Source organism: Pantoea sp. 22096, from assembly GCF_052045955.1.
Classification (GTDB): Bacteria; Pseudomonadota; Gammaproteobacteria; order Enterobacterales; family Enterobacteriaceae; genus Pantoea; species Pantoea alfalfae.
Genome location: NZ_JBQEPW010000001.1, coordinates 287,053 through 344,723, shown reverse-complemented (window position 1 = coordinate 344,723; position 57,671 = coordinate 287,053). Strand labels below are relative to the sequence as shown.

The 57,671-nt window shown below is 55.1% G+C and carries 43 protein-coding genes (2 of these 43 only partly in view); 14 read left to right on the top strand and 29 right to left on the bottom strand.

The features are described 5' to 3' along the window. Nucleotides 1–2,832: the 5' portion of an Ig-like domain-containing protein gene (locus ACTJKZ_RS01585; protein ID WP_440829129.1), read on the bottom strand. It extends 15,171 nt beyond the left edge of the window; only the first 2,832 of its 18,003 coding nucleotides appear in the window; it begins with the start codon at nt 2,830–2,832; its stop codon lies beyond the left edge, outside the window. A 738-nt stretch (nt 2,833–3,570) separates the two neighbouring features. Here ACTJKZ_RS01585 and ACTJKZ_RS01580 point away from each other — a divergent pair. Genes ACTJKZ_RS01580 through rcsB form a run of 3 tightly spaced genes read left to right on the top strand, consistent with a single transcriptional unit; the run spans nt 3,571 to nt 8,054 of the window. Next, a complete protein-coding gene (locus ACTJKZ_RS01580; RefSeq protein ID WP_440829128.1) occupies nt 3,571–4,725 on the top strand; it encodes an MFS transporter in 1,155 nt (384 codons plus the stop codon). Nucleotides 4,726–4,744: 19 nt separating this feature from the next. Then, the gene (gene rcsD / locus ACTJKZ_RS01575; RefSeq protein ID WP_161733348.1) at nt 4,745–7,402 is read left to right on the top strand and encodes a phosphotransferase RcsD; all 2,658 of its coding nucleotides are present in this window, start codon (nt 4,745–4,747) and stop codon (nt 7,400–7,402) included. A gap of 1 nt (nt 7,403) precedes the next feature. Further along, on the top strand, nt 7,404–8,054 hold the full coding sequence (gene rcsB, locus ACTJKZ_RS01570) for a response regulator transcription factor RcsB (protein WP_003854204.1): 651 nt from the start codon (nt 7,404–7,406) through the stop codon (nt 8,052–8,054). 54 nt (nt 8,055–8,108) lie between these two features. On the opposite strand, the gene rcsC is transcribed toward rcsB, so the two are convergent. Both rcsC and gyrA read right to left on the bottom strand, forming a co-directional pair. Then, a complete protein-coding gene (rcsC, locus tag ACTJKZ_RS01565; RefSeq protein ID WP_161733350.1) occupies nt 8,109–10,961 on the bottom strand; it encodes a two-component system sensor histidine kinase RcsC in 2,853 nt (950 codons plus the stop codon). Between the two features lie 610 nt (nt 10,962–11,571). Further along, nucleotides 11,572–14,244 carry a DNA topoisomerase (ATP-hydrolyzing) subunit A gene (gyrA, locus tag ACTJKZ_RS01560; RefSeq protein WP_161733352.1) on the bottom strand — a complete coding sequence of 891 codons (2,673 nt, stop codon included), beginning with the start codon at nt 14,242–14,244 and terminating at the stop codon, nt 11,572–11,574. Between the two features lie 177 nt (nt 14,245–14,421). Between gyrA and ubiG the strand changes: the two genes are divergently transcribed. From ubiG to yfaE, 4 genes are all read left to right on the top strand, one after another. Beyond that, a complete protein-coding gene (ubiG, locus tag ACTJKZ_RS01555; protein WP_440829127.1) occupies nt 14,422–15,147 on the top strand; it encodes a bifunctional 2-polyprenyl-6-hydroxyphenol methylase/3-demethylubiquinol 3-O-methyltransferase UbiG in 726 nt (241 codons plus the stop codon). A gap of 527 nt (nt 15,148–15,674) precedes the next feature. After that, the gene (nrdA, locus tag ACTJKZ_RS01550; RefSeq protein WP_440829126.1) at nt 15,675–17,960 is read left to right on the top strand and encodes a class 1a ribonucleoside-diphosphate reductase subunit alpha; all 2,286 of its coding nucleotides are present in this window, start codon (nt 15,675–15,677) and stop codon (nt 17,958–17,960) included. A gap of 72 nt (nt 17,961–18,032) precedes the next feature. Then, entirely contained in the window at nt 18,033–19,163 is a 1,131-nt protein-coding gene (nrdB, locus tag ACTJKZ_RS01545) for a class Ia ribonucleoside-diphosphate reductase subunit beta (RefSeq protein ID WP_440829125.1), read from the top strand. 2 nt (nt 19,164–19,165) lie between these two features. Beyond that, nucleotides 19,166–19,426, top strand: a complete 261-nt coding sequence (gene yfaE / locus ACTJKZ_RS01540; RefSeq protein ID WP_010258095.1) for a class I ribonucleotide reductase maintenance protein YfaE — start codon at nt 19,166–19,168, stop codon at nt 19,424–19,426. A gap of 491 nt (nt 19,427–19,917) precedes the next feature. Here yfaE and ACTJKZ_RS01535 read toward each other — a convergent pair whose 3' ends face one another. Further along, nucleotides 19,918–21,114, bottom strand: a complete 1,197-nt coding sequence (locus tag ACTJKZ_RS01535) for a nicotinamide mononucleotide deamidase-related protein YfaY (protein WP_440829124.1) — start codon at nt 21,112–21,114, stop codon at nt 19,918–19,920. A 245-nt stretch (nt 21,115–21,359) separates the two neighbouring features. After that, a complete protein-coding gene (gene elaB, locus ACTJKZ_RS01530; protein ID WP_003854223.1) occupies nt 21,360–21,671 on the bottom strand; it encodes a stress response protein ElaB in 312 nt (103 codons plus the stop codon). 335 nt (nt 21,672–22,006) lie between these two features. On the opposite strand from elaB, the gene ACTJKZ_RS01525 reads away from it, so the two are divergent. Beyond that, a complete protein-coding gene (locus ACTJKZ_RS01525) occupies nt 22,007–23,665 on the top strand; it encodes a glucan biosynthesis protein D (protein WP_253419408.1) in 1,659 nt (552 codons plus the stop codon). 266 nt (nt 23,666–23,931) lie between these two features. Here ACTJKZ_RS01525 and ACTJKZ_RS01520 read toward each other — a convergent pair whose 3' ends face one another. The 15 genes from ACTJKZ_RS01520 to lrhA form a co-directional block, all read right to left on the bottom strand. Continuing rightward, nucleotides 23,932–24,390, bottom strand: a complete 459-nt coding sequence (locus ACTJKZ_RS01520; protein WP_285088281.1) for a GNAT family N-acetyltransferase — start codon at nt 24,388–24,390, stop codon at nt 23,932–23,934. A gap of 123 nt (nt 24,391–24,513) precedes the next feature. After that, the gene (nuoN, locus tag ACTJKZ_RS01515; protein WP_003854230.1) at nt 24,514–25,971 is read right to left on the bottom strand and encodes an NADH-quinone oxidoreductase subunit NuoN; all 1,458 of its coding nucleotides are present in this window, start codon (nt 25,969–25,971) and stop codon (nt 24,514–24,516) included. Nucleotides 25,972–25,977: 6 nt separating this feature from the next. Continuing rightward, nucleotides 25,978–27,498 (bottom strand): NADH-quinone oxidoreductase subunit M, encoded by a 1,521-nt coding sequence (gene nuoM, locus ACTJKZ_RS01510; protein ID WP_161733362.1) that lies wholly within the window; start codon nt 27,496–27,498, stop codon nt 25,978–25,980. 210 nt (nt 27,499–27,708) lie between these two features. Next, nucleotides 27,709–29,544 (bottom strand): NADH-quinone oxidoreductase subunit L, encoded by a 1,836-nt coding sequence (gene nuoL, locus ACTJKZ_RS01505; RefSeq protein ID WP_161733364.1) that lies wholly within the window; start codon nt 29,542–29,544, stop codon nt 27,709–27,711. Continuing rightward, complete coding sequence (gene nuoK / locus ACTJKZ_RS01500; protein WP_003854236.1) at nt 29,541–29,843, bottom strand: NADH-quinone oxidoreductase subunit NuoK; 303 nt, start codon at nt 29,841–29,843, stop codon at nt 29,541–29,543. Before nuoK ends, nuoL begins: the two co-directional genes overlap by 4 nt. Further along, entirely contained in the window at nt 29,840–30,391 is a 552-nt protein-coding gene (gene nuoJ, locus ACTJKZ_RS01495) for an NADH-quinone oxidoreductase subunit J (RefSeq protein WP_003854237.1), read from the bottom strand. The genes nuoK and nuoJ overlap by 4 nt, the downstream gene beginning before the upstream one ends. A gap of 10 nt (nt 30,392–30,401) precedes the next feature. After that, entirely contained in the window at nt 30,402–30,944 is a 543-nt protein-coding gene (gene nuoI / locus ACTJKZ_RS01490) for an NADH-quinone oxidoreductase subunit NuoI (protein ID WP_003854239.1), read from the bottom strand. 11 nt (nt 30,945–30,955) lie between these two features. Continuing rightward, nucleotides 30,956–31,933, bottom strand: coding sequence for an NADH-quinone oxidoreductase subunit NuoH (gene nuoH, locus ACTJKZ_RS01485; RefSeq protein WP_003854240.1), 978 nt, complete (start codon nt 31,931–31,933; stop codon nt 30,956–30,958). Further along, on the bottom strand, nt 31,930–34,653 hold the full coding sequence (gene nuoG / locus ACTJKZ_RS01480) for an NADH-quinone oxidoreductase subunit NuoG (protein ID WP_440829123.1): 2,724 nt from the start codon (nt 34,651–34,653) through the stop codon (nt 31,930–31,932). The genes nuoH and nuoG overlap by 4 nt, the downstream gene beginning before the upstream one ends. A 112-nt stretch (nt 34,654–34,765) precedes the next feature. Next, nucleotides 34,766–36,106, bottom strand: coding sequence for an NADH-quinone oxidoreductase subunit NuoF (gene nuoF, locus ACTJKZ_RS01475; RefSeq protein WP_029519446.1), 1,341 nt, complete (start codon nt 36,104–36,106; stop codon nt 34,766–34,768). A 2-nt stretch (nt 36,107–36,108) separates the two neighbouring features. Next, the gene (gene nuoE, locus ACTJKZ_RS01470; RefSeq protein WP_010258066.1) at nt 36,109–36,624 is read right to left on the bottom strand and encodes an NADH-quinone oxidoreductase subunit NuoE; all 516 of its coding nucleotides are present in this window, start codon (nt 36,622–36,624) and stop codon (nt 36,109–36,111) included. A 2-nt stretch (nt 36,625–36,626) separates the two neighbouring features. Next, the gene (gene nuoC / locus ACTJKZ_RS01465; RefSeq protein WP_161733368.1) at nt 36,627–38,426 is read right to left on the bottom strand and encodes an NADH-quinone oxidoreductase subunit C/D; all 1,800 of its coding nucleotides are present in this window, start codon (nt 38,424–38,426) and stop codon (nt 36,627–36,629) included. A gap of 113 nt (nt 38,427–38,539) precedes the next feature. Beyond that, nucleotides 38,540–39,217 (bottom strand): NuoB/complex I 20 kDa subunit family protein, encoded by a 678-nt coding sequence (locus tag ACTJKZ_RS01460; RefSeq protein WP_003854245.1) that lies wholly within the window; start codon nt 39,215–39,217, stop codon nt 38,540–38,542. 15 nt (nt 39,218–39,232) lie between these two features. Then, entirely contained in the window at nt 39,233–39,676 is a 444-nt protein-coding gene (locus tag ACTJKZ_RS01455) for an NADH-quinone oxidoreductase subunit A (RefSeq protein ID WP_010258058.1), read from the bottom strand. A 637-nt stretch (nt 39,677–40,313) separates the two neighbouring features. After that, entirely contained in the window at nt 40,314–41,237 is a 924-nt protein-coding gene (gene lrhA / locus ACTJKZ_RS01450; RefSeq protein ID WP_013358575.1) for a transcriptional regulator LrhA, read from the bottom strand. A gap of 981 nt (nt 41,238–42,218) precedes the next feature. Here lrhA and ACTJKZ_RS01445 point away from each other — a divergent pair. Next, nucleotides 42,219–43,436 carry a pyridoxal phosphate-dependent aminotransferase gene (locus tag ACTJKZ_RS01445; RefSeq protein WP_033733369.1) on the top strand — a complete coding sequence of 406 codons (1,218 nt, stop codon included), beginning with the start codon at nt 42,219–42,221 and terminating at the stop codon, nt 43,434–43,436. A 69-nt stretch (nt 43,437–43,505) separates the two neighbouring features. Beyond that, complete coding sequence (gene yfbR, locus ACTJKZ_RS01440; protein ID WP_161733370.1) at nt 43,506–44,105, top strand: 5'-deoxynucleotidase; 600 nt, start codon at nt 43,506–43,508, stop codon at nt 44,103–44,105. Nucleotides 44,106–44,134: 29 nt separating this feature from the next. Here the strand turns inward: yfbR and ACTJKZ_RS01435 are convergent, their stop codons facing one another. The 3 genes from ACTJKZ_RS01435 to yfbV form a co-directional block, all read right to left on the bottom strand. Beyond that, nucleotides 44,135–44,794, bottom strand: coding sequence for a sugar phosphatase (locus ACTJKZ_RS01435; RefSeq protein ID WP_161733372.1), 660 nt, complete (start codon nt 44,792–44,794; stop codon nt 44,135–44,137). Nucleotides 44,795–44,807: 13 nt separating this feature from the next. Beyond that, nucleotides 44,808–45,302 carry a YfbU family protein gene (locus tag ACTJKZ_RS01430; protein ID WP_161733470.1) on the bottom strand — a complete coding sequence of 165 codons (495 nt, stop codon included), beginning with the start codon at nt 45,300–45,302 and terminating at the stop codon, nt 44,808–44,810. A 145-nt stretch (nt 45,303–45,447) separates the two neighbouring features. Further along, on the bottom strand, nt 45,448–45,900 hold the full coding sequence (gene yfbV, locus ACTJKZ_RS01425; RefSeq protein WP_161733374.1) for a terminus macrodomain insulation protein YfbV: 453 nt from the start codon (nt 45,898–45,900) through the stop codon (nt 45,448–45,450). Between the two features lie 336 nt (nt 45,901–46,236). Here yfbV and ackA point away from each other — a divergent pair, with 336 nt between their 5' ends. Both ackA and pta read left to right on the top strand, forming a co-directional pair. After that, complete coding sequence (gene ackA / locus ACTJKZ_RS01420) at nt 46,237–47,439, top strand: acetate kinase (protein WP_033733374.1); 1,203 nt, start codon at nt 46,237–46,239, stop codon at nt 47,437–47,439. A gap of 86 nt (nt 47,440–47,525) precedes the next feature. Then, nucleotides 47,526–49,655: a phosphate acetyltransferase gene (pta, locus tag ACTJKZ_RS01415; RefSeq protein WP_033733375.1), complete on the top strand. Its 2,130-nt coding sequence runs from the start codon at nt 47,526–47,528 to the stop codon at nt 49,653–49,655. A gap of 109 nt (nt 49,656–49,764) precedes the next feature. On the opposite strand, the gene yfcD is transcribed toward pta, so the two are convergent. Continuing rightward, nucleotides 49,765–50,289 carry an NUDIX hydrolase YfcD gene (gene yfcD, locus ACTJKZ_RS01410; protein WP_003854255.1) on the bottom strand — a complete coding sequence of 175 codons (525 nt, stop codon included), beginning with the start codon at nt 50,287–50,289 and terminating at the stop codon, nt 49,765–49,767. A 108-nt stretch (nt 50,290–50,397) separates the two neighbouring features. Then, nucleotides 50,398–51,039, bottom strand: a complete 642-nt coding sequence (yfcF, locus tag ACTJKZ_RS01405; protein WP_161733376.1) for a glutathione transferase — start codon at nt 51,037–51,039, stop codon at nt 50,398–50,400. A 182-nt stretch (nt 51,040–51,221) separates the two neighbouring features. Between yfcF and ACTJKZ_RS01400 the strand changes: the two genes are divergently transcribed. Then, entirely contained in the window at nt 51,222–52,118 is an 897-nt protein-coding gene (locus ACTJKZ_RS01400) for a TIGR01777 family oxidoreductase (RefSeq protein ID WP_161733378.1), read from the top strand. 33 nt (nt 52,119–52,151) lie between these two features. Here ACTJKZ_RS01400 and ACTJKZ_RS01395 read toward each other — a convergent pair whose 3' ends face one another. From ACTJKZ_RS01395 to dalD, 3 genes are read right to left on the bottom strand one after another with little or no spacing between them, the layout of a single operon-like run. Beyond that, nucleotides 52,152–53,432, bottom strand: coding sequence for an MFS transporter (locus ACTJKZ_RS01395; protein ID WP_161733380.1), 1,281 nt, complete (start codon nt 53,430–53,432; stop codon nt 52,152–52,154). Nucleotides 53,433–53,459: 27 nt separating this feature from the next. Continuing rightward, nucleotides 53,460–54,929 carry a xylulokinase gene (gene xylB / locus ACTJKZ_RS01390; RefSeq protein WP_253419434.1) on the bottom strand — a complete coding sequence of 490 codons (1,470 nt, stop codon included), beginning with the start codon at nt 54,927–54,929 and terminating at the stop codon, nt 53,460–53,462. 2 nt (nt 54,930–54,931) lie between these two features. Next, nucleotides 54,932–56,320 (bottom strand): D-arabinitol 4-dehydrogenase, encoded by a 1,389-nt coding sequence (gene dalD / locus ACTJKZ_RS01385; RefSeq protein WP_440829122.1) that lies wholly within the window; start codon nt 56,318–56,320, stop codon nt 54,932–54,934. A gap of 194 nt (nt 56,321–56,514) precedes the next feature. Here dalD and ACTJKZ_RS01380 point away from each other — a divergent pair, with 194 nt between their 5' ends. Then, entirely contained in the window at nt 56,515–57,462 is a 948-nt protein-coding gene (locus ACTJKZ_RS01380) for a sugar-binding transcriptional regulator (RefSeq protein WP_161733385.1), read from the top strand. Nucleotides 57,463–57,542: 80 nt separating this feature from the next. Here the strand turns inward: ACTJKZ_RS01380 and hisP are convergent, their stop codons facing one another. Continuing rightward, on the bottom strand, nt 57,543–57,671 hold the 3' end of the coding sequence (gene hisP, locus ACTJKZ_RS01375) for a histidine ABC transporter ATP-binding protein HisP (protein WP_440829121.1). The gene runs 645 nt beyond the window's last position; the window shows 129 of its 774 coding nt (coding positions 646–774); the start codon falls outside the window, past its right edge; the stop codon is at nt 57,543–57,545.

Here is a 57,671-nt window from a genome sequence, read left to right as displayed (position 1 = left end):
GGTAGTGCCACTCAGCAACTGGTCGCTGGCTTTCTCGCTGTTGCTGAGGATGTCATCCCCGGCAAAGGCGTCGATGGTCACGGTGGCCTGACCCGGCTGCGTTGCCGGGGCTTCGACGGTGATCGGCTGCGCGGTTGTGGCGACATCGCCCGCCGCATTGCTGACCGAAACGGTGAGTGTGGTCGTGCCGGCTGCCAGCGCGTTGAGCGCAGCTGACGGAACGGTGACGCTCCAGCTACCATCACCCTGCACGCTGGCGCTGTAGGTCTGTCCGCCCAGGGTAACCGTCACCAGCTGTCCGGCTTCAACATTACTGGTGGTGCCGCTGACCAGCTGATCAACCGCCTTTTCGTCGTTGCTCAGAGCGTTATCGCCCGCGAAATCATTCAGGGTCAGGGCGGGTACGCCTGGCTCTGTTGTCGGCACATCCACCGAAATATCGCGGGTTTCGCTGGTGGTTACGCCCGCGACGTTACTGACGGTGACGCCAATGGCATTCGAGCCCGCTGGCAGATTGCCCAGCGCGGCTGCCGGAATAATCACACTCCAGTTTCCACTGCCATCGACGGTGCCGGGATAAGTCTGCCCCCCCAGGGTAACGGTTACCGTCTGGCCCGCTTCGATATTGGTGGTCGTGCCGGAGAGGGTCTGTGCCGTCCCTTTTTCATCGTTGCTGAGAATGTCATCACCGGCAAACTGACCAATGGTCACGGTCGGCTCGCCCGGCTGCGTGACTGGCGCTTCCACGCTGATCGGCAGGCTGCCGGTCACGGTGTTACCGGCAGCATTGCTGACCGAAACCGTCAGGGTTGTTTCACCAGCAGCCAGTACGCTCAGGGCCGCTGATGGCAATGTGATGCTCCAGTTGCCCTGCGCATCCACGCTGCCGCTGTAAGTCTGACCGCCCAGCGTCACCGTCACCCGCTGGCCGGGTTCGATGTTACTGGTGCTGCCGGTCACGATCTGGTCAGCGGCTTTCTCCGCATTACTCAGCTGATTGTCACCGGTAAAGTCATCCACTGTGACCGCTGGCGGGCCCGTAACCACCGGCGTATCGACGGTGATGGCGCGGTTTTCGCTGGCTTCAGTGCCAGCCTGATTGGTGACGACCGCCGAAATGGCAACCGTTCCGGCGGCCAGCGCATTCAGCTGTGCAGGCGACAGCGTGATGCTCCAGTTGCCCTGCGCATCCACCAGCGCGCTATAGGTCTGGTCGCCCAGCGTAATAGTGACAATCTGGCCGGCTTCGACGTTGGTGGTCGAGCCGCTCAGCAGCTGGTCACCGCTTTTCTCAGCATTGCTGAGTATGTCATCCCCGGCAAACTGATCGATGGTGATGACCGGCGTACCCGGCTGCGTCAGCGGTGCCTCTACGGTAAGAGACAGGCTGCCGCTGGCGGCGGTTCCCGCCTGGTTAGTGACCGTTGCCGTGACGGTGGTGGTGCCTGAGGCCAGCGCGCTCAGCGCATCGGCAGGCACGGTGACGCTCCAGCTGCCGTCGCCTGCTACGCTGCCGCTGTAGCTCTGGCCGCCCAGTATCACGGTAACAATCTGTCCTGCTTCGACGTTACCGGTGGAGCCAGACAGCGTTTGTGGCGTGGTTTTTTCGCTGTTGTCCAGCAGGTTGTCGCCCGCAAACGGGTTCAGGCTGATGACCGGCGTCGCTGGCGTGCCAGGATCGGCGGCGGCGACGGTAATCGGCAGGCTGCCGGTGGCCGCCGTGCCTGCGGCATTCGTGACGCTGACGCCGATGGTGGTGGTGCCTGCCGCGAGTCCTGCCAGTGCCGCAGCCGGAATCGCAACGCTCCAGCTGCCATCCGCACCCACGGTGCCATTGTAGGTCTGACCACCCAGCGTGACGGTAACAATCTGACCTGCCTCAACATTGCTGGTGGAGCCGGATACCGTTTGTGGCGTGGTTTTTTCGCTGTTATCCAGCAGGTTGTCGCCCGCAAACGGGTTCAGGCTGATAGCTGGCGTCACAGGCGTACCAGGATCGGCAGCGGTGACGGTAATCGGCAGGCTGCCGGTGGCCGCCGTGCCTGCTGTGTTAGTGACGCTGACATCGATGGTGGTGGTGCCTGCAGCCAGTCCCGCCAGCGCCGCTGCCGGGATCGTAACGCTCCAGCTGCCGTCCGCACCTACGGTAGCGTTGTAGGTCTGGCCGCCCAGCGTAACAGTGACAATCTGTCCCGCTTCAACATTGCTGGTGGTGCCGCTCAGCACCTGGTCGGTGGCTTTTTCTGCGTTATCCAGTACATCGTCGCCAGCGAATGTATTCAGAGTGATAGCAGGTGTCCCTGGCGTAACCGGTGTACCGGGATCGGTGCCGCCATCGTTGCCGCCACCACCACCACCGCCGCCGATGCCAACGGCCAGCCCGGCTAAGCCGAGCACACCCAGACCGCCCGCTGTTATCACGCCCATTGAGGTGTTGGTGTTATCCGCCAGGAGCAGTGGCTCTACGCTGTCGAGTGATTCATAGGTGGGCGTCACCGAACTGGAGGCGAGTTCAGCACCCTCGGCAGTCTGCGGAAAGAGCGCATGTTCCGGTGGATTGACCCCATCATCGAACACCAGTTCGCTGTGCTGACCATCGGCGTCGTCGAGGAAGAATTTCTGATAGCGTACCGTGCTACCGTCTCGCATTTTCAGCACCAGATCGTTACCCTGGCGCTCGAACTGCGTCACCATGTCGCGCGTGCCGCTGATGCGCACAACGCTGGGTTCGGTGAGGTTAATGGATTGTGACGAACCGCCAGCGGTCTGTGAGAGGAGTGTGCCGTTTTCGCGCGAGATAATGTCTACACGGCCTTGCGTGAGTTCTGCCATTTGTAACCTCTATTCCACCAGATTGGCTAATATACTGAATCTATAAACATAAAATTATTTTATGCTTATAGCCTTCACACATAGTTTCACCTTCTGAACAACAGAAGGCGTCTCAACCTGGTGCATATAGAAACGGCAAAACAAAAGTGCGTCACACGCCCCTGGAAAAGCGAAGCGTGGCGGTATTATTGTTAGATTTAGCTGTACAGACTGACGCGAAATGTAACAGTTCTGACAGGATGATTTTTAGCGTAACCGCGATAAAAATCAACGTAAATGTACAGATTTTATTATGATTTAATCTTGATTACATTAGCCACAGATGAAGTTCAGTTTTCAAAAAATGTGCTTTGCCCTTGTTTTTCATGTCAATTTATTGCTGACTGTTTCCATGAATGATAAAAAACGGTTAAAAAACCACCCTTTAGAAAACCTGAGACCGGAAAAATAAATTTGTTAATTATGCGATTCAGCCATCATTTATGACTGGTCCTGTTCCGTCTTGCTGGGCAGCAAGTGGTTGAAAACTGGTCTTGAAATTTGAGTTAAGTCACGCCGCGAGTGTGGTGGTCATACCAGGAAAGTTCTGGAAAAAATTCGCGGCGCAGCAAAAGTCGGTAAACTCCCGGTTTTGCCCTTTAAACGATGTTGCTGCACCACTTTGATAAGAGGCGCAACGGCCACTGAACTCGCGGCCAGAGCTACACTTTTCCGCTTTATCTTTGATGAATCTGACCTATGACTGCACTGGACGCTGCACAACAACATAAGCATCAGAGCCGCCTGAACTGGGGCACGCGCACTATCTTTCTGATTAATGGCTTGGGGATGTCAGCCTGGGCACCGCTGGTGCCGTTTGCCCGCGATCGTCTGCAGCTCAGCGGTGCCTCCTTAGGCGCGTTACTGCTTTGCCTGGGAATTGGTTCGCTGGCCGCGATGCCGGTGACCGGCACGCTGGTGGCACGTTTTGGCTGCCGTCGGGTGATGGGTTTCTCGACGCTGTTAGTGCTGCTTATGATGCCGCTGCTGGCCACGGCTGACTCTCATCTGGTAATGGCCGCGGCGCTAATGCTGTTTGGTGCCGGTCTGGGCATGCTGGATGTGGCGATGAATTATCAGGCGGTACAGGTTGAGCAGGCTGCTGATAAGCCGATGATGTCTGGCTTTCATGGCTTCTTCAGTCTGGGCGGGATTCTCGGTGCGGGTACGGTGAGCCTGTTGCTGAGCCGCTCATTTACGCCGCTGCACGCGACCCTGGTGGTGATGGCCGTAATGCTGTTACTGCTGTTGTGGCGACTGCCGGTGTTAATGAGCCAGCGTCTGCACCAGCCCGATCAGCCCTGGCTGGTGATCCCACGTGGCTGGGTCGCATTTCTTGGCCTGCTCTGCTTTATCCTGTTCCTGGCGGAAGGGGCAGTGCTGGACTGGGGTGCGCTGCTGTTGCTGCAGAACCCGGCGATGTCACCCGCTTACGCCGGTCTGGGCTATGCGGTCTTTTCGGTGGCGATGACGCTGGGCCGTTTTAGCGGCGATAAGATCATCCAGCGTTTTGGCCGCTATCCGGTGATGCTGACGGGCGCACTGACCGCCGCAGCGGGCATGACGCTGGCCGTCTGGCTGCCGTGGCCGGAGATCGCCCTGCTGGCATTCCTGCTGGTTGGCTTTGGTTTATCCAATACGGTGCCGATGTTGTTCAATGCTGCCGGGAATCAACAGGATATGCCTGCAAACCTGGCGATTTCTGCCATGACAATGCTGGGATATGCGGGTATTCTCTCAGGTCCGGCTTTAATCGGATTCATTTCGCAATGGATCAGCCTCAGCGGCGCATTTCTAATGATCGCGCTGTTGCTGCTAGCGGTAGCCGCCAGTGCGCGAAAAGTTGCGCGATAATTCAGGTACCTGACACGCTATGTTGTATAAGTTTCCACTGACCTCCGGCAATGTCACCCGCTTTTTTGTGGTTTTCAATCTGGTGCTGCTGCTGGCGCTGGGCTTTATGGTGCATAACTCGGTCAATGCCTGGCTGACTGGCAAACGCTATGCGATGGACGATCTGGCGCGTGACGTGCAGAAGCGCATCGACGCCTACCGCTTTGCCACCTGGCAGATCTATGAAAATCTCTCCACCAGTGCGGCAGGCGCAACACCCGGCAGTAATCTGCAGGAGACGCGGCTGCGTCCTGACGTCTATTACCTGGAAAAAACCCGGCGTAAAACCGAGGCGCTGATTTTCGGCTCACACGACAGCAGCACGCTGGATATGACCATGCGGATGTCGAACTATCTCGACACGCTGTGGGGCGCAGAAAATCCCACCTGGTCGATGTACTTTTTAAATGGTCAGGACAACAGCCTGATTATGATCTCGACCCTGCCGCTGAAAGATATGGCGACGCGCTATAAAGAGAGCGCTATCAGCTCAATGGTAGATAGCCGCCGCGCGGAGATGCTGCAACAGGCCAATGCGCTGGATGAACGCGAGAGCTTCTCGCCGCTGCGTCATCTCGCCTTCCAGAACGACCACTATTTCACGCTGCGCACCACCTTCAATCAGCCGGGCCATCTGGCCACGGTGGTCGCCTTTGATCTGCCGGTTAACGATATTGTTCCGCAGAACATGCCGCTGGAAAACTTCCAGCTGCGTCAGGACAGCTCAATGCCTGCCACGACAGCCGATCAGCAGGAGGTGGAAAACACCCGCATCACGCTGGTTAATCCCAATATTGAGATTACGGCCACCCTGCCCAGTACGTCGCTGCAACTGGTCTATCAGGTGCCGATTACCCGCCTGATTATCGACAGCCTGCACAACCTGCTCTGGCCGCTGCTGATCAACCTGCTGCTGTTCCTGCTGTCGCTGGCGGGTATTGTGCTGCTGCGCCAGCAGTCGCTACGTCCCAGCGAGAATCAGAGCGCTGAACTTGATTCGCTACGGGTACTGAATGAAGAGATTGTGGCCAGCCTGCCGGTCGGCCTGCTGGTGTATGACTTTGCCAGCAACCGCACCCTGCTGAGCAATAAGATTGCTGAACATCTCTTGCCGCATCTCAATCTGCAGAAGATTATTAATATGTCCGACCAGCATCAGGGCGTGCTGCAGGCCACTATCAATAACGAAGTGTATGAGATTCGCCACGCCCGCAGCGTGCTGTCGCCACATACTCAGCTGTTTATGATGCGTGACCAGGATCGTGAGCTGCTGGTGAATAAGAAACTGCAGAAAGCGCAGCAGGTGCTGGATCGCAATCATCAGATGCGTCAGCAGCTGCTGCACAATCTGGGCCATGCACTGAATCAGCCTCTGGAGAAGATGGTGACGCAGCTGGTGCAGCTCAGCCAGCGTGATGCCGATGAGACCGTGCTGGACCTGCTCGATGAGAGCCAGGGACTGGCGCGACTGGTAGATGATATCGTGCTGCTCAACCGGCTTGAGGCGCATGACTGGTCACCGGATGCGACCGTCTTTAACCTGCAGGAGCTGCTGGACGAAATCGCACTGGAAAGCCTGCCGCTGATGCGTCGCAAAGGACTGTCGCTGGTGGTGAATAATCATCTGGCGAATGACGAGACGCGATTTGGCGACCGTCGCGCACTGCGCAAAGTGCTGACCACGCTGATGCACTATGCTCTGACCACCACCCGCTGGGGAAAAATCACCCTGGAAGTTAAGGCTGCGGACAAACAGGCCGATAGAGTGATCATCGAACTGGTGGACACCGGTGCGGGTCTGACGGTGGATGAGCTGGCGAATGTCGACTTCCCGTTCCTGGGCGATACCAGTCAGGATCGCTACGGACAGGCTTCCGGCATGGCGTTCTTCCTGTGTAAGCAGCTCTGCAAGCAGATGGGTGGCAGTCTCGATATCGTGGCAAAAGCGGATATCGGCACGCGCTACAACATGCAGCTGCCGCTGGTGCTGGAAGAGAAGCGCGAAGAAGAAGAGGAGAAGATTCTGGATGGTGTGACCGCGCTGGTGGAGATCACCGTGGAGGACGTACATAAAATCGTCTGCCGCCATCTGGAAAACTGGGGCGCGCGTTGTCTGACGCCCGATGAGCGCATTTCCGGTCAGGATCACGATGTGCTGGTGACCGACGATCCCGCAAAGCTTAGCGGCTGGGCACTGCTGCTGGCGGAAGATGAGCTGGGTCATCATGCACTGAACGACCAGCAGTATCGGGTCAATTTCAATCTCAGTAATGCGATGCTCGATGCCTTACTGGCCCTGATTGAGAAGCAACTGTCGCATGATGTGATGGATAATGACATGGAAGACGACACGGCCACGCCATTGATGAGCGGTGGCTATTTCCAGCTGTTTACGGAGACAGTACCGGTTGATGTGAAGAGACTGTATACTGAGTCAGCGGAAAAGGACTACGCCTCGCTTGCTCAGACAGCGCATCGCCTAAAGGGCGTGTTTGCCATGCTCAATCTGACTCCCGGCAAACAGCTTTGTGAAGAGTTAGAACACCACATTAAAGCGTGTGACGATTCAAACATTACAAATACCACCAGTGATATTGACGCTTACGTCAATCAACTGCTGCAGCAAGGTAACCAATAAGATGAATAACTTAAACGTAATTATTGCCGATGACCATCCAATTGTCCTTTTCGGTATCCGAAAGTCTCTGGAACAAATTGAATGGGTCAACGTTGTAGGTGAGTTCGAAGACTCAACAGCACTGATCAATAATCTGTCCAAGCTTGATGCTAACGTCCTGATCACCGACCTCTCTATGCCAGGTGAGAAGTATGGCGATGGCATTACGCTGATTAAATATATTAAACGTCACTATCCGGATCTGTCGATTATTGTTCTGACCATGAACAATAACCCGGCGATTCTGAGTTCTGTGCTGGATCTCGATATCGAAGGGATTGTCCTGAAACAGGGCGCGCCTACCGATTTACCAAAAGCACTGGCTGCACTGCAGAAAGGCAAGAAATATACGCCGGAAAGCGTTGCGAAGCTGCTGGAGAAGATCAGCGCAGGTGGTTATGGCGACAAACGCCTGTCACCGAAAGAGAGCGAAGTACTGCGTCTGTTCGCAGAAGGTTTCCTGGTGACCGAAATCGCCAAGAAACTGAACCGCAGTATCAAAACCATCAGTAGCCAGAAGAAATCAGCAATGATGAAACTGGGCGTGGATAATGATATCGCGCTGCTGAACTACCTGTCGTCTGTCAGCCAGAGTCAGGTCGAAAGAGACTAAGTTACGTCTGAGGCGGTGCAGTCTGTACCGCCTCTTCTCCTGCCCTATCCTGCTTTATCCTGGCCGCGTTTTACGCACCCGATCAGCATAGATTGCCAGCGTCACCTTCAGCACATCCAGCGTCACCGGTTTCGACAGACAGTTATCCATACCCGCATCCATACAACGCTGTTTCTCTTCCGCCAGCGCATTCGCCGTCACGCCCACCACCGGGAAGAGATGGCCCAGCTGACGCAACCGCTGCGTCAGGCGATAACCATCCATGTTTGGCATGTTCACGTCCGTCAGCACGATGTCGATTTCATTACGACTCAGCACGTTAAGCGCATCCACGCCATCCTGCGCGGTTTTGACCTGATAGCCCAGCGTGCCAAGCTGTTCCGATAGCAGCATGCGGTTAATCGGATGGTCATCAACAATCAGCACCATGATGTCATCGTTATGCACTTTCTCTTCGACCGGCGCGGCAAGCAGCAACGCATCCGCTGTATCGTGGCCCAGCGAAATACGATAGATGCGCGCCAGAAGAGCCGGCACCTCGTGCAGCGTGGCTGTCGAGTGGATCCAGCGCCCCGGCTGACGTTCACGCGGCATATCCACATGCGATCCGTCAAAGGTGATCAGCGCCCGCAGCGGTAAGTCGATTTCCAGTTCGTAATCGGTCATCACCACATCGTCGTGACCCGGCTTACCGTTATACTCCGCAACCTCAATGCCCTGCTGCTGAATCTGGCGGGTAACAAATTGCGCCAGATAGTCATTGCGCATCGCCAGCCAGATTTTCTTATCCTGCAAACCCTCCAGCAGCATCAGCGACGGCTTCTGTCCTTTGTAGATCGGAATACGGACAATGAACTGGCTGCCCATGCCCGGCTCTGAGTCGACCTCGATGTCACCATCCATCATGTTGATCAGCTTTTCACAGATCGCCAGTCCCAGCCCCGTGCCCTGGAAATTACGCTGCACGCCATTTCCCACCTGGAAGAAGGGATCAAACAGGCGCGGCAGCTCCTTCGCCGGGATGCCGACCCCGGTATCCCGGACGCGGAAGGCCAGATAGCCCTCCGCAACCCAGGCATGCAGGATAATACAACCGGTGTGCGTAAACTTAATCGCGTTATTCAGCAGGTTCGAGATCACCTGCTGCAGACGCAGCGGATCGCCGTCCAGCACCTGTGGCACGTCATGTTCGATGAAGCAGTAGAGCGTCAGCCGCTTCTTCACCACCAGCGACAGATAGTTGCCGACGATGTGGGTCACGATTTCACGTGGGGCAAACGGACGCGGCTCGATTTTCAACTGCTCGGACTCAATTTTCGAGAAGTCGAGAATATCGCTGATGATCTTCAGCAGCAGGCTGGAGGAGTTGTTCATCGCCGTCACCAGCGAGTCGATGCCGCTGGGCAGCTCTTTGGTCTGTAACAGGTCGAGGTTACCGATAATGCCATACAGCGGCGTGCGCAGTTCGTGACTGACGGTAGCAAGGAACATCGATTTTGACTGGCTCGCCTGCTCTGCCGCGTGAGCCATCTCCTGCAGAGACTGCTCCATCCGCACACGCGCTGAGACATCGACCAGCACGCAAATCGCCACGTTCTCATTACGATAACGCGAATGCACAAAGCTGATTTGCAGGTTGGTATTACTGCCGGTCAGCACATCGACAAAATTGACCTGCTGTCCGCCGATTATCTCATTCAGCTTCAGACGATCTTCCTGCGTCAGCAACGTCAGATAGTTATGCGCCAGTTCGTTACTCAGAATATTGGTGCCGTCGCTGGTGCGTAAAATACAGATCCCGACCGGCGCAGAAGCAACAATCTTACGGTTAAACTGCTCATGCTCTTCCAGCCGGTGCGCATTCTCCTCCGCCGGCAGGAACATCCGCCGCTCAAATACCCAGGCAAGCGTAAACAGGATCACCGCACTGAAAATATTGAGCAGCAGCGCATTAATGATCATCAGCTTGAGCTGATCCACCATCACATCGGTGGGTATCGACCAGACCACATTAAGGTCGGACGGCGGCAGCGGTTTCTTCAGCACCAGCTGACGATACCCATTCAGATAACCGAACCAGGTTTTATCATCCGGCAGATTATCGAGCGAGAAGCCCAGCCCGCCGCGCCGCGAGTTAAGCAGTGGACGATAATTTTCATCGGTAATGGACGCAATGACCGGCAGGCTACCCGGCTGAATAAACTCATCCAGGCGGATATTCTGCTCAACACCCAGCAGCGCCTGTAACTTGTTGGCGACGTAAACCGGCACCACCATATAGAAGGTGCCGACACCGGGCTGAGCACTGCTGTTGATCCAGTACATCGGATTGCGGCGATCCTCCTCACTGCTATTGCGATAGCGGAGCACATTCTCACGCAGCGATTTCAGGCTGCGTTCCCGATCGGCATTACTGCTGCCAATGGTAAAGTCGGCCAGACACTGGCTCTCGCCACCGATAAAGAACACCCGATTCAGTTCATACGATGAGGCGAAGTTACTTTTCCAGTAATTGATGTAGTAGCTGAGTGAATCGAGCGAATTGCGCCAGGTATTGCTCATTGAGGTGCAGTCGCCATCCGAGAACAGCGGCGTATACTGCGGCTGGGTGGCTTTACCTGGCATCATGCCGGTCAGCACATCCAGACCACTGCTGGCGTTGGTTAAGCGGTTTTCAGTGATGTACTTCAGCTCACGCATCATGTCCGCCGAATGGCGCACATACCACTGTATCGTGCCGTAGTTGCTGGCGAACTCCTGCCGGACCTGCGTCTCTTTATTGTGCAGTACGCTGATGATGTAAAACGCTGTCAGAACGGCACCCAGCGTCCAGATTAGCAGCGCCAGCGCGCGAAAAAGATAGCGCGAGATGCGAAGCGTAGTGCGGAAAGAGACAGGATATTTCAAAGGTAACTCGCAGTTGGCAAGGTTAGTCGCATCATCGATTTTTAATGCCCATACACTAGCTTTATCGGGCGAAAAAAGCCAGCCAGCCGCAGGCTTAGCGGAAGGTTTGGGAATCTTTTAAGACAGCCAAAGCGCCATCTGCATCTCCTCAAAGCGACACCACAACCCCAATAAGAAAGGCCTGCTGTGCCCGAAGAGCAAAGCGTCCACGCCACGGATGGTGTGGACGATCCGCAGGGATGCGGGAATCCTTTGCGATCGGGCATTGCGACCGCTCCCGACTCATAGCCACCAGCCATGTGCCCGCCCCACATCTCACCCCGCCCATCCCCTCAAAGCGACACCCAAATCCCAACAAAAAAGCCTGCTGTGCCCGAAGAGCAACGTGTCCACGGCAGGGATGGCGTGGCCGATCCGCAGGGATGCGGGAATCCTTTGCGATCGGGCACAGCAGGCATTGCGACGGCTCCCGACTCACAGCCATCAGCTCCCAGCCACCCGCCATAAACTCTCTGCCCCTGCAATCTGTCCATCACACACAAAAAAACGGCAGGCCGGGTTTCCCCTGACCTGCCGTTTCTGCAACGAACCTCAGCTCACGTCAGACAAATTACTCTTCGTCTTCAGCTGCGTCGTCTTCGTCTTCTGCATCCGCTTCCGGTGCAATCTCTTCATCGTCAATCTCAGCTTCCGGCGCAATATCATCTTCGCCTTCCGCCACGCTGCCGTCGATTGAATCCAGCTCTTCTTCTTCAACCGGCTCGGCAACACGCTGCAGAGCGACTACGTTCTCATCCTCTGCGGTACGAATCAGGATCACACCCTGGGTATTACGACCCACGACGCTCACTTCTGAAACGCGAGTACGCACCAGCGTACCGGCATCGGTGATCATCATAATCTGATCGCCATCGACAACCTGAACCGCGCCAATTACCGGACCATTACGTTCAGTCACTTTGATTGAAATAACACCCTGCGTCGCACGCGACTTGGTCGGGTATTCGCTGTTGGCAGTCCGCTTACCGTAACCATTCTGCGTTACGGTCATAATGGCACCCTCTTCACGCGGCACAATCAACGACACGACACGATCGCCTTCAGCCAGCCTGATGCCGCGCACGCCAGAAGCGGTACGACCCATGGCACGAACTGCGGTTTCTGCGAAGCGCACCACTTTACCGGCCGCTGAGAACAGCATCGCTTCGTCATTACCGTTGGTCAGCGCCACACCGATCAGCTCATCGTCATCACGCAGATTCACGGCAATAATGCCGGCGCTACGCGGACGACTGAACTCTTTCAGCGCAGTCTTCTTCACGGTACCCAGCGCGGTCGCCATAAAGATATTGAAGCCTTCGGTATACTCACGTACCGGCAGAATCGCCGTAATGCGCTCGTTGGCTTCCAGCGGCAGCAGATTGACGATTGGACGTCCACGTGCGCCGCGACTGGCTTCCGGCAGCTGATAAACCTTCATCCAGTAGAGACGGCCACGGCTTGAGAAGCAAAGAATCGTGTCATGGGTATTCGCCACCAGCAGACGATCAATGAAGTCCTCTTCTTTGATACGTGCGGCTGACTTGCCTTTACCACCACGACGCTGCGCTTCATAGTCGGTCAGCGGCTGATACTTCACATAGCCCTGATGCGACAATGTCACCACAACATCTTCCTGATTGATCAGGTCTTCGATGTTAATATCGGCGGTATTTGCGGTGATCTCTGTACGACGATCGTCGCCAAACTGATCGCGCATCAGCTCCAGCTCTTCGCGGATCACTTCCATCAGACGCTCAGCGCTCGACAGAATGTGCAGCAACTCAGCGATCTGCTCCAGCAGTGCCTTATACTCATCCAGCAGCTTCTCGTGCTCAAGGCCGGTCAGTTTCTGCAGACGCAGATCCAGAATCGCCTGAGCCTGCTGCTCGGTCAGATAGTACTGACCATCACGGATGCCGTACTGCGGATCCAGCCACTCGGGACGCGCGGCGTCATCACCGGCACGCTCCAGCATCGCTGACACGTTACCCAGATCCCACGCCTGTGCAATCAGACCCGCTTTCGCTTCTGCCGGGTTTGGTGCACGACGAATCAGCTCGATAATTGGATCGATATTCGCCAGCGCAATCGCCAGACCTTCCAGGATATGCGCGCGGTCACGGGCTTTACGCAGTTCAAAGATGGTACGACGCGTTACGACTTCACGACGATGGCGAACAAAGGCATCCAGAATTTCCTTCAGCGCCATAATCTTCGGCTGGCCCTGATGCAGCGCCACCATATTGATGCCAAACGATGTCTGCAACTGGGTCAGTGAATAGAGATTATTCAGCACCACTTCGCCGACCGCATCACGCTTGATTTCAATCACGATGCGCATGCCGTCTTTATCAGACTCATCGCGCAGTGCGCTGATGCCTTCGACACGCTTCTCTTTCACCAGCTCCGCAATCTTCTCAATCAGGCGTGCTTTGTTCACCTGATACGGCAGCTCGTGAATGATGATGGTCTCGCGGCCCGTTTTCGCATCGGCTTCCACTTCGCCACGTGCGCGAATGTAAATCTTGCCGCGTCCGGTGCGGTACGCTTCTTCGATGCCACGGCGACCATTGATGATGGCGGCGGTCGGGAAATCAGGCCCCGGAATGTGCTCCATCAGCGCTTCAATGCTGATGTTCTCATCTTCAATGTACGCCAGGCAGCCGTTAATCACTTCACGCAGGTTGTGCGGTGGAATGTTGGTTGCCATACCCACGGCGATACCGGAAGAACCGTTCACCAGCAGGTTAGGGATTTTGGTCGGCAGAACTTCAGGGATCTGCTCAGTGCCGTCATAGTTCGGTACGAAATCGACGGTCTCTTTTTCCAGGTCAGCTAACAGGTCGTGGGCGATTTTCGACATGCGAATTTCGGTATAACGCATCGCTGCAGCGGAGTCGCCGTCGATGGAACCGAAGTTGCCTTGTCCGTCCACCAGCATGTAACGCAGGGAGAAAGGCTGGGCCATACGTACAATGGTGTCGTAAACGGCGGAATCACCATGCGGGTGATATTTACCGATAACGTCACCGACGACGCGGGCAGATTTTTTATAGGGTTTGTTCCAGTCGTTACCCAGTACGCTCATCGCATAGAGTACGCGACGGTGAACCGGCTTCAGGCCATCACGCACATCGGGTAAAGCTCGGCCAACGATGACCGACATGGCGTAACCGAGGTAAGAATTCTTTAATTCTTCTTCGATATTGACCGGTGTAATTTCTCTCGCAAGGTCGCTCATGGAGCCGCTATCCCTCTACTTAATCCCGGATTTTAAAGGTGCGAAAGTATATCACACTGCAATGCTCTGGTGAACGTTAACCACCGATTTCCCCTGCTTTTCATTGCCCCTGAAAGGTGTGCCAACTGCGGTTAAGCGTTTATACTGTGGGCACATTTTGTCAGGAGTTACGATTCAATGAATGCACAACCGCAGAATCATCAGCATAACGTCGATGCGCAGGAAATTGCCAAGTTTGAGGCCGTTGCCTCACGCTGGTGGGATCTGGAGGGTGAATTTAAACCGTTGCACCGTATCAACCCCCTGCGCCTGGGCTACATCGCGCAGCGCAGCAATGGCCTGTTCGGTAAAACCGTGCTCGACGTTGGATGCGGCGGCGGCATTTTATCCGAAAGCATGGCGCGTGAAGGCGCAGTTGTGACCGGTCTGGATATGGGTGCCGAACCACTGGCCGTGGCGCGTCTGCACGCTCTGGAGAGCGGCGTCACGCTGGACTACGTTCAGCAGACCGTTGAAGAGCATGCGGAGCAGAACGCAGGGAAATATGATGTGGTGACCTGCATGGAGATGCTGGAGCACGTGCCGGATCCCCGCTCGGTGATTCACGCCTGTGCGAAACTGGTCAAACCCGGCGGCGAAGTCTTTTTCTCTACGCTGAACCGCAATCCCAAAGCCTGGCTACTGGCGATCTTTGGCGCGGAATATGTGCTCCGCATGCTGCCGCGCGGCACCCATGACGTGAAGAAGTTTATCCGTCCTTCCGAACTGCTGGGCTGGGTGGATGAAACGACGCTGCGTGAACGTAACATTATCGGCCTGCACTACAATCCGCTGACCAATCGCTTCAAACTGGCCCCCGGCACTGACGTGAATTATATGGTGCACACGCACCGCGCCGTATAAGTGATCGGCCCGCCTGAATCAGGGCGGGCTTGTCCTTCCCTTTCTGCTTTTCATCGCCTGCTGCCGCCGGAACCAACCGCAACAGAGGCATAGTGTTATCTGCCAGTGGGTTACGTCTCACCCACTCTCTTCTGCCTCAGATTTCAGTCCGCGTCATCTTGCAACGGCCCATGCACGTAGTCTCTTTTCGCTTTTTTTCCTCCCCTGCAGGGCCGAAAAGGGAGGATTGAATAAGAAATACGCGTCCGATCAAAGTTAGAAAAAAAAGTGTGATCTGGTTGACATGTTGCCAGGCCTTACAAGGCGTGGGCTAAGAAATTTCGCAAGAATTACAACCCCTCCAGCCATCATTTTTTGCTCTTGTTAAGCGGCCGTAAAATACTAAAATATGCCCCCATGTAGTTATGACTTTTCTCATCACCCCCTAGATGTAGTGTTTATCCACACATTATTCACAATGAATAGGCTGTGTATAAACCGGGATTTCTTTTAATTTTTGGATACTCACGCAAAGGTAAAAACGCGACATGAACCAGAGTCTGCTCGTTACTAAACGCGATGGCCGCCAGGAGCGCATTGATCTCGACAAAATTCACCGTGTGCTGGACTGGGCAGCTGAAGGGCTGAACAACGTCTCAGTGTCACAGGTGGAGCTGCGCTCCCACATTCAGTTCTATGATGGCATCAGAACCTCTGACATTCATGAGACCATCATCAAGGCCGCAGCAGACCTCATCTCTCGCGATGCCCCTGACTATCAGTACCTGGCTGCCCGCCTGGCAATCTTCCACCTGCGTAAAAAAGCGTATGGTCAGTTTGAGCCGCCGAAGCTTTATGACCAGGTCGTTAAGATGGTCGACATGGGCAAATATGATCGCCACCTGCTGGAAGATTACAGCCAGGAAGAGTTCGCGCAGATGGACGAGTTTCTCGACCACTGGCGTGACATGAACTTCTCCTACGCAGCGGTAAAGCAGCTGGAAGGCAAATATCTGGTCCAGAACCGCGTCTCGGGTGAAATTTACGAGAGCGCGCAGTTCCTCTACATTCTGGTCGCTGCCTGCCTCTTCTCTGGCTATCCGCGCGACACGCGTATGGATTACATCAAGCGTTTCTATGATGCGATCTCCACGTTTAAAATCTCACTGCCGACGCCAATCATGTCGGGCGTGCGTACCCCGACGCGTCAGTTCAGTTCCTGTGTGCTGATCGAGTGCGGCGACAGCCTGGACTCCATCAACGCCACCTCCAGTGCAATTGTGAAATATGTCTCTCAGCGTGCCGGTATCGGCATCAACGCCGGTCGTATCCGTGCGCTGGGCAGCCCGATTCGCGGCGGTGAAGCGTTCCACACCGGCTGTATTCCGTTCTATAAGCATTTTCAGACCGCAGTGAAGTCCTGTTCTCAGGGCGGCGTACGTGGCGGCGCAGCGACGCTGTTCTACCCGATGTGGCATCTCGAAATCGAAAGTCTGCTGGTGCTGAAAAACAACCGTGGTGTTGAAGGTAACCGCGTGCGTCACATGGACTATGGCGTTCAGCTCAACAAGCTGATGTATCAGCGCCTGCTGAAAGGCGAAGACATCACCCTGTTCAGCCCGTCTGACGTGCCTGGCCTGTATGACGCGTTCTTCGCCGATCAGGATGAGTTTGAGCGCCTTTACACCAAATATGAGCAGGATAAGAGCATCCGTCAGCAGCGTGTTAAAGCGGTCGATCTCTTCTCGCTGATGATGCAGGAACGTGCTTCAACTGGCCGTATCTACATTCAGAACGTCGATCACTGCAACACTCACAGCCCGTTTGATCCGCGCATCGCGCCGGTTCGCCAGTCTAACCTCTGCCTGGAAATCGCCCTGCCGACCAAACCGCTGGAAGATGTTAACGACGAAAACGGTGAGATCGCCCTGTGTACGCTCTCTGCGTTCAACCTTGGCGCCATTGAAAGCCTCGACGATTTGGAAGAGCTGGCTACCCTGGCGGTGCGTGCCCTTGATGCCCTGCTCGATTATCAGGATTACCCGATTCCGGCTGCACAGCGTGGTGCCATGGGTCGTCGTACCCTGGGCATTGGCGTCATCAACTACGCTTACTATCTGGCGAAGCACGGTGTGCGCTACTCCGATGGCAGCGCTAATGGCCTGACCCACAAAACGTTTGAAGCGATTCAGTACTACCTGCTGAAAGCGTCAAACGAGCTGGCGAAAGAGCAAGGTGCCTGCCCGTGGTTCAATGAAACCACCTATGCACAGGGCATTCTGCCGATCGATACCTATAAGAAAGACCTGGACGGGATCAGCAACGAACCGCTGCATCTCGACTGGGAGAGCCTGCGTGAAGAGATCAAGACGCACGGCCTGCGCAACTCGACCCTGTCCGCGCTGATGCCGTCTGAAACCTCGTCGCAGATCTCCAATGCCACCAATGGCATTGAGCCGCCACGTGGCCACATCAGCATCAAAGCATCAAAAGATGGCATCCTGCGTCAGGTGGTGCCGGAGTACGAGCGTCTCAAAGATCAGTACGAGCTGCTGTGGGAAATGCCTAACAACGATGGCTACCTGCAACTGGTGGGTCTGATGCAGAAATTCATCGACCAGGCCATTTCGTCCAACACCAACTACGATCCGTCACGCTTTGCCAACGGTAAAGTGCCGATGAAACAGCTGCTGAAAGATCTGCTGACGGCGTACAAGTTCGGCGTGAAAACGCTCTACTATCAGAACACCCGTGACGGTGCGGAAGATGCGCAGGATGACCTGGCACCTTCTATCCAGGATGATGGCTGCGAGAGCGGCGCCTGTAAGATCTAATGGTCAGGCGGGAGACTCTCCCGCCTCATTCATTTCACGAGGCCTGGCTTCGTCTACTTTTGGACAACTTTTATGGCTTACTCTACTTTCTCACAGAACAAAAATGATCAGCTGAAAGAGCCGATGTTTTTCGGTCAGTCCGTCAACGTGGCGCGCTTCGATCAGCAGAAATATGACATCTTTGAAAAGCTGATCGAAAAGCAGCTCTCCTTCTTCTGGCGTCCGGAAGAGGTGGATGTCTCACGCGACCGTATCGACTACCAGGCACTGCCGGATCACGAAAAGCATATCTTCATCAGCAACCTGAAGTATCAGACGCTGCTGGATTCGATTCAGGGTCGCAGCCCGAACGTTGCCCTGCTGCCGCTGATTTCAATTCCTGAGCTGGAAACCTGGATTGAAACCTGGGCGTTCTCTGAGACGATTCACTCTCGTTCATACACCCATATCATCCGTAACATCGTTAACGATCCGGCGGTAGTGTTTGACGATATCGTTACCAATGAACAGATTCTGGCGCGTGCCCAGGATATCTCACGTTATTACGACGACCTGATTGAGATGACCAACTACTGGCATCAGCTGGGCGAAGGCACGCATCAGGTCAACGGCAAGCAGGTTGTGGTCAGCCTGCGCGCCCTGAAGAAGCAGCTCTATATTTGCCTGATGAGCGTCAATGCGCTGGAAGCAATCCGTTTCTATGTCAGCTTCGCCTGTTCATTCGCTTTTGCTGAGCGTGAGCTGATGGAAGGTAACGCCAAAATCATCAAACTGATTGCTCGCGATGAAGCGCTGCACCTGACCGGCACTCAGCATATGCTGAACCTGCTGCGCAGCGGTGAAGACGATCCAGAGATGAAAGAGATTGCAGCAGAGTGCCGTGAAGAGTGCTTCGAGCTGTTTAAGAAGGCGGCGCTGCAGGAGAAAGAGTGGGCAGAATATCTGTTCAGCGGCGGCTCTATGATCGGCCTGAACAAAGACATTCTCTGCCAGTATATTGAGTACATCACCAATATCCGTATGCAGGCGGTGGGTCTTGAACTGCCCTTCCAGACGCGCTCTAACCCGATTCCCTGGATCAACTCGTGGCTGGTGTCTGACAACGTTCAGGTCGCGCCGCAGGAAGTGGAAGTGAGCTCTTACCTGGTCGGTCAGATCGACTCTGAAGTGGGCGCTAACGACTTCGACGACTTCCAGCTTTAATCATGAGCCGTGACGTTGTTATTCTGCGCAGTTCCGGCACCCGGCTGGAATGCACAGACGAGCATACCAATCTGCTGACGCTGCTGGAAGCCAACAATCTCTGCGTGGAGTTTCAGTGCCGCGAAGGTTACTGCGGCTCCTGCCGGATGCGGCTGCTGAAAGGCGAAGTGCATTATCCACAGCGGCCGCTGGCCTTTGTGCAGCAGGATGAGATCCTGCCCTGCTGCTGCAAAGCCAAAGGCGAGATTGAGCTGGAGTTATAACTGAGGTGGAATAAGTCTGGCTTGATTTGCTGTGAGATCGAGTCAGCTTAGGGAACACGGTCAGATCGGAAAGACGCAAAAAGCGTCATCCCTGACAGCTCGTCCCGCGCGATTACGCACCTCATCCCTGAGGTGCGCCCGTAGCCGGGCCAACGCGTTGCGTTGTTCAAAAACGCTCCCGGCGTTTTTAGTACGCACCTCATCCCTGAGGTGCGCCCGTAAACGGGCCAACGCGTTGCGTTGTTCAAAAACGCTCCCGGCGTTTTTAGTACGCACCTCATCCCTGAGGTGCGCCCGTAGCCGGACCAACGCGTTGCGTTGTTCAAAAACGCTCCCGGCGTTTTAGTCCCAGGCGCGGGACGCTTTCCTCCTCTGCCCGTGTTCCCTGCGCTTTGAGCTAATTTATTGCTGCGAGAATGACGCTGTATGGGGTTAATTCGCAGTCACATACAAGACGGGCGCCTCAGGCGCCCGTTTTATTTTCACTGATATTACTGTCTGACAGTTTCAACCACATCAATCCAGCCGTGACCGGTGCTCACTTCGCTGCCGTGTAACCAGCGGCGCAGCATGTTCATCGCCATCATTGCCACCACCTTCTGCCGCGTCTCCAGATTATGGCGACCGGTACTGAACTTCACGCGCTGACCAAAGCTGCCATCCGGCGTATGCAGCGCCACCGAAATCTCCTCCTGCTCAAGGCTGCCAACAGAGAGTGCCAGCGCTGCCTGCTGCTGCGCGGCAAAATCACGGGTGCGGTTCACCTGTTGCTCCAGCGTCTCCTGCTGTGGTGGCAGAATGTCAGCACCACGCAACGGCACGCTGGCGGTAGCCAGCTGCCAGTAAAGCAGACCGGCGGTGTTTTGCTCGCTGACTGCCAGTTGTTCACCGCGCTGCTCCAGCTCGCGGGCCAGCAGGGCGGGCAGACCTTCGGTGCCTTCAAAAATGGTGCACTCCGCCAGCAGCAGACGCACCTGCTGCCACACCTGCTCCATCGCTACCCGCTGACTGGCCGGGCCGGTAAGTTTGATCTCAATAATCGGCATCGATGAGCGATACCCCATCACCACGCCTTCCGGCAACGCCAGCGGCTCCAGTTCAGCGGCAATATCGCTTTCACCGCGACCAAAGGTCGTCAGTCGCAGGCAAACCGGCGGCTCGGGGGGCGAGAATTTGGCTTTCAGACGGGGAATGATCTGCTGCTCCACCATCACTTTAAATTCAGACGGCACGCCAGGCGTGAAGAACATCCAGCAGCGATTAAGTTGCAGGGCAAAACCACAGGCGGTTCCGACGGGATTATCAATCAGCTCCGCATTGGCCGGAATTTCAGCCTGTTTGTGATTGCTGGCCGCCATTATCCGTCCGCGACTGGCGAACCAGGCTTCCATCTGTTCCAGCCAGTCCTGCTGCATTGCCAGTTCTACGCCACAGGCATGCGCGGCAGCCAGCGCGCTGAGATCGTCACTGGTTGGCCCCAGGCCGCCATTGACTATCAGCACATCGGCCTCATGACTGCGCGCCTGCAGCGTGGCGATCAGCGACTCGAGTGAATCGCCTACCGTGGTGCGACTGGTCATAGGTAAACCCTGCTGGAACAACGTATCCGCCAGCCAGGCTGCATTGGTGTCGACGATTTGGCCATGCAGCACCTCATCCCCGGTTGACAGCATCTCTACTCTAATCACATCGGATCCTCCTTTTCACGTTTGCTTCACTGTATGAAGTCCGCCCGGGAAACACAATCGGCATTACCCGCGATTATGATTGTTGCGGCGGAGGCAGCACGTAGCGCCTGAAAGTCAGAGGGTGGAGCAGGATTGTATGACTCAGATGAGAGTATTCAGGATAGTGAGAGACCCACAAAAACGGCGGGATTTCCCCGCCGTTTTTTACTACGTTTGTCTGCTACAACTGTGTGAGCAGGTCGCGATTAGCGACGCGCCAGCAGCAGACCAAGCACCAGACCGGCAGTTGCACCAATGCCGACGCCCTGCCACGGTTTTTCATGCACGTAATCGTCAGCGCGGTAAGCCGCCTGTTTAGCGCGATAGTAGTAACTATCTGACGCCTGGCTGACACGGGATTTCACATCGTTCAGCGCCTGTTCAGCTTTGCTTTTTAGCTCAATATACTTCTGATCGGCCGGATCGCCTGATGCCTTAAGCACTTCTTCAAGGGTTTCGGTCAGTAACGCAATATCGTCATCGAGGCCCGATTCGAATTGATTTGTCTGATTTACCATCATTTCCTCCGTGTGAATTGCAAAGCAGTTCATTAACTATAGTCATAATCTGGCGCTCTGCTGTTTTCCTGTTCCAGGAATCACCTGATTTTTCATCTGCTAAAGTTGCTCAGTTCAGGCGGTGCGCCGTTTCGCTGCGCAAAGAAATGTAAGACGCCACGGCAACCACCGAATTTCGCTTCGCTTCTTTGATTAATCTGATAAATTTTGTCGGGACTGAATTTTCCAGTAACCCTACTGTCGTACCCCTCTGTTGCCTGTGATTATCGGGCCATGAAAGTGCATTTTGCACGACAGTCACGACACCCTCGAACAGCTAAGGAATGATCTCTGGCATGAATCGAAGAATGTTTATGAAAGCGTCAATGGCCTTCTCCGCCGTCAGCGGCATGACCGGCCTGTCAACGCTGTTTGCGCAATCAGCATGGGCAGAAGATGGCATTGCTGACGGCACCGCCGTACGCTTCGATTTTGACGTACTGAAGAAAAATGCGGCCGCGCTGGCGAAAAAACCCTGGGGCGGTGCGCCAGGCGCGTTGCCGGAGACGCTGGCTACACTGACCCCGCAGGCGTACAACGAAATTCAGTATGACGCTAACCACTCGCTGTGGAATAACCTGCCCGACCGTCAGCTGGATGTGCAGTTCTTCCATGTCGGTATGGGCTTTAAGCGTCGCATCCGTATGTTCTCTGTTGATGGCGCAAGCCGCGAGGCGCGCGAGATTCATTTCCGCCCCGAGCTGTTCAACTACAACAATGCGCACGTTGATACAAAGCAGCTGGAGGGCAAAACTGACCTCGGCTTCGCCGGTTTCCGCGCCTTTAAAAAGCCGGAGCTGACCCGTCGCGACATCGTCTCTTTCCTCGGCGCAAGCTACTTCCGTGCCGTGGACGATACCTTCCAGTACGGTCTCTCGGCGCGTGGTGTGGCGATTAACACTTTCAGCAACGGTCAGGAAGAGTTTCCGGACTTCACTGCCTTCTGGTTTGAAACGCCAAAGGCGGAAGATACCACCTTCACCTGTTACGCCCTGCTGGATGGTGCCAGCCTTACCGGTGCCTATAAGTTCATCATCCACTGCGAAGAGAAACGTGTGGTGATGGAAGTAGAAAACCACCTGTTTGCCCGTAAAGAGATCCGTCAGATCGGCATCTCACCGATGACCAGCATGTTCAGCTGTGGTACCAATGAGCGTCGCATGTGCAATACCTACCATCCGCAGATCCATGACTCCGACCGTCTGGCGATGTGGACCGGTAAAGGCGAATGGATTGCCCGCCCGCTGAATAATCCGCAGCGTCTGCAGTTCAACGCCTATGAAGATGAGAATCCGCGTGGCTTTGGCCTGCTGCAGCTGAATCACGACTTCAAAGATTATCAGGATGTGATCGGCTGGTATGACAAACGTCCGAGCCTGTGGGTTGAGCCGGTCGGCAAGTGGGGCAAAGGCGCGATCAACCTGATGGAGATCCCGACAACCGGTGAAACGCTGGATAACGTGGTCTGCTTCTGGCAACCGGCTGAACCAGTCAAAGCGGGCAGCGAGCTGAACTTCTCCTACAAGCTTTACTGGAGTGGTCTGCCGCCAGTACGAAGCGGTCTGGCGCGCGTGGATGCTACCCGTACCGGTATCGGTGGCTTCCCGGAAGGCTGGGCGCCTGGCGAGCACTTCCCTGAAACCTGGTGCCGTCGCTTCGCCATCGATTTTATTGGTGGTGATCTGCAGGCCGCTGCGCCGAAAGGCATTGAGCCGGTGATTACTGTCTCATCGGGCAGTGTGAAGCAGGTTGAAATTCTGTATGTCGATCCGCTCAAGGGTTACCGCATCCTGTTTGACTGGTATCCGAACAGCGATTCCACCCAGCCGGTTGAGATGCGTCTGTTCCTGCGCAGCAAGGATGAGACGCTGAGTGAAACCTGGCTTTATCAGTATTTCCCGCCTGCGCCGGATCAGCGCAAATATGTTGATGACCGCCAGATGACGGTGGGTTGATGTAAACAGGCGAGGCTCAGGCCTCGCCTGAGATTAATGACAAAGTGTGGCCCGGTTAGCTGTGAGACCAAGCCAGTGCAGGAAACATGGTCAGATCGGAAAGTCGCTTACGCCAATCCCTGCCTCGCTGGGCCTGCGCCGTCCATGGCGCGGGACGCTTTCCTCTTCTGACCATATTCCCTGCGTATTGAACTAATCCATCGCTGCCAGTTGCACCCTGATTTGAGTTTGTCAGCTGTATGAGACGAGGCTCAGGCCTCGCGTTTTTACGGCGCCTTCTTCAGCATATCGACGTGTGGGATACCATCTTCCAGATAACTCTCCCCTGTCGCCACAAATCCATGCTGCTCATAGAAATTTTCCAGATGCGCCTGAGCGGAGAGAAACATGTCACGACCCGGCCAGTGCTGCTGACAGCTGCTGATCGCCTGCTCCATCAGACGATTGCCCAGCCGCGCACCGCGAACCCGATCTGATACAATTACCCGTCCAATTTTTACCGGGCTGTTTTCATCAATCGGAGAGAGAAGGCGCGCATAGGCCACCAGCTGGTCATCCGCCATGCCCAGCAGATGCCGGTTTTCCGCCTCCAAATCTTTGCCATCCACATCAAGGTAAGCACACTGCTGTTCGACTACGAACACGGCGCTGCGCAACGCCAGCAGCGCATAGAGTTCCGGGGCGGTGAGTTCACTATGATGTTTATCCTGCCAGTCAAGGTTCATCGTCTCTCCTTTAAACCACACACTCTACATCAGTGCGGTGTCGCCAGCACCTGCTGGTCACGGCGTCTGACAGGCAAAAAAAATCAGGCCCGAAGGCCTGATTCATCACTTGCAGTCAGCTGCTTACATCAGTGGCTGTGCCATCTGCACCAGTCTGATCAGCGGCTGCGGATAAACCCCTAACAGCAGCACCAGAATGGCGGAGATCAGCACGACCACACCACCAGCCGTAAATGCCCAGTTAGCCGGGGTATCACGGGTATGCAGTTCCGGCGGGCTGAGATAGAGACTCACCGTCACGCGCAGATAGTAGTAGAGGCCAATCGCACTACCCGCAACCACAGCTCCGGTCAGCCACCACAGGTGCGCACTCACACCTGATGCGATAACGTAGAATTTACCGATAAAGCCCAGCGTCATCGGGATACCCGCCAGCGACAACATCATCACCGTCATCACGGCTGACAGGATAGGACGATGCCAGAACAGACCACGATAGGAGTAGAGCGAGTCGGCATCCGGGCCACGATACGGGCTGGACATCAGGCTCACCACACCAAAGGCACCCAGGCTGCTGAACAGATAACCCGCCAGGTATACACCCGAGGTTTCCAGCGACAGCTGATGATCTTTCACCGCAATCAGCGCGACCAGCAGATAACCGAGATGGGCGATAGAGGAGTAGCCCAGCAGACGCTTGATGTTGCTCTGCGAAATCGCCATCAGGTTACCGAACAGAATCGACACGAAGGCGATCATGGCCAGCACCGTGCGCACCGCTTCGCTGTCGGTCACCGGCGCATACATGAACAGACGCATGATGACACCGAAGATGGCAATCTTGCTGGCAGTGGCCAGGAAGGTTGAAACCGGCGCAGGCGCACCCTGATAGACATCGGGCGTCCAGAGGTGGAACGGCACCAGTGAGAGCTTAAAGCCCAGACCGATGATCATCATGCCCAGACCCACCAGCAGCAGTGGCTCGTGGATCATACTGTCTGTCAGGCTCTGACCCAGCGCCACAAAGCTCAGGTTACCGGAGTCAGCGTAGATCAGTGCAATACCAAACAGCAGGAACGATGAGGCCGCCGCAGAAAGAATGGTATATTTCAGCGCCGCTTCCAGCGAACGTTTCTGGCGGAAAGCGTAGCCAATCAGACCAAACAACGGCAGTGACAGCAGTTCAATGCCGATGAACAGCGAGGCCAGATGGTTAGCGCTGGCCAGTACGATGCCACCGAGCGCCGCAATCAGCACCAGCAGATAGAACTCATCTTTGTTGTCGGGATAGCCTGCCAGCCACGGATAGGCAAAGGTGCAGGTTGCCAGACTCGCCAGCATTACCAGCGCGGTGTAGAACATCGAATAGCCATCGACGCGCAGCAGCGGCGTGACATCCATCGCCCCGACCTGACCGACAAAGTAAAGCGAGAGCAGCGCCAGGTTCAGGCCAACTACCGTTAGCGTGGCGTTAACGAAGTGGTTGCGTCGCCAGGCAATGGACAGCATCACAACCACCACCGTCAATCCGACGATTAACAGCGGTAGCAACGCAATCAATTGGTGAGGAGTTATTGTCATGGCGAATTACGGCCTTGTAGTTGAAATTGAAGCGGTAAACCACTGCTGAATATTGCTCATGGCAGCGTGCGAAGTATCCAGAATCGGCTGTGGATAGACGCCCAGCAGCACCAGCAGCACCACCAGAACACCGATGGTCATAAACTCACGCGGTGACATGCCTGGCAGCGGATCTTTCGATTTCGCTTCGCCGTAGTAAGCGCGCTGCATCATCACCAGCGAGTATACGGAGGCGAACACCAGACCAAAGGTCGCGATGATAATAATCATCGGCACCACCTGGAAGCTGCCGGTCAGAATCATAAATTCACCGACGAAGTTACCGGTGCCCGGCATACCGAGGTTGGCGACAGCAAAGAACAGCGACAGACCCGGAATCCATTTGATGCGCGACCACAGGCCACCCATCTGACGCATATCACGGGTATGCAGACGCTCATACAACTGACCACACAGAATGAAGAGTGCAGCAGCGGAGAGACCGTGCGCAATCATCTGAATCACCGCACCCTGCAGCGCCAGCTGGCTGCCGGTGTAGATGGCAATTAGCACAAAGCCCATGTGCGAAATCGAGGTGTACGCAATCAGACGTTTGATATCGGTCTGCGAGAAGGCCATCCAGGCACCGTAGAAGATACCGATGATGCCTAACCACATGGCGATGGGCGCAAACTCGGCTGACGCGTTCGGGAACAGCGGCAGGCTGAAACGCAGTAAGCCGTAAGCCGCGGTTTTCAGCAGGATACCCGCCAGGTCGACAGAACCGGCTGTTGGCGCCTGACTGTGTGCATCCGGCAGCCAGCCGTGCAAAGGCACCACCGGCATCTTGACCGCAAAGGCGATAAAGAAGCCCAGCATCAGCAGATATTCAACACCGCTCGACATTGGTGTCTGTAGCAGTTGTTCGTAGTTGAATGTCCAGACGCCGGTCGCGTTGTAGTGAACAAATACCAGGCCCAGAATCGCAATCAGCATCACCAGACCTGAAGCCTGGGTATAGATGAAGAATTTGGTCGCAGCGGAGATACGGGTTTTGCCGTCCGATGCTTTATGACCCCAGAGCGCGATGAGGAAGTACATCGGCACCAGCATCATTTCCCAGAAGAAGAAGAACAGGAACAGGTCGATGGAAAGGAACACACCGATTACGCCGCCCAGAATCCACATCAGGTTCAGATGGAAGAAGCCCTGATACTTTGAGATCTCATTCCAGGAACAGAGCACCGCCATCAGACCGAGCAGACCGGTCAGCACTACCATCAGCAGTGACAGGCCATCAATGGCTAAATGGAAGCTGATGCCGAAGCGTGGGATCCACGGAACGGAGAAACTTGACTGCCACTGCGGAATACCCGCTGCCTGCGTCAGTGAATAGCCTCCCTGCAACCAGAGTTGCAGTGAAAGCGCCAACGTCAGCCCCATGGTGATCAGCGCGATCCAGCGTGGCACCTTCGCGCCAAGGCGCTCAGTGAGCCAGCAGATCAGACCACCGACGAAGGGTATGATAATTAGCCAAGGTAATAACACGGCACACTTCCCTTTTCTTTGTCTTAGTTCGGGCTATCTTACTTGCCATTTTGCTTCCCGATAGTGCTCGCAATCCTCACATACCTCGGTATGCTCCGGTTGCTGTGCGCTGGCGGTAGCCAAACTGGCCGCGACGATAACGCCCTTGCTCAGGACAATTTTTGACATTCTCAATGGGCAGATTAGCTAACCTGCCCCGCTCATCAATCTTTAAATCACCAGCAGCAGAGCCAGTACCAGCACGGCACCCACGCTCATTGACGCAACGTACCAGCGCAGGTAGCCATTCTCACTGACCACCAGGCCTTTGTTGGCAATGCGTGACAGCAGCGCAGGCAGGTTCATCAGACCATTCAGTGGATCGCGCTTCAGCAGCCACGCAATACCCAGGTAAGGTTTGACGAACACTTTATCGTAGAGCCAGTCAAAGCCCCAGGCCGCAAACCACCAGGTGCCGAAGAAACGGCCTGGCGCACTGTTTGCAATGCGGGTAACCAGCTCACGTTTGCCCAGCCACAGCGCGGCAGCGATCAGAATGCCAACGATCGCGACCACGCCCGAGGTGATTTCCAGTCCCACTTTGCCCGCTTCACCGAACTCGCTGGCTGGCAGTACACCTGCCAGCGGTGGCGTGATCAGCGCACCAATAAAGGTGGAGAGCAGCAGCAGCACAATCAGCGGCAGATGATGGGTAATGCCTTTACCTGCGTGCGCATGAATTTTCTCTTCGCCATGGAACACAATGAAGATCATGCGGAAGGTATAGATAGAGGTCAGGAACGCCCCCACCAGACCCGCGACCATCAGATTGATGTGACCGTTAGCCAGTGCGCCAAACAGAATCTCATCTTTACTGTAGAAGCCCGCCGTAATCAGCGGCAGTGCCGCCAGTGCCGCGCCGCCTACCAGGAAGCAGGTGTAGACCAGCGGAATGCTCTTACGCAGGCCACCCATTTTAAAGATGTTCTGTTCGTGATGGCAGGCCAGAATCACTGAACCCGAAGAGAGGAACAGTAACGCTTTAAAGAAGGCGTGCGTCATCAGATGGAAAATCGCCGCATCCCACGCCTGAACACCCAGCGCCAGGAACATATAGCCAATCTGGCTCATGGTGGAGTAAGCGAGAACGCGTTTGATGTCGGTCTGCACCAGCGCGGCAAAGCCTGCCAGCACCAGGGTAATTGCCCCGATGATGCCGACCAGATGCAGCACTTCCGGCGTCAGCAGGAAGAGACCGTGGCTGCGGGCAATCAGGTAAACACCTGCCGTCACCATGGTCGCGGCGTGGATAAGTGCTGAAACCGGTGTCGGACCGGCCATCGCATCTGCCAGCCAGGTCTGTAACGGCAGCTGTGCCGATTTACCGACCGCGCCACCCAGCAGCATCAGCGTTGCCCACTGCAGCATATGGTTATCTGCGGCAAAGTGCGCCGGAGCCAGCTCCATCATCTCGCGGAAGTTCAGCGTGCCCAGCTCGTTGTAGAGAATGAACAAGCCAAATGCCAGGAAGACGTCGCCCACGCGGGTGATGATGAACGCTTTCATCGCCGCTTTGCCGTTTTCCGGATTGCTGTAATAGAAACCGATCAGCAGATAAGAGCAGAGCCCTACCCCTTCCCAGCCCAGATACATCAGCATCAGGTTATCGGCCAGCACCAGAATAACCATGCTGGCGATAAACAGGTTGGTATAGGCGAAGAAGCGGGAGTAGCCCTCTTCTCCACGCATGTACCAGGAGGCAAACATATGAATGAAGAAGCCGACGCCGGTCACCACCGACAGCATGGTCAGCGACAGGCCATCCAGCGTCAGGTTCACCTTCATGTCGAAGTTGCCGACATGCATCCAGGTCCAGAGTGACTGAGTATAAGCTTGCTGACCACTGGCGAAGAACTCGAAACCGATCAACGCCGTCGTCAGTGCGGCCAGACCCACCGATCCCATACCTACCGTGGCCGACAGGTTCTCAGACCAGCGACCGCGGGAAAACGCTAACAGCAGAAAGCCAATCAGCGGAAACAAGACAGTTAAATAGAGAAGATTCATCCGCGCATCTCGCTCACAGTATCAATGTTCAGCGTCTGACGACGACGATAGAGCTGAAGCAGCAGTGCCAGACCAATACTGGCTTCCGCTGCCGCCAGGCTGATCGCCAGGATATACATCACCTGTCCATCGGCCTGACCCCAGTAGCTCCCGGCAACCACCAGAGCTAAAGCGGCGGCGTTGATCATGATTTCAAGGCCGATCAGCATAAACAGCAGATTGCGGCGTATCACCAGCGACGTCAGTCCAAGGACAAACAGCACGGCAGCAAGAATCAATCCATGTTGTAACGGGATCATGCGTTCTCCTTTTTCACCTGAGCGGCATCAGCATTGCGGTTACTCAGGACTTCGCCCTGACGCTCTTCACGACCGATATGGAACGCCACGACCAGACCCGCCAGCAGCAGCATAGAGGCCAGTTCGACCGCCAGTACGTAAGGACCAAACAGGCTGATGCCGACCGCTTTAGCGTCGATGATGGTGCCATCAATGCCCTGGTCATTCGCCGTCAGAATGGCGTAGATCATTACCACCAGCAGTAGTAACGAAACGATGCCCGGACCAATCCACAGCGACGGACTGAGCCACTCACGCTCCTGCTTCTCAGTCTGTTTGCCCAGGTTCAGCATCATGACCACGAAGACGAACAGCACCATGATGGCCCCGGCGTAAACGATGATCTCCAGCGCACCGGCAAAATAGGCTCCCATTGAGAAGAAGACGCCCGCGATCGATAACAGCGAAACGATCAGGTACAGCAATGCATGTACCGGATTAGTGTGGGTAATGACGCGCAACGTCGTCAGCACCGCCACCAGTCCGCAAAGATAAAACGCAAATTCCATGCCTTGCTCCTTAAGGTAATAAGCCTTTGACGTCGATAGGCTTCGCTTCGTTTTCTGCTTCGCCCTTATCTTTACCGTCAATCGCCATACCTGCCATGCGGTAGAAGTTGTACTCCGGATATTTACCCGGCCCCGAAATCAGCAGATCGTCCTTCTCATACACCAGATCCTGACGCTTAAACTCACCCAGTTCGAAATCGGGAGTCAGCTGAATCGCCGTGGTCGGACAGGCTTCTTCACACATGCCGCAGAAGATGCAGCGTGAGAAGTTGATTCGGAAGAACTCCGGGTACCAGCGGCCATCTTTGGTTTCTGCTTTCTGCAGCGAGATACAGCCAACCGGACAGGCAACCGCACACAGGTTACAGGCGACGCAACGCTCCTGACCATCCGGATCGCGGGTTAACACGATACGGCCACGATAGCGTGGTGGCAGATAAACCGGCTCTTCCGGATACATCTGAGTTTCACGTTTGGCGAAGGCGTGCAGCCCGATCAGCCAGATACTGCGAACTGTCGTGCCAAAGCCTACGACAATATCTTTCAAAGTCATTTGTTAACCCCTTACGGCGCTGTGTAGAGAATCACTGCGGCAGTCGCCAGCAGGTTCAACAGCGTCAACGGCAGACACACTTTCCAGCCGAATGACAGCACCTGGTCGTAGCGCGGACGCGGAAGCGCAGCACGAATCAGGATGAACATCATCATAAAGAACGCCGTTTTCAGGGCGAACCAGATGAACGGCGGCAGGAATGGGCCGTGCCAGCCACCAAAGAACAGCGTTACGATCAGCGCTGAAACGGTGGTAATCGCCACATATTCGCCAACAAAGAACAGACCGAACTTCATACCGGCATATTCAATGTGGTAGCCGTCCGCCAGTTCCTGCTCCGCTTCTGGCTGGTCAAACGGATGACGGTGACACACCGCCACGCCCGCAATACAGAAGGTCACGAAGCCGAAGAACTGCGGAATGATGTTCCACAGATGCGTCTGGCTGTTGACGATATCGTTCATATTGAACGAGCCCGCCTGCGCTACCACACCCATCAGCGACAGCCCCAGGAACACTTCATAGCTCAGGGTCTGTGCCGAGGCGCGCATCGCACCCAGCAGCGAGTATTTGTTATTACTCGACCAGCCGGCAAACAGCACTGCGTAGACCGCAAGGCCCGCCATCATCAGGAAGAACAGCAGACCGATATTCAGGTCTGTTACCATCCAGGTTGGCGAAACCGGCACGATAGCAAAGGCCAGTAGCAGTGAAACAAAGGCGATAACCGGCGCAAGGGTAAAGATAAAGCGGTCGGTAAACGGCGGAACCCAGTCCTCTTTGAAGAACATTTTGATCATGTCCGCCACCAGCTGGAGCGAACCGCCCCAGCCTACGCGGTTTGGCCCATAACGGTTCTGGAACAGGCCGAGCAGACGACGCTCAGCGAAGCTCATGAACGCGCCGCAGGCCACCACCACCAGCAGAATCACGATGGCTTTAACAATGGCCAGCAGAATGTCGATCACGTCCGGTGTTAACCAGCTCATTGCGCTGCCTCCTGCAGAGTGTCGATTTTACCGTTCGCCAGGAATGGTGGAACGCCCGGCATTCCCAGCGGCAGACCAATCTGTCCCGCCTGCAGTGACGAAGAGAAACGGACCGGCAGACGCACTGTCTCTCCGGCACAGCTGAACTCCACCGCCGCACCATTGTTGACGCCCAGCTTCGCCGCATCCTCCGGGTTTATCACCAGCGCAGGCTCAGCCATACGCTGCTGGAAGACCGGTGAACGCTGTGACATCTCTTCGCTGCCGAACAACCGGTGAAGAGGCGCCACGCGCCACTGTGCATCACTGACAAAGGCTTTTGGTACGGTCGTAAACCACGGCAACTCACTCGAGCTGGCTTCAAACAGGCGCACGCCCGGATCGCCATGACGCAGTTTGCCGCCCACTTCCGCCTGGAATTTGTTCCACGCCTGTGGTGAGTTCCAGCCTGGTGCCCAGGCAAACGGAATCTGTGAACGCGGTGCGCCTGGCTGATTGTTCCCTTCCATTGAGAAGGCGAACATCGTGTCCTGATCCTGCGGCTGACGCGGTTCGTGCACGCTGATATTCGCGCGCGCCGCGGTACGGCCACTGGCACGGTGCGGTGAACGCGACAGTTTCTGTCCGCGAATGCGGAAGCTGGCGTCAGGTGCGGCTTCTTTAATACCCGCGAGCTGTGGCAGACGGGTGACTACCGCATCGATCACGTGATCGAGCTGCGTCCAGTCCACATGACGGCTTTCCAGCGTGCTGTGCAGTGAATGCAGCCAGCGCCAGCTCTCCAGCATCACAATGTTGTTGTCGTAATAAGCAGGATCATAAACCTGGAAGAAACGCTGAGCGCGGCCTTCATGGTTAATTGAGGTACCGTCGCTTTCGGCGAAGCTGGCGGTTGAGAGCACCAGACCCGCTTTCTCCAGCGTTGGGGTACGCTGATGATCCACCACAATCACGTTAGTGGTCTGAGCCAGCGCCGCATCCACCAGCGCTTTCGGCGCATGGCGATAAAGGTCATTTTCCAGCACTACCAGGGCATCAGCTTCACCGTTGCTCAGCTGCTCCAGCGCCTGCTCCAGCGGATTGCCGCCAATCATGCCCAGCCCGATGCTGTTCGCGTGACCCGCCAGCAGGGTAATGCCGACATCTGCACCACGTGCCTTGAGGGCTTTCGCCACGTTAGCAGCGGCTTCAATGACTGCGCTGCTGCCTGAGTGAGTTCCGGAGATAATTAATGGCTTTTTCGCGCCGGCCAGCGCCTGAACGACAACATCCATTTTCCCGCTGAGTTTGCTGTCGAAATCGGTGACTGCAGGCGCAGATTCATCCAGCGCACTGGCGATAGCGAAGCCGAGGCGCGCCTGATCTTCAACCGGTGCACGATAGCTCCATGCCGCGATATCATCCAGACGGGTTTCATCAACGTGCGTAACAAACAGCGGATGTTTCGCGTTCTGACCGATGTTCATGATGGCGGCGATCTGCCAGTCTGCGACTTTCTGCGCAGCGGCCATATCACGCGCTTTGCCTTTTACTGCCTGGCGCACAGAGAGTGCCACACGAGCACCCACCTGTGTCAGGTCTTCACCCAGTACCAGCACCGCATCGTAGCTTTCAATTTCACGCAGCGATGGCGTATAGATTCCGCCCTCGCGCAGGACTTTCAGCATGAGTTCAAGACGGGCCTGCTCATCCGCTGGCATGCCGGTTGAGAAGTTCTCTGCACCCACCAGTTCACGAAGGGCGAAGTTACTTTCAATGCTGGCGCGCGGCGAGCCAATACCGATCACTTTCTTCGCCTGACGCAGCAAATCTGCTCCGGCGTTGACCGCCTGCTCTGCGTTCAGCGTGACCCAGTCGTTGCCGCGCAGCAGCATCGGCTGACGTGGGCGATCTTTGCGGTTCACGTAGCCATAGCCAAAGCGGCCACGGTCACACAGGAAGTAGTGGTTTACGGTACCGTTATAGCGGTTTTCAATACGGCGTAACTCACCATAACGCTCACCCGGGCTGGTGTTACAGCCGACGCTGCACTGCTGACAGATGCTCGGTGCAAACTGCATATCCCATTTACGGTTATAGCGTTCGGAGTGCGTTTTATCGGTGAAGACGCCGGTCGGGCAAATTTCAACCAGGTTGCCGGAGAATTCGCTCTCCAGCGTGCCATCTTCCGGGCGACCGAAGTAGACGTTGTCGTGCGCGCCGTAGACACCCAGATCTTTGCCATCGGCATAATCTTTGTAGTAGCGCACGCAGCGGTAACAGGCGATACAGCGGTTCATCTCATGAGAGATGAACGGGCCGAGATCCTGATTACGGTGAGTACGCTTAGTGAAGCGATAGCGACGGAAGCTGTGGCCGGTCATCACTGTCATATCCTGCAGGTGACAGTTACCGCCCTCTTCACACACCGGGCAGTCGTGCGGGTGGTTGGTCATCAGCCACTCCACCACGCTTTCGCGGAACTCTTTCGCTTCGCCATCATCGATGGAGATGAATGTGCCGTCAGAGGCCGGCGTCATGCAGGACATGACAAGACGGCCGCGGGTATCTTCGGCATTCTGGAATTGCTTTACCGCACACTGGCGGCAGGCCCCAACGCTTCCCAGCGCCGGATGCCAGCAAAAGTAAGGAATATCAAGGCCCAGAGAGAGACACGCCTGTAGCAGGTTGTCCGCTCCGTTCACATCATACTCTTTACCGTCTACATGAATTGTAGCCATAGTGACATGCTTCCGTAAGGCTCGTCAGAGACGAGCGTTAATCATATTCTTGCCCCGACGCACGACATTGTCGGGGCGGCGGCACCAGGCCTGTTCCGTGTGATGCGGTGAATTACCAGCGCGCTTTCAGCAGGTTTGGCTGGATCCCACCAATAGCGCGGGTATTGCCAAACACCTGCGGTGCCATGCCAGCTTCAAACTCTTCACGGAAATATTTAATCGCACTCTGTAGCGGCTCAACCGCACCCGGCGCATGCGCGCAGAAGGTTTTACCCGGGCCAAGCTGACGGCAGAGTTGCAGTAAGGTTTCGATATCCCCTGGCTGACCCTGTTTCTGCTCCAGCGCACGCAAAATTTTCACGCTCCACGGCAGGCCATCGCGACACGGCGTACACCAGCCACACGACTCACGGGCAAAGAACTCTTCCAGGTTACGCACCAGCGAAACCATATTGATTTCGTGATCGACCGCCATCGCCAGTGCGGTGCCCAGACGGCTGCCCGCTTTACCAATGCTGGCAAATTCCATCGGCAGATCCAGGTGCTGGTCGGTCAGGAAGTCGGTTCCTGCGCCGCCAGGCTGCCAGGCTTTGAACTTCAGCCCGTCACGCATGCCACCCGCATAATCTTCAAGAATTTCACGCGCGGTGATACCGAATGGCAGCTCCCAGACGCCAGGATTTTTCACCCGTCCGGAGAAGCCCATCATTTTGGTACCGGCATCTTCGCTTTTAGAGATGTTTTTGTACCACTCGACGCCATTGGCCAGAATCGCCGGGACGTTGGAGAGGGTTTCCACGTTGTTCACGCAGGTCGGTTTGCCCCACGCGCCCGCACTCGCCGGAAATGGCGGCTTGGAACGCGGGTTAGCACGACGGCCTTCCAGTGAGTTAATCAGTGCCGTCTCTTCGCCGCAGATATAACGACCTGCGCCGGTGTGAACAATCAGCTCAAAGTCGAAGCCGGTACCCAGAATATTTTTACCGATATAGCCCGCTTCCGTCGCTTCAGCAATCGCACGACGCAGATGCACCGCGGCTTCAATGTATTCGCCACGTAAGAAGATATAGCCACGGTAAGCCTTCAGCGCAAAGGCGCTGATCAGCATTCCTTCCACCAGCTGGTGAGGCATCTGCTCCATCAGCAGGCGGTCTTTATAGGTGCCCGGCTCCATCTCATCAGCGTTACACAGCAGGTAGCGGATGTTCATCGACTCATCTTTCGGCATCAGGCTCCACTTCAGACCGGTAGAGAAGCCTGCACCGCCGCGCCCTTTCAGGCCGGAATCTTTCACTGCTGCGACGATTTCATCTTGCGACATGCTTTTCAGCGCTTTTTCCGCACCGGCATAGCCGTTTTTGCTGCGGTATTCATCAAGCCAGACAGGTTGCTTGTCGTCACGCATCCGCCAGGTCAGCGGATGGGTTTCAGCAGTACGAATGATCTGTTTAATTGTCATTGATACTGCTCCAGTAAACCAGGGATGCCTTCCGGCGTCAGATGCACATGCGTGTCTTCATCCACCATCATCGTTGGGCCCTTGTCGCAGTTGCCCAGACAGCAGGTTGGCAGCAGCGTAAAGCGGCCATCAGCCGTGGTCTGACCCGGTTTGATATTCAGTTGCTGTTCCAGTGCTGACTGGATGCCCTGATAACCGGTGATATGACAGACCACGCTGTCACAGTAACGGATCACATGACGACCCACCGGCTGACGGAAAATCTGGCTATAAAATGTCGCCACACCTTCAACATCACTTGCCGGGATACCCAGGACTTCGGCAATCGCGTTGATTGCACCGTCCGGCACCCAGCCGCGCTGTTTCTGCACGATCTTCAGCGCTTCAATTGAGGCTGCACGCGCGTCTTCGTAATGGTGTTTTTCGTGCTCAATAGCGTGATGCTCTTCCGCGCTCAGCACGAAGACCTCGTTAGGGTCGATCGTTTTAATGGCAATGTGTTGATCGTGCATAATTAGCGGTCCACGTCTGACATAACAAAATCGATACTACCCAGATATACGATCAGGTCGGATACCAGGCTGCCACGGATTACGGAAGGAATCTGCTGCAGATGCGGGAAGCTCGGCGTACGCACGCGGGTGCGGTAGCTCATGGTGCTGCCATCGCTGGTCAGGTAGTAGCTGTTGATCCCTTTCGTCGCTTCAATCATCTGGAACGATTCATTGGCAGGCATAACCGGCCCCCACGACACCTGCAGGAAGTGTGTGATCAGCGTTTCAATGTGCTGCAGCGTGCGCTCTTTAGGTGGCGGCGTGGTCAGCGGATGATCCGCTTTAAACGGCCCCTCTGGCATGTTGTTGAGACACTGCTCAAGAATGCGCAGCGATTGCCACATCTCTTCCATTTTCAGCATGACGCGGCTGTAAGCATCGCTGACGCCGTCGCCAACCGGGATTTCAAAATCGAAGTTTTCGTAGCCGGAGTATGGACGCCATTTACGTACGTCAAAGTCGAGACCTGTCGCACGCAGACCAGCACCGGTAGTGCCCCACGCCAGCGCCTCTTCCATGTTGTAAGCGGCAACGCCTTTGGAGCGGCCAATAAGTACGCTGTTGCGCAGTGCCGCTTTGTCATACTCTTTAAGACGCTTTGGCATCCAGTCGAGGAAGTCACGCAGCAGACGTTCCCAGCCTCGCGGCAGGTCATGCGCGACGCCACCGATACGGAACCACGCCGGGTGCATACGGAAACCGGTAATCGCCTCAACCACGTCATAGATTTTCTGACGGTCGGTAAAGGCAAAGAACACCGGCGTCATGGCCCCGACGTCCTGAATAAAGGTGGAGATATAAAGCAGGTGGCTGTTGATGCGGAACAGCTCAGAGAGCATCACGCGGATCACGTTAACGCGATCAGGCACCACGATACCGGCCAGTTTTTCCACCGCCAGTACGTACGGCATCTCGTTTACGCAGCCGCCGAGGTACTCGATGCGGTCAGTGTAAGGAATGTAGCTGTGCCACGACTGACGCTCGCCCATCTTTTCAGCACCACGGTGGTGATAACCGATGTCAGGCACGCAGTCGACAATCTCTTCACCATCCAGCTGCAGAATGATGCGGAACGCACCGTGCGCCGACGGGTGGTTAGGCCCGAGGTTCAGGAACATGAAGTCTTCGTTAGTGGTACTACGTTTCATACCCCAGTCTTCAGGCTTAAAGGTCAGCGCCTCCATCTCTAAATCTTCTTTCTGCCTGGTCAGCGTGAAAGGATCGAATTCAGTGGCACGCGCCGGGTAATCTTTACGCAGCGGATGGCCTTCCCAGGTCGACGGCATCATGATGCGCGTCAGATGCGGGTGGCCATCAAAGGTGATACCAAACATCTCCCAGGTTTCACGCTCATACCAGTTGGCATTCGGGAAAAGACGGGTAATGGTCGGCAGATGCATGTCGTTTTCTGAGAGTGCCACCTTGAGCATGATGTCGCGGTTGCGTTCAATCGACAGCAGGTGGTAGAAAACGGAGAAATCCGCCGCAGGCAGGCCTGCACGGTGGGTACGTAAACGCTCATCCACGCCATGCAGGTCATACAGCATGACGTAAGGCTTGGGTAATTTACGCAGGAACTCGATAATTTCCAGTATCTGTTCACGCTTCACCCACACCACCGGGATACCGGTACGGGTTGGCTGAACAGTGAAGGCATCCGGCCCAAAACGGTTACGCAACTCGCCGATCACCGGGTCATCAAGGTGATCACGGGTTTGCCATAGAGGCTGAGCGAGATCTTGCGTGGTCAAATCTGTCATACGTTACTCACCATTCCGGCCTGGTCTCAGGCACTCAAATGAAGGCGTCAGGATGGGGCCATGCATTAAATTGTGATGTTCTGCTGCAGGCGCTGTTTTCCATCCATACGGTTTTAAACTTCGTCCGGGCTGCGCAGATTTGTGACTGCGATGCGCTCGCCGCGTTTTCTTTCACGCTCTGAAGGCATATTGGCGCGGTAAACGCCTTGATCGCCGACAACCCATGAAAGCGGACGGCGCTCTTTGCCGATCGATTCCTGCAGCAGCAGCAGTGCCTGCATGTAGGCTTCAGGACGTGGCGGGCAGCCAGGAATGTAAACATCGACCGGCAGGAATTTATCGACGCCCTGCACCACCGAATAGATGTCATACATACCGCCCGAGTTGGCGCAGGCACCCATGGAGATCACCCATTTTGGTTCCAGCATCTGATCGTATAAACGCTGAATAACCGGAGCCATTTTAGTAAATGGCGTACCGGCAATAACCATGAAATCCGCCTGACGTGGCGAGGCACGCATAACTTCAGCACCAAAACGCGCCACGTCGTGGACCGCGGTAAACGATGTTGTCATCTCTACGTAACAACATGACAGGCCAAAGTTATAAGGCCAGAGGGAGTTTTTACGTCCCCAGTTCACCATGTCATGCAGGGCATTTTCGAGTTTGCCCATATAAACGCTGCGATGAACGTGCTGCTCCAGCGGATCGCTGACGATTTCCTGCTTTTGCAGAGGATAACGGTCGTTCTCACCACCGTTCGGGTCTATGCGGGTGAGCGTATAGTCCATCTTATTGCCTCTCTTTTACTGCTTATGAGGATTGGTGTGGCTGACCGTAGTGGTTTTCACCACCACGCGACGGCGAGCTGGCGCCCAGTCCAGTGCGCCAATGCGTACCAGATAGACCAGACCCGCCAGGAGCACCAAAATGAAAATTGCGGCTTCCACAAAGCCGATCCAACCGCTTTCACGGATTGAAGTCGCCCATGCGTATAAAAAGAGGGCTTCGACGTCGAAAATGACGAAAAACATCGCAACCAGATAAAATTTCGCCGAGAGGCGGATATGGGTATCACCAACGGATTCGATGCCCGATTCGAATGGCGTGTCTTTGTAGCGGGCGCGCGCTCTGCCGCCAAGCAGCCATCCTCCGGTCAGCATGAAAGCACACAGGCCAAAGGCAATAACGATAAATACGATAAACGCCCAGTGCTGAGCGATGATTTCGGTGGTAGTTGACATACTCATTGCTTACTCATCAAAAGTGGCGCTGGCATCCTGCACGCGTTTCCCGCAGCAAACTGACCACATCGATTCAAGGGAAGGGTAAAAACCTTTTAAATGTTGCTGTTATCAGGTAATAAGCAGCCATTTTATGGGGTTTTTACTCCTTTCTATAACCTTTTGTCAACTTTGACAAAAGTATCCAAACATTATTTCACACCTGCATCATATTATTAACAAATGATGCCCCGCTTTCCAGCTAAATCGCTTCAGTCTGTAGGGTTAATTTTAGTGTAGCGGGTATTCACATGCATGGATCGTGCATTTAACAAACATATTTTGACAGGTATGACTCTGTTTTCCTTCCCCTTATCAGGGGTATTTTCTTGATCCAGAACACAGTTCTGCCCTTTTTGCGTTAAATTTCTTCACCTCAAGCTGCAATCCGGAACAAATGGTTCATTTAGTCGGTTGGCAAGTTTCAGTTCCTTAGTGAGTGAAATGTAGTGAGGGTTTTACATCAGGCAGAGTGGCAGGTGGGAAAAGTCTGAAGAGTGTCAGAAATAAAAAAGCCTCTCATTCTGTTCAGGAAAAGAGAGGCCTATGTATAAGCGTTTGTTAAGGCAATCACGCCAGTGTTGAGTACAACACGTTAGCGAAATTACTCTTCGTCATCCAGCAGCAATGTACCATCTGGATTGTTGCTCAGGTTATAAGGATCATTGGTGGACTGCATGGCGTTGAAGATTGCCAGCGCCAGCTCATTATCGCTGTCAGGATTGCGGCACAGCAAATATTGCGTATCTGGCAGAACCGGCAGCCCTTCCGCCGCACCCATCACGCGCAGTTCCGGGCTCATCATCTCTACCGGACGCGCAGTTACGCCCAGCCCCGCTTTTACCGCGGCACGTACTGCAGCCAGTGTGGAAGCGACATAAGAGATACGCCACGGGATACCCGCTTCATTGAGATGATCAATTGCCATATCGCGGTAAGGACTTGGCTCATCCAGCAGCACCAATGGAATGGCTTCGCCGCGCTGGAAAATATAATCCGCTGCGCAGTACCACAACGTAGGTGAGGTACGCAGGACCTGATAGGTAAAGTTGCCCGGGCTGGAGGTGGTCACGACCAGGTCCACTTCACCCTGATTGAGCATTTCCATCATAAATGGATTACGTTTAACCCGCACATCGATTGCCAGTTTCGGATAAACCGAGGTTACCCGGTTTAACAGGAAAGGCAGAATAGTGTCAGAGGTATCATCAGAGGCACCAATGGTCAGGACGCCCTGAATGTTACTGTACATCAGAGATGTGCAGGCTTCGTCGTTAAAACGAAGAATTTTTCTCGCATAGCCTAAAAGCTGGATACCGTGCTCTGTTAACAGCTTGTTACGTCCATGTCTGGCAAACAGCTCTTTACCTACCAGTTGTTCCAGACGCTGCATTTGCTGACTGACTGCTGACTGCGTTCTGCAGACCGCTGCAGCGGCCGCTGCAAAGGTATTCAAATCCGCAACGGCAACGAAAGTTCTCAGCAGATCGAGGTCGAGATTAAGTATCGGACGATTTGCATTAGTCATGTTTTTTCTTCACTTATAAGATTTTTACGAACTACTACCCTGGTGTTATTACAAGCTTATCAAAGTGATAAGCAGTAATGGTGCTTAATGACAGTCCTGTGTGAAGACTGACACAAAAAAAATTTATGTGGATCCTGCACTGTTGACTCCCCTGAAAGGGCCATAGCGCTTTTCAATCCATAGTACTTTTCAAGACAGATACAACTTCTGAACCGATGGCGCTGGGGTGCGCAAATGCAGGAAGCTGCGTAGTTGTCTTATTCCCACCAGAAATAATCGGGCGGGATAAAAATCGCACTTTTCAGGCCAGTAAGACGAAGCGGCCATGTGCATTAAATAATAAATTATACTTAATCATTTTTGACTTCAAAATGGAAATGATTTTGTGAAAAGCGCTGTAAATTTTGTGCTAAAGGCATTTCCGGACCCTTATGCCACATTATTGATCACTTTTTAAGCCTTCAGCGTTCCGAAATTTAGTGAAGAAGTGTTAAGTACTGCTCACAATCCTGATAAATGCGTGCCAGAAACGCCTCGTCATTTGGTAATTTTCCGGCGATCACAAGGCCTTAAACAGGCAACTCTTAAGCAGTGTTAAGGCGTAGACGTTGCACGCGTCATAAAATTGTCCACAAAGTGAACATTTATAAAATATCCTTTAACTATTTACCTGGGTGTATATTTCAGGTGCAAAGAAAAGCGTCCTTTACATAACGTTCATATTTCATTTCACAATACCAGAGCCTTATGTTGTCTCAGCACCCCTTTAGATAGTTTAAAATATTTCTATATACATCATTTTTGGTTTTATCAACCATCTCACGCCTTGTTAAATCTTTTTTACGCTACTCACCGTCTAAAAAGTTGTCGAACCCGCCAAAACGGGGCGGCACCCTTCATTTGTGACCGGCAGGAGAGTACATTGTGCTGGTTCGATTTCAGTGGCAGCCAAAAAGGATTCTGCCCGTTAAGGCGGTAACAATGACTTTTCAAATAGATAAATCCGGAAAACTCGATAACGTCTGCTATGACATCCGTGGCCCGGTCCTGAAAGAGGCGAAGCGCCTCGAAGAAGAAGGCAATAAAGTTCTTAAACTGAACATCGGCAATCCGGCGCCGTTCGGTTTCGAAGCACCGGACGAGATTCTGGTCGATGTAATTCGTAATCTTCCCAGCGCTCAGGGCTATTGCGACTCCAAGGGGCTCTATTCCGCCCGTAAAGCGATCATGCAGCACTATCAGGCGCGCGACATGCGTGATGTCACGGTAGAAGATATCTACATTGGCAACGGCGTTTCAGAACTCATTGTCCAGGCGATGCAGGCGTTACTGAACAGCGGCGACGAAATGCTGGTGCCAGCACCTGACTATCCGTTGTGGACGGCTGCGGTTTCCCTCTCCAGCGGAAAAGCGGTGCACTATCTGTGTGATGAGTCAGCAGGCTGGTTCCCTGACCTGGATGATATCCGCAGCAAGATAACACCCCGTACCCGCGGTATTGTAATTATCAACCCGAATAACCCGACCGGCGCGGTCTACAGCAAAGAACTGCTGTTAGAAGTGGTTGAAATTGCGCGTCAGCATAACCTGATCATCTTTGCTGATGAGATCTACGACAAGATCCTTTACGACGAGGCACAGCACCACTGCATCGCTGCCCTGGCCCCGGATCTGCTGACCGTGACCTTCAATGGCCTGTCTAAAACCTATCGTGTAGCCGGCTTCCGTCAGGGCTGGATGGTACTCAACGGGCCGAAGAAACATGCGAAAGGCTACATTGAAGGGCTGGAGATGCTGGCGTCTATGCGCCTGTGTGCCAACGTACCGGCCCAGCATGCCATCCAGACAGCGCTCGGCGGCTACCAGAGCATCAGCGAATTTATCATGCCTGGCGGTCGTCTCTATGAGCAGCGCCAGCGTGCCTGGGAATTGATCAACGATATTCCCGGCGTCAGCTGTGTGAAGCCGCAGGGCGCGCTCTACATGTTCCCAAAAATTGACGCCAAAAAATTTAATATCTTTGACGATCAAAAAATGGTGCTGGATTTTCTCCTTCAGGAGAAGGTGCTGCTGGTACAGGGTAGCGCGTTCAACTGGCCATGGCCCGATCACCTGCGCATTGTTACGCTGCCTCGTGTGGATGATCTGGAGATGGCGATTAATAAATTTGGTCGCTTCCTGCAAGGCTATCGCCAGTAATCACGCCCGCGTATACTGATGCTATTTGGGGAGAGCCTGTCTCTCCCCTGCCTGCTAACAGGAACGCTCATGACACAAAGCCACTTCTTTGCTCACCTCTCCCGTCTTAAGCTGATCAACCGCTGGCCACTGATGCGCAATGTGCGTACCGAGAATGTTTCTGAACACAGTCTGCAGGTCGCCATGGTGGCGCACGCGCTGGCCGTCATCAAAAATCTTAAATTTGGCGGCTCGCTTAATGCCGACCGCATCGCCATGCTGGCGCTTTATCATGACGCCAGCGAAGTGCTCACCGGCGATTTACCCACTCCGGTTAAGTATTACAACGCACAGATTGCCCACGAATATAAGAAAATCGAGAAGATTGCCCAGCAGAAGCTGATTGAGATGCTGCCGGAAGAGTTTCAGGCAATCTATCGCCCGCTGATTGATGAGCATCTGCACAGTGGAGAGGAGCAGGCCGTTGTAAAACAGGCGGATGCACTCTGCGCCTACGTTAAGTGTCTTGAGGAGTTGTCTGCCGGAAATAACGAATTTTTACTGGCCAAAGCGCGACTGGAAAAGACGTTAGCGCAGCGGCGTTCGCTGGAGATGGATTACTTCGTTGAGGTGTTTATTCCGAGTTTCAGCCTGTCGCTGGATGAAATTTCGCAGGATACGCCACTGTAAACCCGACGGCCTGGCCGCCGGGCAAATCTTTAAGCCTGCTGGCTGAAGGTAAAGCTGCCGTCAGACTCGCGGGTGACAACCAGAGACGCCAGTGAGTCGAGCCGAAGCGCCACGTCATCCAGCCGCGGTGTCTCCGCCGGAGCATTGATGGCAATTACCGCACAACCCGCGTTCAGGCCGGATAAAATACCCGCGGGTGCATCTTCTGCCACCACACATGACGTCGCCGCTAACCCCAGCTTCTCCGCACCAAGCAGGTAAGGATCGGGCTCAGGTTTGCCTTTAGCGACCTGCTCAGCGGTAATGAACACGGCGGGCTTCGGTAATCCTGCCGCTTTGTGACGGGCATGAGCGACCGGCACCGAGCCAGAGGTGACTATCGCCCAGGGAATCTGCAACTCATTCAGCCGGTTCAGCAGCGCATGGGCGCCTGGCAGCGCCTGCACACCGTCGGTGTCTGCCGCTTCAGCCTGCTCCAGCGCGACAAACTCTGCCTGGATAGCCTCTTCCGACTGGCCTGCCATGAAATGACGCAGAGAGGTAATCGCCTGTTTGCCATGGATGAAATCCAGGATCTCATCAGCGGCGATACCATGACGGGCACCCCACTGGCTCCAGGCTCGTTCAACCGCTGGCAGTGAATCTACCAGCGTGCCGTCTAAATCAAATAGAAAACCTCTGTAGGTCACGCGCTTCTCCTCATCAGGCATTAATCACTTGCGCAATTTCGTTTGCACTTAAATGGTACTGGCGCGGACAAGTCTGCCACAAAGCTAACATCCGTTGATACTTTTCCCACATCGGGGTCTGCGCGTTAAAACCGTGTGTACCGGAATCGAAGTGGGTATAACGCCCTTCGGTATTGACCATAAAACGGACGTAGCCCAGCAGGCGTGCTTCTGTTGCCGCATCAAAGCCCAGAAAGGCGAGACGGCGCTCCTCAACCTGACTTTTCTCTTTAAGATTCGACCAGGAGACGTGCAGTGCGTGATGCATCTCCATTATGTCGATCACTGTCCGGCAGATCGCTTCACTCAGTTCGCCAAACTCTTTATCCAGCTCGCGCATCTGCAGCGCATAACCGCGTTCGATAATGGTCTGGTAACGGCGAAAACGTTCAGCGTTTTCCGGCTCAAGCATGGCCATGATTTTGTACTGGTTGGTAAGAATCAGACGCTGCGCATGGGTCATTTCCATCATTTACTCCCGGTCAGAGACCGCTCAGTTAATCGACAATGGAGAAATGATTGCACAGCGTTAGCAACACGGGAATCGCCGTATCGCCTTTCTTTGATTTAGCCGCAGGTTAGCGGTAACTATTTTACCGCCAGCCCGGGATGGGTCAGAGATCGTCGAGGAAGGTGCGGTCGAGTTGTTTAAACGCCCGCTTAAGCAGATCGGCCAGTGCCTGATAAGTCGGCTTGCCTTCTACCGGTGCTATCGCCTGCCCCGCTTCTTCCAGCCGGGCACGCACTTCATGAAACCAGTTAAGCAGCGTAGGCGGTAGCGGCGTTACTGAACGCTTACCCAGCCACCACAGTCCCTGCATCGGCAGGCTACAGGCAAACAGCGCCGTTGCTACTGCCGGACCTAACTGACCGCCCATCGCGATCTGCCAGGTCAGCGTAAAAATCGCCAGAGGTGGCATAAAGCGAATGGCGAAACGCGTTGCCGATGAAACGCGGTTTTCCGGGAACACCGGGGCCAGGCGCTTATCAGCGGGCCAGGTCTTCATATAGTGTTGGCCGCGCTGAAACATCCGAAACCAATTGGTACTGCCAGATTCATTCGCCATGGCTCACCTCAACTAATGCTGCAAAGATTAAAAAATAGTTATAAAGACACAACTTTACGTAACAACCTTCAATTATTTTTGTCTTTAAAGAGGACTCCGGCTATTCTGACGCCGTTTTAAACCTCTCCGGGAGCGGAATGCGCCTTTGGGAAGAGGCCTGAGCCATATTTCGACAAGGCAATCTTAAAATTTTCACGTAAGATTGCTAAAATTTTTTGCGGAATTGAGAATTTCTGTCTACCGCATGATGTTTGTCATTAATCTACCAGCTTTCATGGGCTACGCTGATAGTCTGATTGCGTTATATTTAGCCACTCTCAAAAAATAGGTACTTCCATGTCGAGTAAGTTAGTTCTGGTTCTGAACTGTGGCAGCTCTTCCCTCAAGTTTGCCATCCTTAACCCTGCCAGCGGTGAAGAGTTCCTGTCAGGCCTGGCGGAATGTTTCCATCTTCCTGAAGCCCGCATCAAATGGAAGCTGGAAGGCGAAAAACAGGAAGCGCCTCTGGGTGCTGGCGCAGCGCACAGCGAAGCGCTGAACTTTATCGTTAAAACCATTCTGGCACAAAAACCTGAGCTTTCGGCACAAATTGCTGCAATCGGCCATCGTATCGTACATGGCGGCGAGAAGCTGACGCAGTCAGTCATCATCACTGAAGACGTGGTACAGGGCATCAAAGACGCCTCCTCTTTTGCACCGCTGCACAATCCGGCTCATCTGATCGGTATTGATGAAGCGATGAAAAACTTCCCGCACCTGTCAGATAAGAATGTCGCGGTATTCGACACCGCTTTCCATCAGACAATGCCGGAAGAGTCTTATCTCTATGCGCTACCGTACAAATTATATAAAGAGCATGGCGTTCGTCGCTATGGCGCGCATGGCACCAGCCATTTCTATGTGACTCACGAAGCCGCCAAAATGCTTAATAAGCCGCTTGAGTCCCTGAACATTATCACCTGTCACCTCGGTAATGGTGGTTCAGTTTCTGCCATTCGTAACGGCGAGTGCGTAGACACCTCAATGGGTCTGACTCCGCTGGAAGGTCTGGTGATGGGAACCCGCAGTGGCGACATCGATCCCGCGATCATCTTCTTCCTGCACGATACGCTGGGTATGAGCGTTGACGCCATCAATAAACTGCTGACCAAAGAGTCAGGCCTGTTAGGTCTGACCGAAGTCACCAGCGACTGCCGCTACGTAGAAGACAACTACACCACCAAAGAAGATGCGAAGCGCGCAATGGATGTCTTCTGTCATCGCCTGGCGAAATATATCGGCAGCTACACCGCGCTGATGGATGGCCGTCTTGACGCCGTCGTGTTCACTGGCGGCATCGGTGAAAACGCCGCGATGGTCCGTGAGCTTTCACTGAAAAAACTGGCACTGCTGGGCTTCGACGTCGACCACGAGCGCAACCTGGCGGCCCGTTTCGGCAAGTCAGGTTACATCAATAAAGAAGGCACCCGCCCGGCGCTGGTCATTCCGACCAACGAAGAGCTGGTCATTGCCCAGGACGCCGCGCGTCTGACTGCGTAAAATACTTCTCTCCGTCAGCTCAGGCTGACGGAGTTGTTTTTGACACCCTGCCACTACTGAGAGGTTCAAACGTGTCACGTACAATTATGCTCATTCCGACCGGCACCAGCGTCGGCCTGACCAGCGTCAGCCTTGGCGTTATTCGCGCCATGGAACGTAAAGGCGTTCGCCTTAGCGTCTTTAAGCCAATTGCTCAGCCACGTGCTGGCGGCGACACCCCGGATCAAACCACCACCATCATCCGTAAGAACTCCTCGATTCCTGCCGCAGAACCGCTGCAGATGTCGCGTGTTGAGTCACTGCTGGGCTCCAACCAGCAGGATGTGCTGATGGAAGAGATCATCTCCCGTTACCATGCCAACACCCAGGATGCGGAAGTGGTGCTGGTTGAAGGTCTGGTTCCAACCCGTAAGCATCAGTTCGCCAACGCGCTGAACTATGAAATCGCGAAAACCCTGAACGCGGAAATCGTCTTCGTGATGGCGCTGGGCAATGACTCTCCGGCACAGCTGAAAGAGCGCATTGAACTGACGCAAAGCAGCTTCGGCGGTCAGAAGAACAAAAATATCACTGGCGTGATCATCAACAAACTCAACGCACCGGTTGACGATCAGGGACGTACCCGCCCTGACCTGTCAGAAATCTTTGATGACTCATCAAAAGCCAGTATTGCCAATATCGATCCTAAGCAACTGTTCTCAGACAGTCCGCTGCCGGTGCTGGGCTGCGTGCCGTGGAGCTTTGATCTGATTGCTACCCGCGCGATCGATATGTGCCGCCACCTGGATGCTCGCATCATCAATGAAGGTGAGATTCAGACTCGCCGGGTTAAATCTGTTACCTTCTGCGCCCGCAGTATTCCGCACATGCTGGAGCATTTTCGTCCTGGCTCACTGCTGGTGACTTCTGCTGACCGTCCGGATGTGCTGGTCGCCGCCTGTCTGGCCGCGATGAACGGCATTGAGATTGGCGCAATCCTGCTGACCGGTAACTACGAGATTGACGATCGCATTGCCCGTCTCTGCGACCGCGCCTTCCAGACCGGCCTGCCGGTGTTTATGGTGAAAACCAATACCTGGCAGACCTCACTGAGCCTGCAGAGCTTTAATCTTGAAGTGCCTGCTGATGACACGCAGCGCATCGAGAAAGTGCAGGAATATGTCGCCAGCTACATTAATGCAGAGTGGATTGAGTCACTGACCGCCACATCTGAACGCAGCCGTCGCCTGTCACCACCCGCCTTCCGCTATCAGCTTACCGAGCTGGCGCGTAAAGCGGGCAAACGCGTGGTGCTGCCAGAGGGTGATGAGCCGCGTACGGTTAAAGCGGCTGCTATCTGTGCTGAACGCGGCATCGCCACCTGCGTACTGTTAGGTAACCCGGAGGAGATTCAGCGTGTCGCTGCGGCTCAGGGTGTTGAACTGGGCAAAGGCGTTGAGATTGTTGACCCGGAACAGGTTCGTGAAAACTATGTGCCGCGTCTGGTTGAGCTGCGTAAGAGCAAAGGCATGACCGAAGTCGTCGCTCAGGAGCAGCTGGAAGATAACGTGGTACTCGGCACCATGATGCTGGAGAGCGGCGAAGTGGATGGCCTGGTGTCAGGTGCGGTTCATACGACCGCCAACACCATTCGTCCGCCGCTGCAGTTGATCAAAACCGCGCCTAACAGCTCACTGGTATCCTCGGTGTTCTTTATGCTGCTGCCGGAGCAGGTGCTGGTTTACGGTGATTGTGCCATTAACCCGGATCCGACCGCTGAGCAGCTGGCTGAGATCGCTATCCAGTCAGCTGATTCTGCCAGCGCCTTTGGTATCGATCCGCGTGTTGCGATGATCTCCTACTCTACTGGCACGTCAGGTGCGGGCAGCGACGTTGAGAAAGTGCGTGAAGCAACGCGCATTGCGCAGGAGAAACGTCCTGATCTGGTGATCGATGGTCCGCTGCAGTATGACGCCGCGATCATGGAAGATGTGGCGAAATCTAAAGCGCCGAATTCCCAGGTTGCCGGGCGCGCTACTGTGTTTATCTTTCCGGATCTCAACACCGGTAACACCACCTACAAAGCAGTACAGCGTTCAGCCGATCTGATCTCCATCGGACCGATGCTGCAGGGTATGCGTAAGCCGGTTAATGACCTGTCTCGCGGTGCGCTGGTGGATGACATCGTCTACACCATCGCCCTGACCGCCATTCAGTCTCAGCAGGCTGAAGGCTAAACGGCTGGTCATAACGAAAAAGGCATGCCCCAGAGCATGCCTTTTTTTCGCCGGTAACAAAGCGGCCCGGTCTGATGCAGATGAATAACCTGAATTAAGGCGCCTGTTTTCAGGCCCGGTTATCGCCGTTGCGGCTCATCCACAGGGAGAGCGCTTTCAGCGAATCATCGGTGAACTCATCACAACGCGCGGTGATCTCATCGGGCGTCATCCAGATAATCTCATCGACTTCCGATTCCTGCATGGCGAATGGCCCGTGTGACACACAACTGAACAGACCGCCCCAGACACGACAGTGCTGATCTTCGAAGTAGAATTTGCCATGTTCAGCAAATGGCACCGCGGCGATCCCTAACTCCTCTTCTGCTTCACGTCGCGCAGATTCCAGCATATCTTCACCGCTCTGCACCACGCCGCCCGCGGTTGCGTCGAGTTTGCCCGGCATAAAATCTTTTATCTCGGTGCGACGCTGTACCAGAATCTTACCCATACCGTCATGAACCACAATATAGGTAGCGCGGTGACGCAGGCATTGAGCACGCATCTGCGCACGTGTCGCCTGAGCAACGACTTCATTCTCTTCGTTTACGATATCGACCCACTCGATGCCGTCACCCGCAGTTTGATCCACCATCAGTAACCCTTTCCTGTTTGGCGTACAGTTGTGTACGCAGTTTGCCACGTCGTTATTTTTATGTGGCGTAAGGTAATCACTTCCGACAGCCTGAGCAAGCCCTGGCTGTTACCGATTTTTACCACTTTCTGCTAACCACAGCTGCACCGAGGCGCGCTGCCACTGAAACTCAGCATAATGCCGCAGACGGGCGGGCAAAGGATCGCCATGTAATACCAGCCGGTTAAGCATTACTGCCAGATCGGTATCCGCGATGGACCACTCACCAAACAGGTTCTGTTGCCCCTCAGGCAGCAAACGATCGACAGCGGTAACCAGTTTATCCACCGCCTGCTGCGCTGACGCAGTCAGTGGCGCAAAACGCTCACCAGCAAACAACACTTCTGTCGGACGCTCCTGACGGATCCACAGGAAGTCACTGCGTAGCCAGGCCTGAATCTCCCTGGCACGGGCGCGCTTCTCACGGTCACGTGGATAGAGGCGTTCAAATTCGGGGGCAGGAAAACGCTCTTCGAGATATTCCGTAATCGCCGAGGATTCGCTTAACAGGAAGTCATCAATCTGGAGAGTCGGCACACGGCAGGTCAGCGACAGCTCGCGGTATGCTGCGGCGTTTTGCTGATTCTGCGACAGATCGACACGTTTCAGCTGGAATGGGATCCCTTTTTCGGTAAGAGCAACATAGGCAGACATAGCGTAAGGACTGAAAAATGATGAATCTGACCACAGGGTGATGGACGGATAATTCATCGGTTACCTCAATTGGCTGTCAGGGTTGCATCATGTTTACCGATTTTTTTTTGCGAAGGCAACGCTGAGCTGCTCCGATCTCTGCCACCGGAATAAGAAAGCGCGACGCGACTCACTCTGGAATGGCTCGACTCTTCTATGCTGAAAGGTGCAAATAACAAAAACATCAAGGGAGCCGCAACATGCACATTCTAATTACCGGTGGCACGGGACTGATTGGCCGACACCTGATCCCGCGCCTGCAACAGCTGGGGCATCAGATAAGCGTGGTGACACGTGACGTGGTCAGCGCACGTGAAAAACTGGGCGAGAACGTCGCACTCTGGTCAGGCCTGGCGCAACAATCGAATCTGGATAACATCGATGCGGTAATTAATCTGGCGGGAGAACCCATCGCCGACAAGCGCTGGACGGAACCGCACAAGCAGCAGCTGTGCGAAAGCCGCTGGCAGATCACCGAGCAGATTGCCTCACTGATTAATGCCAGTGCAACGCCACCCGCCGTCCTGATTTCTGGTTCGGCAACTGGCTTCTATGGCAATACCGGCGATCTGGTGCTGACTGAAGAGGACCAGGGACAGGATGAGTTTACCCATCAGCTCTGCGCCCGCTGGGAGCAGCTGGCGCTCAGCGCCGCGAGTGAGCGCACCCGCGTCTGCCTGATACGCACCGGCGTGGTGCTGGCTCGTGAAGGCGGCGCACTCAGTAAAATGAAACTCCCCTTTAAGTTTGGCGCGGGCGGGCCGATCGGCAGTGGCAAACAGTATATGCCATGGATCCATATTGATGACATGGTCAACGCGATTCTCTGGCTGCTGGATCATGAGGATCTGCACGGCCCGTTCAACATGGTGGCCCCTTACGCGGTACGTAATGAGCAGTTTGCCGCCACGCTGGGGCGGGTGATGCATCGTCCGGCCTTTATGCGCACGCCAGCCAGCGCCATTAAGCTCATGATGGGCGAATCGTCGGTACTGGTGTTGGGAGGACAGCATGTGCTGCCAAAGCGGCTGGAAGCCTCTGGTTTCGGCTTCCGCTGGTACGATTTGCAGGAAGCCTTACAGGATGTCGCAGGATAACCCTGCAGCGGCCCAGGGCCGCCGCAGGGGTAATTAGCTACGCTGTCCGGCCACCCGCGACTGCATTGCCTTCTCTTCCCGCGTGTGCCCCGGTTGTGGCACGCGGATAATAAAGGTCAGCACGCCAGCGAACACATACAGCGCGGTATAGGCCCATACCACTCCGACGATGTCGAAGAATGGCAGCATGATGGAGGCGATAGCCGGTGCCACAAAGTTACTGAGTCCCGCGGAGAGATTGTAAATCGAGACCGCTGCCCCTTTGTGATGCGGCTCCAGCGTCGGAAAGACGGCGGTCATCGGCACAAACGCGGCAACAAAGATCCCCAGCATGACCGCAGGAATTAATGCGACCCAGAAATTATGCCCCGCATGCAGCGGCAGGTAATAGAATGTCAGGCTGGAGATAGCCATGCCCAGGCAACCAAACCAGCGTACCTGACGGATCCAGCCTAGCTTCTCACCAGTGAGGCCCCAGAAGATATTCGTAAAGATGGTAACAAAGAAGAACACCGCCCAGATCTGTAGCCATTCAGAAAGGGTAAAGCCGAGACGGTCGACAAACAGCAGTGGCATGATAATGGCGAAACCAAACAGCGACAGCGTGTTGATGATGCGAATCAGGCAGGCATAAAAGACATGCTGATTGGTGAACAGGATGGTCACGGCACGCGACATCTCTGTCATCTTCTCACGCATCGGCAGATTCACGCGGGAACGATCTACCGGCACGTTGCGCAGGCTGAACCAGGCAAGAATCCCACCACAGGCGACCCAGATGATGGCCAGCCACAGCGTTCCGGTCTCCCCCAGCATCGGAATGGTCAGACTGGGCAGATAGCTGCCCACCACGCCAATGCCGATTGAATACATCGCCCAGAACCAGCCGGTCGCCGCCGCCAGTTTCTCGCGCGGTAAGACCTGCACCAGCATCATCATGAAAGAGTAGATAAACAGCGGATAAGCCAGCCCGCGAATGCCGTAAAACAGCACCATAAGGGGATAATTACGCAGCCCAAGCCCAAGCGACATAAACAGTGCATGCATGACGATCCACAGCACAAAGCCAATCATCATCGCGCGCTGCGGCGTGATCAGCTCGGCGACCACGCCCGATGCCCAGGCTGCCAGCGCTGCTGCCAGACCATAGAAGGTGAACACGACGGCAGACTGCGCGGGCGAAAAGCCCATGTCGGTGATATGGCGCGACAGAAACGCCATTTCAAAGCCATCACCCGCCATAAAGATGGCGATAGCGAGGAAGCCCCAGAACATCTTTTTCGGTAAGCCAAACCAGTATTCATTCGATTGCATCACAATCACCTTCTGTTTGGTTAGTCGTTATGCAGGCAGCAGGTTACGCACCTGTTGCTGCTGGATGTAAAGTTCCCGGAACAGACGCAGCCGCTGTTGCAGCACGGCTCCGCGAGCGTTGTTCGGTTGATAGCGCGCCTGGACTGGCGGCTTCAGACACACCTCATGCTCAGCACCGCCCTCAGCCAGCCACGCCAGACGTGCCGCCCCCAGCGCGCCAGAGGCGCTGGCCGGGTGGGTAATAACCGGCAGTTGCAGCACATCGGCAATCAATTGCGCCCACAGCGTGCTGCGCGCTCCCCCACCGGTGAGGCTGTATTGCTGAATGTGGTGCCGGGCCTCGCCGAGCGCCTCTGCCCCATCAGCCAGTCCAAATGCCACGCCTTCAATCACCGCATAGCCCAGCAGGGCGCGCGGCATTTCATGCCGCAGATTGAAGAAAGCACCGGAGGCGTCAGGATCGTTGTGAGGGGTGCGCTCCCCGGAGAGATAGGGCAAAAAAATCGGGGCGCTACGCAGCTGTTCATCACTGAGCTGTGCCATCTCCTCCATCAGCTGGCTTTCACTCACTGACAGCAGATTGCACAGCCAGCGCAGACAACTGGCGGCGCTGAGCATCACACTCATCTGATGCCAGCGGCCCGGTAGCGCATGGCAAAAGGCGTGCACCCCGGATTGCGGGTCCGCCTGTAAACGGTCATTGACGACAAAAATCACCCCGGACGTCCCCAGTGAGATAAAAGCATCCCCGGCGTTCACCGCACCTACCCCGACGGCCGACGCGGCATTGTCCCCGCCGCCTCCTGCAACCTTGACTAAGGTGGATAAGCCCCACTCGCTCGCCAGTGTCGGCTGCAGATGTCCACTTACTGCACTGCCTTCCACCAGTTCAGGCATTTGGGAACGCTTCAATCCGGTGATGGCCAGCAGTTCGTCCGACCAGTCACGCCGTGACACGTCGAGCCACAGCGTTCCGGCAGCATCCGAAGGCTCAGTGACAAAGCGCCCGGTCAGACGCCAGCGCAGGTAATCTTTCGGCAGCAGAACCTTATTGATGCGGCTGAAGATTTCTGGCTCATGTTCCGCAACCCAGCAGAGCTTCGGTGCAGTGAAGCCAGGCATAATCATATTGCCGCTGATCGCTATCATCCGGGGATGGTGCTTCGCCAGCCTTTCACACTGCGGTGCACTGCGCGTGTCGTTCCACAGGATACATGGACGCAGCACCCTGCCCCCGGCATCCAGCAGCACGGCCCCGTGCATCTGACCGGACAATCCTATCGCGCGAATCTCAGCCCATGCCTGAGGAAACTGATGACGCAATTCCGCCAGAACCTCACAGCAGGCTTGCCACCAGCGTTCAGGTTCCTGTTCTGCCCAGTGAGGATGCGGACGCTGCACGCTGAGCGTGGCGTGCTGAGACGCCACAATCTCACCCTGAGTGTTCACGATCAGCGCTTTAAGCTCTGAAGTACCGATATCAATACCGAGATACATGATTACACCGCCGCCAGTTCAGGCTGCTTCAGCCACTGCTGCAGACTCGTCACCCGGCGCGTCACCAGCTCATGAAACGCCCTATCGGACGCCAGTTCCGCAAACAGCGCGCGATCGCTCAGGAACGCACGGAGCGGATCGGCGCTGGCAAACTGTTTACGCAGCGTTTCGACCTGAAGCGCACCATCCTGATAGGGATAGGGTAAGTCGTCACTGGCCCAACGCTGCATAAACAGGAAGAAGAGTGCCGGGATCACCGCCGTTGCGGCCGGCTGCACGCCGCGCTGGTAACACGCCTGCAGGGTTGGCGTCACCATGCCGGGAATTTTGGACAAGCCATCGGCACCGACGCGCTGATTGGTGTCCTGAATATAGGGATTACTGAAGCGGGCCAGCACCACATCGCGATAATCCGCCAGATCGAGCGGGCTGGGCGAAAGTGAGGGAATGACATCCTGGGTCACGTAGTCGTGCGCCAGTTGATAAATGGCCGGATGACGGGTGCTCTCATCAATATAGTTCAGCCCAATCAGCGTGCCCGCCCAGGCAATCGCGGCATGGGTCGCATTGAGGATGCGAATTTTCGCTTCTTCCCACGGCAGCACCGATTCCACCAGCTCTACGCCCGCCTTTTCCAGTGCCGGGCGTCCGGCAATGAAATCATCCTCAATGACCCACTGAATAAAAGATTCGGCCATTACTGCTGCGCCATCCTGTTTGCCGGTCGCCGCCTGCACGCGTTCGGCCATCTGCGGGGTGGGTCGCGGCGTTATGCGATCGACCATGGTATTCGGTGAACGGGTCTGTGCACGCACCCAGTCGGCCAGCGTGGTATCGCCTTTGGCAGTCAGAAACGCCAGGAAGGCGTCACGAAAACGCTCGCCATTGTGACGCAGATTGTCGCAGTTCAGCAGCGTGACCGGTGCCCCGCCCTCGGCAACTCGCTGTGTCAGAATGCGGCTGAGTGCGCCGTAGAGGGTGCGGATATCGCCACCCAGATCGGCCTTCACGTCCGCCTGACTGAGATCCAGCGTAAACGCGGGCGTCAGGTAGTAGCCTGCTTCAGTCACGGTGAAGCTAATCACTCGCGTTTCCGCACGCGCGCCCTGCTCAATCAGCGCGCTGATGTCGCTGTCCCAGGGCAAAATTTTGCGCAGCGACGTGATGGTTTCATAGTCGCGCTCACCTTCAGGCGTCACGGTTTCCAGCACATATTCGCCCTGCTGCTGCGCGAGCTGATCAAGCAGCGGCGCGGCGTCCTGGCGGATATTGCCCAGTGCGATGCCCCAGCTTTCGTCGCCCTGCTTACGCAACTGATGCAGATACCACGCCTGATGTGCCCGATGAAAAGATCCTGCGCCGATATGCATCCAAACGGATTGATTGGTCATAATCGCCTCAATTAAACATTTGCCACGATGAGGGGCATTTGCCCGATAGCCGTTAGCATAGTGTTCATCACGCAGACCCTTCTGCGAGCTCTGTCACAAATAATGCTTTTGCTCTTTTATTGGGCTTTTGCCCGATTAGCGCTTTTTGCACGGCTCGCGCTAAGATGTCTCCCTGAATTCGACGGAACAGCGTGATGAGCAGAGAAGAGAAAAAGCAGGAGCTGGCCGCGCGTGCCGCGTGGATGTATTACGTTGCGGGCGTGACACAGCAGGAGATTGCGCAGGCACTGGGATTATCGCGCCAGGTGGCGCAGCGTCTGGTATCCAGTGCTCGTGAAATGGGCATGGTAAACGTAAAAATCGATCATCCCGTCACGCACTGTCTGCAGCTGGCGCGTGAGGTCAAGGAGAAGTTTGGTCTGGATCTCTGTCGCGTCGTGCCCTCGGCCAGTCTGAACGAGGATGCCATTCAGCAAATGCTGGCAGTCGAAGGGGCGGCGGTGATGGCACAGTTCATCAGTGAGGAAGCGCCACAGGTCTTTGGTATTGGTTCCGGTAAAACCTTACGCTCTATCATCGACGCGTTACCCTGGGTGGATCGCCCGCAGCATCATTGCGTTTCGATGATTGGCGCCATCGCGCGGGATGATTCCGGAACACGTTATGATGTCCCGCTGAAGATGGCCGAAAAGATGCAGGGTAAGTATTTCTTTATTCCGGCCCCCCTCTACGCCGACACGCCTGAGGATAAAGCGATGTGGGTGCAGCATAAGGTCTACCAGCGCGTCACCGAACGCGCCTTACGGGCAGACGTAGCCTTTGTCGGGATTGGCGAAGTGATGCCAGGCTGTCCACTGAACGCCGAGGGATTTATTACCGATGCGCAGGTTGAGGCGCTGAATGCGCGTGGCGTCGCAGGCGAGATGCTCGGTCACTTTTTCAATCAGCAGGGTGAACGCGTGTGGGGGGAAACGGATGAACTCCTGACCAGCGTGCATCTGGAAAGTCAGACACAACGCAAAATCATTGGCTTTGCCGGTAGCGAACGCAAGTACCCGGCGATCCGAGCCGCCTTACAGGGCGGCTGGGTATCGGGTCTGGTGACCGATGAGGACACGGCGCTGAAGTTACTGCAGACGTGAAGCAGCGGGCAGGCAGCGTACCGGCGCAGGGCACGTTACGCCGGAGTCCTGCTTCCCGCACCTGTCCTCCCCGATAACCGTTACTTCAGCGATCCCTTGAGGAACTGCTGTAAACGCGGACTTTTCGGGCCGCCGAACACCTCCGCAGGCGGACCCTGCTCTTCGATTTTTCCCTGATGCAGGAAAATCACGTGATTTGAGACGTGACG

Excerpts from the sequence above, each read along its gene's own strand:
- xylB (WP_253419434.1), bottom strand. The coding sequence starts at position 54,929 with ATGTATCTCGGTATTGATATCGGTACTTCAGAGCTTAAAGCGCTGATC.
- nuoJ (WP_003854237.1), bottom strand. The coding sequence starts at position 30,391 with ATGGAATTTGCGTTTTATCTTTGCGGACTGGTGGCGGTGCTGACGACG.
- yfaE (WP_010258095.1), top strand. The coding sequence starts at position 19,166 with ATGAGCCGTGACGTTGTTATTCTGCGCAGTTCCGGCACCCGGCTGGAA.
- ACTJKZ_RS01430 (WP_161733470.1), bottom strand. The coding sequence starts at position 45,302 with ATGGAAATGACCCATGCGCAGCGTCTGATTCTTACCAACCAGTACAAA.
- nrdB (WP_440829125.1), top strand. The coding sequence starts at position 18,033 with ATGGCTTACTCTACTTTCTCACAGAACAAAAATGATCAGCTGAAAGAG.
- rcsD (WP_161733348.1), top strand. The coding sequence starts at position 4,745 with ATGTTGTATAAGTTTCCACTGACCTCCGGCAATGTCACCCGCTTTTTT.
- ackA (WP_033733374.1), top strand. The coding sequence starts at position 46,237 with ATGTCGAGTAAGTTAGTTCTGGTTCTGAACTGTGGCAGCTCTTCCCTC.
- nuoH (WP_003854240.1), bottom strand. The coding sequence starts at position 31,933 with ATGAGCTGGTTAACACCGGACGTGATCGACATTCTGCTGGCCATTGTT.
- ACTJKZ_RS01525 (WP_253419408.1), top strand. The coding sequence starts at position 22,007 with ATGAATCGAAGAATGTTTATGAAAGCGTCAATGGCCTTCTCCGCCGTC.
- nuoK (WP_003854236.1), bottom strand. The coding sequence starts at position 29,843 with ATGATCCCGTTACAACATGGATTGATTCTTGCTGCCGTGCTGTTTGTC.
- yfcF (WP_161733376.1), bottom strand. The coding sequence starts at position 51,039 with ATGAATTATCCGTCCATCACCCTGTGGTCAGATTCATCATTTTTCAGT.
- ACTJKZ_RS01445 (WP_033733369.1), top strand. The coding sequence starts at position 42,219 with ATGACTTTTCAAATAGATAAATCCGGAAAACTCGATAACGTCTGCTAT.
- ubiG (WP_440829127.1), top strand. The coding sequence starts at position 14,422 with ATGAATGCACAACCGCAGAATCATCAGCATAACGTCGATGCGCAGGAA.
- nrdA (WP_440829126.1), top strand. The coding sequence starts at position 15,675 with ATGAACCAGAGTCTGCTCGTTACTAAACGCGATGGCCGCCAGGAGCGC.
- yfbR (WP_161733370.1), top strand. The coding sequence starts at position 43,506 with ATGACACAAAGCCACTTCTTTGCTCACCTCTCCCGTCTTAAGCTGATC.
- lrhA (WP_013358575.1), bottom strand. The coding sequence starts at position 41,237 with ATGACTAATGCAAATCGTCCGATACTTAATCTCGACCTCGATCTGCTG.
- nuoL (WP_161733364.1), bottom strand. The coding sequence starts at position 29,544 with ATGAATCTTCTCTATTTAACTGTCTTGTTTCCGCTGATTGGCTTTCTG.
- dalD (WP_440829122.1), bottom strand. The coding sequence starts at position 56,320 with ATGACCAATCAATCCGTTTGGATGCATATCGGCGCAGGATCTTTTCAT.
- pta (WP_033733375.1), top strand. The coding sequence starts at position 47,526 with ATGCTCATTCCGACCGGCACCAGCGTCGGCCTGACCAGCGTCAGCCTT.
- ACTJKZ_RS01395 (WP_161733380.1), bottom strand. The coding sequence starts at position 53,432 with ATGCAATCGAATGAATACTGGTTTGGCTTACCGAAAAAGATGTTCTGG.
- nuoI (WP_003854239.1), bottom strand. The coding sequence starts at position 30,944 with ATGACTTTGAAAGATATTGTCGTAGGCTTTGGCACGACAGTTCGCAGT.
- yfcD (WP_003854255.1), bottom strand. The coding sequence starts at position 50,289 with ATGGTGGATCAAACTGCGGGTGACGGCATCGAGTGGGTCGATATCGTA.
- ACTJKZ_RS01520 (WP_285088281.1), bottom strand. The coding sequence starts at position 24,390 with ATGAACCTTGACTGGCAGGATAAACATCATAGTGAACTCACCGCCCCG.
- ACTJKZ_RS01400 (WP_161733378.1), top strand. The coding sequence starts at position 51,222 with ATGCACATTCTAATTACCGGTGGCACGGGACTGATTGGCCGACACCTG.
- gyrA (WP_161733352.1), bottom strand. The coding sequence starts at position 14,244 with ATGAGCGACCTTGCGAGAGAAATTACACCGGTCAATATCGAAGAAGAA.
- ACTJKZ_RS01380 (WP_161733385.1), top strand. The coding sequence starts at position 56,515 with ATGAGCAGAGAAGAGAAAAAGCAGGAGCTGGCCGCGCGTGCCGCGTGG.
- ACTJKZ_RS01580 (WP_440829128.1), top strand. The coding sequence starts at position 3,571 with ATGACTGCACTGGACGCTGCACAACAACATAAGCATCAGAGCCGCCTG.
- nuoC (WP_161733368.1), bottom strand. The coding sequence starts at position 38,426 with ATGACAGATTTGACCACGCAAGATCTCGCTCAGCCTCTATGGCAAACC.
- elaB (WP_003854223.1), bottom strand. The coding sequence starts at position 21,671 with ATGGTAAATCAGACAAATCAATTCGAATCGGGCCTCGATGACGATATT.
- rcsB (WP_003854204.1), top strand. The coding sequence starts at position 7,404 with ATGAATAACTTAAACGTAATTATTGCCGATGACCATCCAATTGTCCTT.
- ACTJKZ_RS01460 (WP_003854245.1), bottom strand. The coding sequence starts at position 39,217 with ATGGACTATACGCTCACCCGCATAGACCCGAACGGTGGTGAGAACGAC.
- ACTJKZ_RS01455 (WP_010258058.1), bottom strand. The coding sequence starts at position 39,676 with ATGAGTATGTCAACTACCACCGAAATCATCGCTCAGCACTGGGCGTTT.
- nuoE (WP_010258066.1), bottom strand. The coding sequence starts at position 36,624 with ATGCACGATCAACACATTGCCATTAAAACGATCGACCCTAACGAGGTC.
- yfbV (WP_161733374.1), bottom strand. The coding sequence starts at position 45,900 with ATGGCGAATGAATCTGGCAGTACCAATTGGTTTCGGATGTTTCAGCGC.
- nuoG (WP_440829123.1), bottom strand. The coding sequence starts at position 34,653 with ATGGCTACAATTCATGTAGACGGTAAAGAGTATGATGTGAACGGAGCG.
- nuoN (WP_003854230.1), bottom strand. The coding sequence starts at position 25,971 with ATGACAATAACTCCTCACCAATTGATTGCGTTGCTACCGCTGTTAATC.